The 57,671-nt window shown below is 75.7% G+C and carries 13 protein-coding genes (2 of these 13 cut by a window edge); 5 read left to right on the top strand and 8 right to left on the bottom strand.

Annotated elements, in window-relative coordinates:
- The 5 genes from AB0924_RS25440 to AB0924_RS25420 all read left to right on the top strand — a co-directional run.
- Positions 1-1,311, top strand: the 3' portion of a protein-coding gene (locus AB0924_RS25440) for a methylmalonyl-CoA mutase family protein (RefSeq protein WP_358934770.1). Its footprint begins 507 nt before the window's first position; 1,311 of the gene's 1,818 nt are visible here — the last part of the coding sequence; the start codon falls outside the window, past its left edge; the stop codon is at positions 1,309-1,311.
- The gene (scpA, locus tag AB0924_RS25435) at positions 1,311-3,485 is read left to right on the top strand and encodes a methylmalonyl-CoA mutase (RefSeq protein WP_366912613.1); all 2,175 of its coding nucleotides are present in this window, start codon (positions 1,311-1,313) and stop codon (positions 3,483-3,485) included. The genes AB0924_RS25440 and scpA overlap by 1 nt, the downstream gene beginning before the upstream one ends.
- Positions 3,486-3,491: 6 nt before the next feature.
- Positions 3,492-4,496: a methylmalonyl Co-A mutase-associated GTPase MeaB gene (meaB, locus tag AB0924_RS25430; protein WP_358934766.1), complete on the top strand. Its 1,005-nt coding sequence runs from the start codon at positions 3,492-3,494 to the stop codon at positions 4,494-4,496.
- A 217-nt stretch (positions 4,497-4,713) separates the two neighbouring features.
- The gene (locus tag AB0924_RS25425) at positions 4,714-5,067 is read left to right on the top strand and encodes a hypothetical protein (protein WP_358934764.1); all 354 of its coding nucleotides are present in this window, start codon (positions 4,714-4,716) and stop codon (positions 5,065-5,067) included.
- Between the two features lie 99 nt (positions 5,068-5,166).
- On the top strand, positions 5,167-5,640 hold the full coding sequence (locus tag AB0924_RS25420; protein ID WP_366912612.1) for a hypothetical protein: 474 nt from the start codon (positions 5,167-5,169) through the stop codon (positions 5,638-5,640).
- Here AB0924_RS25420 and AB0924_RS25415 read toward each other — a convergent pair.
- The 8 genes from AB0924_RS25415 to AB0924_RS25380 all read right to left on the bottom strand — a co-directional run.
- Positions 5,594-6,295, bottom strand: coding sequence for a GNAT family N-acetyltransferase (locus AB0924_RS25415; RefSeq protein ID WP_358934760.1), 702 nt, complete (start codon positions 6,293-6,295; stop codon positions 5,594-5,596). The two genes, AB0924_RS25420 and AB0924_RS25415, sit on opposite strands and share 47 nt — an antisense overlap.
- A gap of 143 nt (positions 6,296-6,438) precedes the next feature.
- Positions 6,439-9,675 (bottom strand): ACP S-malonyltransferase, encoded by a 3,237-nt coding sequence (gene fabD, locus AB0924_RS25410; protein WP_366912611.1) that lies wholly within the window; start codon positions 9,673-9,675, stop codon positions 6,439-6,441.
- A complete protein-coding gene (locus AB0924_RS25405; RefSeq protein WP_366912610.1) occupies positions 9,672-27,764 on the bottom strand; it encodes an amino acid adenylation domain-containing protein in 18,093 nt (6,030 codons plus the stop codon). Before AB0924_RS25405 ends, fabD begins: the two co-directional genes overlap by 4 nt.
- Positions 27,765-27,900: 136 nt before the next feature.
- On the bottom strand, positions 27,901-30,549 hold the full coding sequence (locus tag AB0924_RS25400) for a beta-ketoacyl synthase N-terminal-like domain-containing protein (protein ID WP_366912609.1): 2,649 nt from the start codon (positions 30,547-30,549) through the stop codon (positions 27,901-27,903).
- Between the two features lie 29 nt (positions 30,550-30,578).
- Positions 30,579-31,712, bottom strand: coding sequence for an OzmP (locus tag AB0924_RS25395; RefSeq protein ID WP_366912608.1), 1,134 nt, complete (start codon positions 31,710-31,712; stop codon positions 30,579-30,581).
- A gap of 71 nt (positions 31,713-31,783) precedes the next feature.
- Entirely contained in the window at positions 31,784-35,254 is a 3,471-nt protein-coding gene (locus AB0924_RS25390) for an amino acid adenylation domain-containing protein (RefSeq protein ID WP_366912607.1), read from the bottom strand.
- Positions 35,251-50,415 carry an SDR family NAD(P)-dependent oxidoreductase gene (locus AB0924_RS25385; protein WP_366912606.1) on the bottom strand — a complete coding sequence of 5,055 codons (15,165 nt, stop codon included), beginning with the start codon at positions 50,413-50,415 and terminating at the stop codon, positions 35,251-35,253. The genes AB0924_RS25390 and AB0924_RS25385 overlap by 4 nt, the downstream gene beginning before the upstream one ends.
- A 127-nt stretch (positions 50,416-50,542) precedes the next feature.
- On the bottom strand, positions 50,543-57,671 hold the 3' portion of the coding sequence (locus AB0924_RS25380; RefSeq protein WP_366912605.1) for an amino acid adenylation domain-containing protein. 1,088 nt of this gene lie beyond the right edge of the window; only the last 7,129 of its 8,217 coding nucleotides appear in the window; its start codon lies off the right edge, out of view; its stop codon occupies positions 50,543-50,545.

Here is a 57,671-nt window from a genome sequence, read left to right as displayed (position 1 = left end):
AAGGGCGTCGACCCCGCGGCGGTGCGCGGCGGTCTGGGCGGCGACCCGCTCGGCCACGAGGCCCGCACCGGCACCCCGCTGGACACGGCCCCCTTCGCCGCCCTCGCCGAACGCTGCGTAGGGACCCACCCCGGCCTGCGCGCGCTGACCGTGGACGCGCTGCCGTACCACGAGGCGGGCGGCTCGGCCGCGCAGGAGCTGGGCGCCTCCCTCGCCACCGGCGTGGCCTACCTGCGGGCGCTGACCGAGGCCGGACTGCCGGTCGAGGCGGCCTGCGGCCAGCTGGAGTTCCGCTACGCGGCCACCGCCGACCAGTTCCTGACCATCGCCAAGCTGCGCGCGGCGCGCCGGCTGTGGGCGCGGGTCGCCGAGGTGGCCGGGGCCCCGGAGGCGGGCGCGCAGGTCCAGCACGCGGTGACCTCGCCGGTGATGCTGACCCGCCGTGACCCGTGGGTGAACATGCTGCGCGCTACGGTGGCCACGCTGGCCGCCGGGGTCGGCGGCGCCGACTCGGTGACCGTGCTGCCGTTCGACCACGCACTGGGCCTGCCGGACGCGTTCGCCCGCCGTATCGCGCGCAACACCTCCACGATCCTGCTGGAGGAGTCCCACCTGGCCCGGGTCATCGACCCGGCGGGCGGCTCCTGGTACGTGGAGCGGCTGACCGAGGAACTCGCCCAGGCCGCCTGGGCGTACTTCCGGTCGATCGAGCGGGACGGCGGCCAGGCCGCCTGCCTGCGCTCGGGCCGGATCCGCACGGACCTGGCGACGACCTGGGCGGAGCGCTCCAAGAAGCTCGCCAAGCGGCGCGAGCCCATCACCGGTGTCAGCGAGTTCCCGCTGCTGGGCGAGAAGCCGGTGGAGCGCGAACCGGCGCCCGAACCGCCCTCCGGCGGACTGCCCCGGGTGCGCCGCGACGAGGCGTTCGAGGCCCTGCGGGCCCGCTCCGACGCCCACCTGGCGGCCACCGGTGCCCGGCCGAGGATCTTCCTGGCCGCCCTCGGCTCGCCCGCCGAGTACACCGCGCGCTCGACGTTCGCCGCGAACCTGTTCCAGGCGGGCGGCATCGAACCGGTCACCGAGGGCGCCTTCGAGGACAGCGGTGCCACCGAGGCGGTGCTGTGCTCCAGCGACGCCGTCTACGCCGAACGCGCCGCCGAGGCCGCCGAGTCGCTGCGCGCGGCCGGCGCCCGGCACGTGTTCCTGGCGGGCCGCCCGGCCGAGCACCCGGGCGTCGACTCGTACGTCTTCGCGGGCTGCGACGCCATCGACGTGCTGTCCGCGACCCTCGACCGCATGGGAGTGTCCTGATGGGAATCCCCGACTTCTCCGGCATCGAGCTGGGGACGCCGGCCGTCGACGGCGGCGCCGAGGAGTGGCGCACGGCCGTCAAGCGGGCGACCGGGAGCGAGGAGCCGCTGTGGGAGACCCCGGAGGGCATCGGGGTCAAGCCGCTGTACACCGGCCGTGACCTGGAGGGCCTGGACTTCCTCGGCACGTTCCCGGGCATCGCGCCGTACCTGCGCGGCCCCTACCCGACGATGTACGTCAACCAGCCCTGGACGATCCGCCAGTACGCGGGCTTCTCCACCGCGGAGGAGTCCAACGCCTTCTACCGGCGCAACCTGGCGGCCGGCCAGAAGGGCCTGTCGGTCGCCTTCGACCTGCCCACACACCGGGGTTACGACAGCGACCACCCCCGGGTGACCGGCGACGTCGGCATGGCGGGCGTGGCCATCGACTCGATTCTCGACATGCGGCAGCTGTTCGACGGGATTCCGCTCGACAAGATGACCGTGTCGATGACCATGAACGGCGCGGTGCTGCCGATCCTCGCGCTGTACATCGTGGCGGCGGAGGAGCAGGGCGTACCGCCCGAGAAGCTGGCCGGAACCATTCAGAACGACATTCTGAAGGAGTTCATGGTCCGCAACACCTACATCTATCCGCCGAAGCCGTCGATGCGGATCATCTCCGACATCTTCGCGTACACCTCGCAGCGGATGCCCCGCTACAACTCCATCTCCATCTCCGGGTACCACATCCAGGAGGCCGGTGCGACGGCCGACCTGGAGCTGGCGTACACCCTCGCGGACGGTGTGGAGTACATCCGCGCGGGCCGTGAGGCCGGTCTGGACGTGGACGCGTTCGCGCCCCGGCTGTCGTTCTTCTGGGCGATCGGCATGAACTTCTTCATGGAGGTCGCGAAGCTCAGGGCGGCCCGCCTGCTGTGGGCCAGGCTGGTCTCGCAGTTCGAGCCGAAGAACAGCAAGTCCCTGTCGCTGCGCACCCATTCGCAGACCTCGGGCTGGTCGCTGACCGCGCAGGACGTGTTCAACAACGTCACGCGCACGTGCGTCGAGGCGATGGCGGCGACCCAGGGCCACACCCAGTCGCTGCACACCAACGCCCTCGACGAGGCGCTGGCGCTGCCCACCGACTTCTCGGCGCGCATCGCCCGCAACACCCAGCTCCTCATCCAGCAGGAGTCGGGCACCACCCGGGTCATCGACCCGTGGGGCGGCAGCGCGTACGTGGAGCGGCTGACGTACGACCTCGCCCGCAAGGCCTGGGCGCACATCCAGGAGGTGGAGCAGGCGGGCGGCATGGCGCAGGCCATCGACGCCGGCATCCCCAAGCTGCGCGTGGAGGAGGCGGCGGCCCGCACCCAGGCCCGCATCGACTCCGGCCGCCAGCCGGTGATCGGCGTCAACAAGTACCGGGTGGACAGCGACGAGCAGATCGAAGTCCTGAAGGTCGACAACTCCTCGGTGCGCGCCCAGCAGATCGAGAAGCTGCGGCGGCTGCGCGCGGAGCGGGACGAGCAGGCCTGCCGGGACGCCCTGGACGCGCTCACCCGGGCCGCCGACGGCGGCGACAACCTGCTGGAGCTGGCCGTGCGCGCGGCCCGCGCCAAGGCGACCGTCGGTGAGATCTCCGACGCCCTGGAAAAGGTGTACGGCCGGCACGCGAGCCAGATCCGTACCATCTCCGGGGTGTACCGCAACGAAGCCGGCGAGTCCCCTTCCGTGGACCGCACCCGTGCCCTGGTGGACGCCTTCGACGAGGCCGAGGGGCGCCGGCCGCGCATCCTGGTCGCCAAGATGGGCCAGGACGGCCACGACCGCGGCCAGAAGGTGATCGCGACCGCGTTCGCCGACCTCGGCTTCGATGTCGACGTCGGCCCGCTGTTCCAGACGCCGGAGGAGGTCGCCCGGCAGGCGGTCGAGGCGGACGTGCACGTGGTCGGGGTGTCCTCGCTGGCCGCCGGTCACCTCACGCTGGTACCGGCGCTGAAGGAGAAGCTCGCCGAGGAGGGCCGCGAGGACATCATGATCGTGGTCGGCGGGGTGATCCCGCCGCAGGACGTGCCGACCCTGCTGGAGATGGGCGCCACGGCCGTGTTCCCGCCCGGGACGGTGATCCCGGACGCGGCGTACGACCTGGTGAAGCGGCTGTCGGCCAGCCTCGGCCACGAACTGTAGCCGCGTATGGCAGCGATCGATCTCGACACGTATGTGAAGGGTGTGCTCGACGGCAGGCGGGCCCTGGTGGCCCGCGCCATCACGCTGGTCGAGTCCACCCGGCCGCAGCACCGGGCGCTGGCGCAGGAGTTGCTCACCGAGCTGCTTCCGCACAGCGGCCGGGCGCGGCGGATCGGCATCAGCGGTGTGCCGGGCGTCGGCAAGTCGACGTTCATCGACGCGTTCGGCACGCTGCTGACCTCGCTGGGGCACCGGGTGGCCGTCCTCGCCGTGGACCCCTCCTCCACCCGCACCGGCGGTTCGATCCTGGGTGACAAGACGCGGATGGAGCGCCTCGCGGTCGACCCGGACGCCTTCGTGCGGCCCTCCCCCAGCGCGGGCACGCTGGGCGGGGTCGCGAAGGCCACCCGGGAGTCGATGGTGGTGATGGAGGCCGCCGGGTACGACGTCATCCTGGTGGAGACCGTCGGCGTCGGCCAGTCGGAGACGGCGGTCGCCGACATGGTCGACTCCTTCCTGCTGCTCACCCTGGCCCGCACCGGCGACCAGCTCCAGGGCATCAAGAAGGGCGTGCTGGAACTGGCCGACGTGATCGCCGTCAACAAGGCCGACGGCCCGCACGAGCGGGACGCGCGGGCGGCGGCCCGCGAACTGGCCGGTGCGCTGCGGCTGATGCACGGCAAGGACGCCTTCTGGACGCCGCCGGTGCTCAGTTGCAGCGCCCGCGAGTCGGCCGGCCTGGACGTGGTCTGGGAGCGGCTGGAGCAGCACCGTACGCTGCTGGACTCCACCGGCCGGCTCGCCGCCAAGCGGCGGGACCAGCAGGTCGACTGGACCTGGTCGATGGTCCGGGACGAGCTGCTGGGCCGGCTGCACGCGGATCCGGCCGTGCGCGAGGCCGCCCCCGCCCTCGAACAGCAGGTGAGGGACGGCACGTTGACGGCGACCCTGGCGGCGGAGGGCATCCTGCGGGCGTTCGGGGGACGGCGGGACCCGGCGCCGGGGCAGTGAGCCCCGGCGGCGGATCTGTGGGCTGCCCGTCGTCTCGCGGTCTCGCGCGTGGAGCGGGCGGCGAGGACGCTTCCCGCGGCGGCGCCGTCGTCGCCGCGGGAAGCGTCGCATCGTCCCCGCGGGAGGGGGTAGTCCGAATAGGAACCATTTGACCGCACAGGCCGCACAGGCCGCACAGGCCGCACAGGCCGCACAGGGGAGATGAACAGCCGTGGGGATGTCCCACTCACTCGTCCGGGGCGTGCTCGTCATCACGCTGCACGACGATCCCGGCGTCGGCGGCCGGGCCGCGCTGCTCGACCAGATCAGCGCTCTGGTCGAGGGACACAGGCCGGTCGCCCTCGTCGTCGTCCTCGACGGGGACGCCGGGGCCGAAACGGCGGTCGCCGTGGTGCTGCGCAGCCACCGTCTGTGCAGCCGGCTCGGCCTGGTGATGTCCGTCGCCACCCACAGCGCCCCCCTACGGCGGCTGCTCGAGGCCGGCGCCGACACGGCCGGTACACGCCTGGTCATCCACGCCCGCGCCGACACCGCGATCGCCACGGCCACCGCGCTGACGGCGGCGGCGTGAGGACCCGGTCACGAGGGCTGCCGCCGCGTGGCTGAGCCGGGGCGACACGGGTACCCGGTGCCTGGACACGCAGGTGGCCGACGTGTGGAGGTGTCGACAGTGCGCACCGGACTACTGCGGATCATCGGGGCGGCGACCCTCGCCTACGGAGCGGCGACGGCGTACCGGCCGGACCTGCTCGCCAGGCCCTGCGGGCTGGTCGATCCGGACGGTGACGTGGGCCCGCACACCGCCGCGGTGCTGCGCCCCCTGGCGGTGCGGGACGCCGTGAGCGGGCTGGCGATGGCCGTCGCTCCCCGGGGCCCGGCGCTGGTCACGGCCTCCGCCGTGCGCATCGCCTCGGACGTCGGGGACGCGGTCCTCTTCGGCACCGCGCTACCCGGCCGGTTCCGGCGGGCGGGCGCCGTCGTCACCGCCCTGGGCTGGGCCGCCCTGACGACCGCCGCCCTGATCACCCCGGCGGGGCCCGGGCGCCGCGCGCTGCGGCTGGCAGCGGGGAGTGTCGTACCCGGTGCGCCCGGGAGCGTCACGGAGTGCGGAAGCCGCGGAAGGTCACGCGCTCGCGGGACGTGAACCCCAGTCGCTCGTAGAGGGCGATCGCGCCCGTGTTCGCCTCCGCCACGTGCAGGAAGGGACGTTCGCCGCGTTCCACGACACGGGCGACGAGCGCCTCGATCAGCCGGGCGGCGTGGCCCCGGCCGCGTGCCTCGGGGGCGGTGCAGACGGCGCTGATCTCGGTCCAGCCCGGGGGCCGCAGCCGTTCCCCGGCCATCGCCACCAGTCTGCCGTTGTCCCGGATGCCCAGGTAGGTGCCCAGTTCGGGGGTGCGCGGCCGGAACGGCCCCGGGCGGGTCCGCTCGACGAGGGAGAGCATCTCGGGCACGCTGTCCGGACCCAGTTCGAGCACCTCCGCGCCGGCCTCCGGGCGAGGGGGCGCGGACCGGCCGCCGGGCCAGGTCATCTGGCGGCCCTCCAGGGTGAAGACCGGCTCCCAGTCCGGCGGCGGAGCGGCCGGGCAGCTGAACATGTCGGCGAGTTCACCGGGACCGAGCAGCCGGGCCAGGTCGGCCCATTCGGCCGGGTCCGGGTCGGCGGACACGGCGCAGAAGGTCGCCACGTCCGGCAGGTAGCCGGCGGCCCGGCCGAACCGGCGGGCGAGATGGGCGTGGTGGCCGCGGAGCGACTCGCCCACCGGGTCGTCGAGTACCACGGCCTCGCGGTTCACCATCGTGCTGTCCCTCTCGTCCGGCGCGCGCGGCTCGGTCGCCCCGGGCAGCGATCATAGGCACGCGCGGTCCCGATGGGCGAAGCCGCCGGGCGCTCCGGGCGGGCCGGGCGGGGCGCACGGCCCGCCCGGCCCGCCGTTCGCCGTCAGCCGGCCCGGTGGAAGGCGCTCAGCCGGGCGGTGAGGTGGGCGGCCGCGCCCTCCATCAGGGTGTCGGCGATCGCCTCCACCGTGCGGGCGGACCACGACTGGAGAGCGGTGCCCTCGACCACCTGGTTGAAGGCGCCCATCGCCGGGCCGCAGTGCACCAGGTAGTCCACCCGGTGCCGGTCGTCGCCGGTCACCGCGAGCCGGAAGCCGCGGGTGAAATAGACCCGGAAGAACTCCGCCAGCTCCTGCTTCGGGTCCGCGCCGGGCGCCGCGGCCGCCGGGTGCGCGCCGCCCAGGTAGCGGTCGAGGATCTGCGTCATGGTCTCGTCGTCCAGCTCGGCGGCGGAGGCGTGCCGGCGCCACAGCTCGTGCAGCCGGGACGCCCGCGCCGGGAAGAACAGGCCCCGCTTGAGATAGCGGGCCCGCGTACCGAACTCGAACAGCTCGCCCCACGGCGCCGTGTCCACGTCGTACTCCCGCGCCGCCTGCAGGACGTCCTTCACCTCGGCGCTGGTGGCGGCCTCGGCGGAGCACTGGTTGACGGAGCCCGTCAGCACGAACTCCGCGCCGAGCAGGAACGCCGCCGCCACCGCCTCCGGGGTGCCGAGGCCGCCCGCGCAGCCCACGTGGATCCGGTGCCCGGACGCGGTGGTGGCCGCGTCGCGCAGCCGCAGCACGGCGGGGAGCAGGGTCAGCAGGTCGGCGGTGCTGGTCAGCCAGCCGCCGTCGGCCTCCACGCACAGGTCGTCCGCCATGGGCCGGCCGGCCGCCGCGCGCGCCTCCTCGGCGGTGACCTCGCCGGTCTCCACCAGCCGGGCGACCAGCCGCTCGGGCGGCGGGGCCAGGAACTCCGCTGCCACGTCGGTACGGCTGACCTTGGCGATGATCCGGCCGCCCTTCAGCCGGAACCGCACCAGGGCCGGGGTGATCAGCGGGAAGCCGGAGGCCTCCACCAGGTCGATGCCGTGCCGCAGCAGCAGGTCCACCAGCGCCGACTCCTCCTGCGGGGCGCCGTGCCGGTAGAGCAGGTTGACGCCGAAGGCGCCGCCGAGGCCCAGGTCGCCGGCGAGTTCCCGGAGCCTGCCGTCGACCTCCTCCAGGCTCAGACCGCCGGTGCCGAGGAAGCCGAGCAGGCCCGCCTTCGAGGCGGCGCCCAGCATCCGGCGGCCCGAGATCCCGCCGTACAGCGAGCCCAGCAGGTAGGCGCGGCGCAGGCCGTATCGTTCCCGGAACGTGGCGGCGCCCAGGGTGTCGGCGGTCATCGCGGCGGCGACCGGAGCGGTGAGCGGTGACTCGGTGGCGGTGGCCGCCGGGGACGCGGCCGGAGTGCGCCGCTCGGGCCCGGACGGGACCGGGCGCGGGGTGGGGGCGGGCAGCGGCTCCGCGGTGTTCCTGATCTTCGCGACCAGGTTGGTCAGCACCCGGCCGGGCCCGATCTCCACGAAGTCGAAGTCGCCGTGGCCCATCAGCCGGCGCACCGTGTCGGTCCAGCGGACCGGCGAGACGATCTGCGCGGTCAGTGTCTCCTTGATCGCGTCGGGGTCGTACGGCTGCCCGTCCACGTTGGCCAGCACCGGAACGTCCGGCGCCCGCAGGGTGAACCCGTCGAGGAAGCGGGCGAACTCCTCGGCCGTGCCGCGCATGTAGCGGGAGTGGAAGGGGGCGCTGACGTTGAGCCGCACCGCACGGGCGCCCGCGGCCTCCACGGCGGCGCAGGCCGTCTCGACGGACTCCCGCGGACCGGAGAGCACGAGCTGCTCGGGGGCGTTGTGGTTGGCGATGTCGACGTCCTCGATGCCCGCCTCGGCCAGGACGCGCGGCAGACCCGTCTCGTCCAGACCGACCACGGCCGCCATGCCGCCGCCACCGGCCTCGGCCATCAGCGCGCCGCGCCGCTGCACCAGGCGCAGCCCGGTCTCGAAGTCGAAGACACCGGCGGCGAACAGGGCCACGTACTCGCCGAGGCTGTGGCCGACCAGGTAGTCGGCCGGCGCGGGGTCCTCGGCCTGCCGCTCCAGGTGGCCCAGGGCGCTGACGGCGTAGAGCGCGGGCTGCGTGAACTGCGTCTGTCCCAGGCGCCGCCCGGGGTCGTCCAGGCACAGCTCGGCGAGGGAGTAGCCGAGCACCCGGTCGGCGGTCGCGGTGTGCTCGGGGTACTTCTCGAACAGGTGCCGGCCCATGCCCCGCGCCTGGGACCCCTGGCCGGGGAAACCGTAGACCTTCATGCGATGTGCCTTCCTTGGTGTCTTCGGTCGGTTCCGTGTCGCCGGGGCGGCCAGTTCGCGGGCCTTGTCCAGCAGGCCCGGGTCGTGGCCGAACGGGCTGAGAAGGGCGAGCGACTTCGATCGCGTGCCCGCCGGGAGGTTGCCTCGGACGAAGTTGTGCAGGGTGCCCGAGGGGCCGAGATCCAGGTAGAGGAAGTCGCCGCGGGCGCGCATCCGGTCCATGGTCCGCTGGAACTCGATGGGCCGGCGGGCCACCTGCCAGAAGTGCCCGGCGCTCGGCCGCCCGACCGGCTCCCCGTCCACGCAGGACACCCAGGGCAGGGACGGCGGGGCGAACTCGACCTCGTCCAGCGAGGGCCGGCACACGTCGAGCACCTCGTCCATCAGGCGGGAGTGGTAGGCGTACTCGACGGGGACGCGCTGGTGCAGCACGTCGGCTCGGCGCAGTGCGGCCTCGGCCCGGTCGAGGTCGTCGTCCGTGCCGGCGACCACGAAGTGGCCCGGGTAGTTGCGGGCGGCGATCTCGCAGGCCCGCAGCGCGGGCACCCGGTCCAGCACCCCGGGCCCCGCGAGCACGGCGAGCATGCCGCCGCGCGGGCCGGCTCCGAGCCCCTCGGCCTGGCGGACCAGCAGCCGCAGGCAGGTGTCGGGCGCGATGCTGCCGGACACGGCGGCCGCCGCGTACTCGCCCAGGCTGGACCCCAGCAGGTGGTCGGGCTCCACCCCGGCCGAGCGCAGGGTCTCGGCGAGGGCGAGCTCGATCATGACGATCGCCGGGTGGGTGAGCCGGGTGTCGGTGAAAGGATCGTTGCGGCGCCGGTCCGGGTCGAACAGCCGGGCGAGCACGGACTCGCCCAGCTCCTCGGCCACGACGGCGTCGTGGCGGCGCAGGGCCGTGCGGAACACCTCGTTCTCGGCGAAGAGTTCCCGGCCCATCCCGTAGTACTGCGAGCCCTGCCCGGAGAACATGAAGACCACGGGCAGCGCTTCCGGGGCGGTGCCGCTCACCGGTACGTGTCCCAGAACAGGCCCGCCGTCGCGGGCTCGGCCGCCGGTGCGGGCCCCGCGGGTGCCGCGGGCCCGGCGGGGGCCTCGGAGCGGCCGCCGGCGCCCCGTACGACGACCGTGCGGTCGAGCGGGGGCCCGGGCAGCGGGGCGCGGGTGGCGCGGTGGTCCGCCGGGGCGGGCGCGAGCAGCAGGTGCGCGTTGGTGCCGCCGTCCGCGAAGCAGTTGAGCGCGGCGGCCTCGGCGGCGGCCGGCCAGGGGGCCGCCGCGCGCGGGAAGTACAGCGCGGAGGCGTCCAGGTCGAAGTGCGGCAGCGGTTCCTGTCCGGAGCGGAACGGCACCTGGGTGCGGTGGTGGAGCATCAGCACCACCTTGATGAACGCGGCGATGCCCTCGGCGGCCAGCGGATGCCCGATGTTCGGCTTGACGGAGCCGAGGGCGACCGGTGCCGAGCGGCCCGCGGTGGTGCCGTAGACGCCGTCGATCGCCTTCAGTTCGAGCAGGTCGGTGACGGCGGCCCCGGTGGCGTTGGTCTCCACCCAGCCGATGTCCCCCGGGGCGTGGCCGCTGCGGGCGAGGGCCTCGGTCATCACGGCCTTCTGCGCCTGGAGGTTGGGAGTGGCGGGCCCCGCCGTACGGCCGTCGTTGTTGACGGCGATGCCGCGCAGCACCGCGAGCACCCGGTCGCCGGCGGCGCGGGCGGCCGCGAGCGGCTTGAGCACCACGACGCCGACGCCCTCGCCGAGGACGAGTCCGGCGGCCCTGCGGTCGAAGACGTGGAACTCCGGGCCCGGGTTGAGCAGTCCGCGCCGGCCGAAGACCTGGTGCGCCCGGTCGTCGGCGAGCAGGCTCACCCCGGCGACGACCGCGGCCTCCACCGAGCCGGTCCGCAGCGCCTGGACGGCGGTGTCCATCGCGACCAGCGCGGAGGAGCAGGCGGTGTCCACGACCAGGCTCGGGCCCTGGAAGTCGAAGAACTGCGAGACGTTCGCCGCCAGGTAGTTCTGCCCGGTCACCACCACCGGGTTCCTGGACCGCTCCAGCGCGGCCGGGTCGGGGGTGTGGGTGGCGCGGCCGCCGACGTACACGCCGATCCTGCGGCCCTTGAGGTCGGCGGGCCGGTAACCGGCGTGGTGCACGGCGCTGTTGACCTCTTCAAGCAGCAGCAGCGCCTGCGGGTCCATGGCCGCCACGTCCGCCTCGGACAGCAGGAACGCCTCCGGGTCGAACCGCAGGACGTCCGGCAGCAGACCGGCGTGGTGGCCGAGCGGGCGGCCGAAGCGCTCCTCGGGGACCGGCCGCAGCGCCGAACGGCCCTCGCGCAGCAGCTCCCAGTAGGCGTCGGCGGAACCGGCGTCGGGGAAGCGGCAGGACAGGCCCACGACCGCGATGTCCGCCGACGCGGTAGGCGCGGCGGACGCCTGGGCGGGCGCCGGGGCGGTGTCCCGGCCGCGCGGGGCGCCGTCCGCGGGGGCGCCGGCCGGGAGCCCGGCCGGGGCGAAGCCCGGTGCGGGGACGGACGCCGGTGCGGCCGCGGGCGTGGTCTCCCGCGCCGGAGTGCCGAAGACGGCGAGGAGTTCCGCGCGGTGCGCCTCGGCCAGGTGTCCCGCGAAGGCGTCGACAGTCGGGTGTTCGAGCAGCGCCGACGGGTCGACGGAGACGTCCAGGCGCTTGGCGACGGACTGGACGAGCTGGGACACCATGATCGAGTCCATGCCGTAGTCCTGGACCGGTACGTCACCGGAGAGCCTGGCGCGGTCGAAGCGCAGCTCCTCGGCGAGCCGGTCGAGCAGCCAGGAGGCGGCCGCGCCGACCGCCGCACGCACCTGGGCGTCCCCGTCCGCTCCTTCGGCGGGCGCGGCGGGCGCCGTGGGCGCGGGCGCGTCGAGGGCCGTGGGGGCGGCCGATGCGGGGTCCAGGCGGCGGGCGGTCAGGCGTCCCGGGTCGAAGCCGGCGTCCGGGCGCGGCACGACGGGCATGACCACCCTGGCGCCGCTGCCCAGCGCCCGCTCCAGCAGGGCGAGTCCCTGTTCGTCGGAGAGCGCCGCCAGCCCGGAGGCCTGGTAGGCGGCGCTGCGGGCCTCGCCCATGCCGGTGTCCTTCCAGCTCGGCCACTGCACGCTGACCAGCGGCAGCCCGTAGGGACGGTGCAGGGCGACCGCGTCCAGGTAGGCGTTGGCCATGGCGTAGTCGCTCTGGCCGACCGCGAGGGCCGGCACGGCCGCGGCGATGGAGGAGTACACGACGAACAGACCCAGCGGCTCGTCCCGGAACACCTCCAGCATCGCGTCGAGGCCGAACACCTTCGGGCCGAGGACACGGGCGACACCGGAGTGCGGCTTGCGCACGAACGCCGGGTTCTCGAAGTCGGTGACGCCCGCGCTGTGCACCACGCCGCCGACCGGGCCGAGCCGCCCGCGGACGTCGGCGAGGGCCTTGGCGAGCGCCTCGCGCTCCTCCAGCGGCACCGCGAGTACCTCCAGTTCCACGCCCCGGTCAGCCAGTTCGGCCAGCGGACGGAGCTTGCGGCCCAGCGGGCCGTCCTGGGCGATGTGCGTGGCCCACTCGGCACGCGGCGGCAGTTCCTCGCGTCCGGTCAGGACCAGCTTGCGCACGCCGTGCTCGGCGACGAAGTGACGCGCGGTCAGCAGTCCGATGCCGCGCGTCCCGCCGGTGACCCAGAGCACGTGGCCGGCCGGGAAGCGCGGCGCGGCGCCCGCCCCGCCGGGCTCCTCGGCGAGCCGGGCCAGGTGCCGGACGCCGTCGCGGTAGGCGACCTCGGCGGGCTCGTCGTCGTGGCACAGCTCGTCGGCCACCCAGCGGCAGAGCCGGTCGTCGCCGGCCGTGCCGTCGATCTCCAGGTGGCGGGAGCGGACGTGGCGGTACTCGCTCTGCAGCATCCGGTACAGGCCGATGCGGGCCGCGCCGCCGAGGCCGGGCGCGCCCTCGGGGGTGACACGGGTGACCAGCAGCGCGCGCAGGTCGCGGCGGCCGCGGTCGACGAGGTGCTGGAGCCAGCGCAGCCAGGTGGGCAGCGTGGTGTGGTCGGGGGCCGGAGCGGTGCCGGCGCAGCCCGCCAGGTCGACGACGGCGTCGAAGCGGTCCCAGCGGGTGCCGTCGGCGCCGAGTTCGGCGTCCAGCCGGTCGGTGGTGAGCACTTCGGCGGCGGGCAGGAGGGCGGCGAGCCGGGCGGCCAGTGCCTCGGTGCCGGGTGCGGCCAGGACGGCGGTCAGGCCGGGCCGCGCCGTGCGGGCGACGGGCGGGGCGGGCGCCCACCGCCGGGTGAGGAGCAGGCCCCCGTCCGCCGGCGCGCCGGTGAGGGCGGCCAGTTCGGCGTCGGCCGCGGCCAGCCAGACCCGGTCCCCGTCGAAGGGGTAGCCGGGCAGGGCCACCCGGCCCGGGCCGCCGCCGCGGTGCAGGACCGTCCAGTCGACGCTCTGGCCCCGGGTCCAGGCGTCGGCCAGGGCGGCGGGGTCGGCGGCCTGCGGTGTGCCGGGGGCGGGCCGGCGCGGATCGGCCACGCCGGTCCAGCTTCCGGCGGGACTGCCGCCGGCCGCGAACTCATCGAGACAGGCGATGAGTTCGGGCAGTTCCTCGAAGAGGACGGCGAGCCGGTGCGCCATGGCCTCGCGCCCGGTCTGCAGGGTCCAGGCGACCTGCTGGGCCGTCGCCGAGCCGGTCTCCGCGCGCAGGTGGGCGGCCAGGCGCCGGGCCTGCGCGAGCAGCCGGCCGGCGTCCCGGGCGGAGAGGACCGCCAGCTGGGGACCGGCCGGCGCCGTGGGGACGGGCGCGTCCGGGCCGAGGTACTCCTGAAGGATGATGTGGGCGTTGGTGCCGCCCGCGCCGAAGGAGCTGACGCCCGCGGTCCGCGGCCGGACGGCGCCGTCCGCCGTCACCCGGCGCGGCCAGGGCGCCCGCTCGCGCTGGACCTCGAACGGGGTCGACGCGAAGTCGATGTTCGGGTTGAGGCGGTCGGCGTGCAGGGACGGGACCAGCTCGCCGTGCCGCATCTGCAGCAGCACCTTGGTGATCGCGGCGATGCCGGCGGCCGACTCGGCGTGCCCGATGTTGGACTTGACCGAGCCGATGGGCAGCCGCTCGGGCAGGTCGCCCTCGAAGGCCCGCAGCATGCCGTTGACCTCGACCGGGTCACCGAGCGCGGTCCCGGTGCCGTGCGCCTCCAGGTAGTCGAGGTCGGCGGGGCGCAGTCCGGCGCGGTCCAGCGCGGCCCGCACCAGGTCGCCCTGCGCCCGGGGGTTGGGGACGCTGTAACCGGCGCCCGCGCCACCGTGGTTGACGGCGGACGCCTTGACCACGGCGAGTACGCGGTCACCGTCGGCGACGGCCGCGTCGAGGCGCTTGAGCAGCACGGCGCCGGAGCCCTCGGCCGGGACGTAGCCGGTGCCGCCCTCGCCGAAGCTGCGGCAGCGGCCGTCCTCCGCGAGGAAGCCGCGCTGGGCGAGCTGGAGGAACTTCACCGGGTGGCTGGAGATGTTGACCCCGCCCGCCACCGCGACGTCGCAGTCGCCGTTGCGGATGGCCAGGCAGGCCTGGTGGATGGTGACCAGCGACGAGGAGCACATGGTGTCCAGGGCGACGCTGGGGCCGGTGAAGTCGAAGAAGTACGACACCCGGTTCGCGACGGAGGCGTACGACGAGGAGGTCGCGAAGCCCTCGCCGCGCAGCGCGTCGCGCACGCCGTAGAGCTGGTAGTGGCCGTACATCATGCCGACGAACACGCCGGTGCGCGCCCCGCGCAGTCGCTCGCGGGTGCAGCCGGCGTCCTCCAGCAGGTGCCAGACCGTCTCCAGGAACACCCTCTCCTGCGGGTCGGTGTGCTCGGCCTCGATCTGCGACATCCGGAAGAACAGCGGGTCGAAGCGGTCGGCGCCGGGCACGAAGCCGCCCCACTTGCCGTACGTCCTGCCGGTGGCCGACTTGTCCGGGTCGTAGAAGGCCCCGTGGTCCCAGCGGTCGCCCGGGATGTCCTCGACGCTGTCGCGGCCGTCGCGCAGGTTGCGCCAGAACTCGGTGACGTCGCCGGCCTGGGGGTAGCGCCCGGCGACGCCGATGATGGCGATGTCGTCAGCGCCGCCGGTGGGGGCGGCGGGGACCGTCCGCGCCGCCGGGGCGGGCCGCGCGGTACCGGCGGCCGGCGGCTCGGTGCCGGGGGCCGCCGGTGCGTTCCCGGGGGCCGCCGGTGCGTTCCCGGTGAACGCCGGTGCGGCCGCGGCGAAGGCGGCGGGGTGGGCGGCGGCGAGGTGGGCGGCCAGGTCGCGGACGGTCACGTGCTCGAAGAGCAGGGTCTTCGACAGCGGTCCGACGTGCTGTTCCAGGCCGCGGATGAGGCTCATCGTGATCAGGGAGTCCACTCCGTACCGGTCGAAGGGCTCGGTGACCGTGATGTCCGCCTCCGGCGTCTTCAGCTCCTGCGCCAGCAGCCGCAGGACCAGCCGCTCGGCCTCGTCCCGCGATCCGGCGGCGGAGCCTGACGCGGCGTCGGCACCGGGCCGGGGTGCGGCGGGCGGCGCGGCCGTGCCGGACAGGGCGGTGAGGACGCGGGCCGGGTCGCCGGGGGCCAGCAGCAGGGCCGGCGCGGTGCCGGCGAGGGCCCGCTCCAGCGCGTCCAGGGCGGGACGGGTGGCCAGCGGGCGCATGCCGAGCGCGCGGTCCATGTACTCCTCGGCCCTGGCGTCGATGCGCATACCGCCCTCGGACCACACCGGCCAGGCGGCGGAGAGGGTGCGGCCCCGGCGGATGCCCGCCCGGCGCCGCTCCTCCCGCTGCTCGGCGAAGCGGTCGAGGAAGCCGCCGGCGAAGGCGTAGTCGGTCTGGCCGGCGTTGCCGAACGCGGCAGCGGCGGAGGAGTAGACGACGAAGTAGTCCAGCGGCTCGCCGGCGGTGGCCTCGTCCAGCAGGGTGGTGCCGCGCACCTTGGCCGCCAGCACGGCGTCCGCGTCGGCGCGTTCCTTGCCGCGCAGCAGGCCGTCGCGCAGCACACCGGCGGCGTGCAGGACACCGCTGACGTGACCGTACGCGCCGCGCGCCTCGTCGATCAGCGCGCGCACGTCCCGCGGGTCGGCGACATCGGCGAGCACGACGCGGGCGCCGAGTGCGTCGACGCGGGCCCGCGTCGCGGCGTCGGGGGCGGTGCGGGCGGCGAGGACGATGCCGCCGCCGGTCACCCCGGCCGCGCGGCGGGCGGCGGCGATGTGCTCGGCGGCGAGCAGGCCGAGCGCGCCGGTGCCGCCGGTGACGATGTGCGCGCCCGCTCCGGTGAACGCGGAGCCGGAGACGGCCGGCAGCGCGGTCCGGTGCCAGGAACGGCGCTCGGGGCCGTCCGGCGTGAGCCGTGCCTCGGTCTCCGGGCAGCCCTCGGCGAGGAGTTCAGCGACGACGTCCCGGGCCGGGGTGCCGGCCGCGACCGCGAGGACGCCGAAGGCGATGGCCGGGTGCTCAAGGCGGACCGAGCGCGCGAAGGCGGCCAGGGCCGGGTCGGCGGGCGACGCGGCCGGCTCCTGGTGGACGTGGAGGTAGGTCAGCGCGTCGTGCCGGTCGCGCTGCCAGGCCCTCAGGAAGGCCAGCGCGGTGTGGAAGCCGGACTCCACGGCCGCCTCGCAGTCCGGTTCGCCCGCGGACAGGTGCAGGACGCGGACCGGGCCGGTCCCCGCGGCGCGTACGGCCGCCGCGGCGTCGAAGCCCGGGCCCGGCGTGAGGCGGCGCACGTCGGCGCCGGCTGTGCGCAGCGTGGCGGCGAGAGCGGCCGCGTCGGGCGTGGCCGCGGTGCCGTCGGCGGGGGCCAGCAGCAGGACCGTGCCGGCCGGGCCCGGCCGGCGCCGGGGCGCGGGCTGCCACCCGGGTTCGAAGGCGGCCACGGCGCCGGTCGTGGGCAGGGCCCGCAGGGTGAAGGACTCCAGGGTGACGACGGCCGTGCCGTACTCGTCGAGCAGGGTCACGTCGAAGGCGAGCGATCCCTCGGGGGCCGGGCGCGCGGCCGGTGTGGCGTGCGCGAACACCCGCCTGGGCAGCGGGGCGTGGAGCCGGGCCGCGCCGAGCGAGAACGGCAGGTACGGCGCCGGGCCCGCGGGGTCGCTCGCGCCCGGTACCAGCCGGCCGGCCGTCTGCAGGGCGGCGTCGAGCAGCGCCGGGTGGAAGGCGTACGCGCCGGCGTCGGCGTGCAGCGCCTCGGGCAGCACCAGGGTGGCCAGCACCTCGTCCGTGCCCTCGGCGATCTCCTCGATCACCTGGAAGGCGGGGCCGTAGGCGAAGCCGAGCCGGGTGAAGCCCGCGTAGCAGTCCGCCCCGGTGGTGACGCGGGGGCAGCGGGCGCGGATGCCGGCCGGGTCGGCCTGGGCGGGGCGGTGGGCCGGTGCGTCGAGGCGGAGGGTGCCGGCGGCGTGCACCGGTGCGCCCGCGCCGTCGCCGCACACCTCGAAGGAATGGTGCGCGCCGTCACCGGTGACCCGGACGGTCAGCCGGTGCTCGGCCCGGCCCGACGGGAGCCGCACCGGCGCGGCCCACACCAGGTCGTCCACTGCGCGTACGGGGGTGCCGGCGGCGGCGAGTTCGCCGGCCAGGCGGCCCATCTCCAGGTAGGCCACGCCGGGCAGGACGCGCTCGCCGCCGACGACGTGGTCGCGCAGGAAGAACTCGTCCCCGGTCAGTGTCTTGGCGTACAGGTGCTCACCGGGGGTGGAGACGTCGGTGTCCAGGAGGGTGGGGTGCAGACGGGCGGTGGTGCCCGGACCGGCAGCGGCTTCCGGAGCGGTGTGGACGGCCGGGGCGGTGGAGTCGGCGGGCGCGGCGGAGACGGCCGGGGCGACGGTGGCGGCCGGCGCGGCGGAGACGGCCGGCGCGGCGGTGGCGGGTGCCGCCCAGTGGCGGGGGCGGGCGAAGGGGTAGGCGGGCAGGTGGACCCGGCGGCGGGCGCCCCGGTGCAGGGCGGACCAGTCGACGTCGGCGCCGCGCAGCCAGTCGGCGGCGAGGCCCCGCGGGTCGCCGGGGCCGGCGGCCGGGGTGCCCGGGCGGCCGTCCGCCGCCCGGCCGGTGCGCACCGCCGAGGGCCGCCCGGCCAGGTGCGCCAGCAGTTCGGAGCGCAGTCCGGCGGCGCTGTCCGCGACGACGGCGAGCCGGTGCGCCATGGGCTCGCGGCCCGTCTGCAGGGTGTGGGCGAGGTCGGCGGCCGGGACGTCGTGCCGTCCGAGGTGGTCGGCGAGCCGCTGGGCGGAGCGGCGCAGCGCCTCGCCGTCGCGGGCGGACAGCACGAAGAGCTGCTCGGCCGGGCTGTCGTCGCGGGCATCCGGCATGGGTGGTTCCTCCAGGACGATGTGCGCGTTGGCCCCGCCGAAGCCGAAGGAGCTGACGCCGCCGCGGCGCGGCTGCTCCGCTCCGGCGGCGTCCCGCGGACGCGGCCAGGGCCGGGCGGTGGCGGCGACCTCGAACGGGCCGCCGTCGAGCTCCAGATAGGGGTTCCGCTCGCGGAAGTGCAGGCTGGCCGGGATCGTGCCGTGCCGCAGCGCGAGGACCACCTTGAACAGCCCCGCGATGCCGGCGGCGGCCTCCAGGTGGCCGATGTTGGTCTTCACCGAGCCGATGGCGCAGGGCCGCGCGGTCCGAGCGAGCCCCTGTTCGGCCCGGATCCGCCGGAACGCGGTGCTCAGGCCGGTGGTCTCGATCGGGTCGCCGAGCGCGGTGCCGGTGCCGTGCGCCTCGATGTAGCCGACGGTGTCCAGCGGCACCCCGGCGCCCCGGTAGGCGTCGACGAGCAGGTCGGCCTGGGCGTCGGGGTTGGGGGCGGTGAGCGAGGTGGTCCGGCCGCCGTGGTTGACGGCGGCGGCCCTGATCACGGCGTGCACGGCGTCGCCGTCCCGGCGGGCCCGTTCGTGCGGCTTGAGCAGGACCACGCCCGCGCCCTCGCCGCGCACATAGCCGTCGGCGCGGCTGTCGAACGCCTTGCAGCGGCCGTCGGGGCTGAGCATCTCGCCCTGGCTCAGCGCCTCGTACACACCGGGGGCCAGGATGAGGCTGACGCCGCCCGCGATGGCCAGGTCGCAGGTGCCGTCGCGCAGCGCGGCGCAGGCCTGGTGGACGGCCGTGAGCGAGCCGGAGCAGGCGGTGTCGACGGCGATGCTGGGGCCGCGCAGGTCCAGCAGGTACGACACCCGGTTGGGGATGACGGAGAGGGCGGCGCCGGTGAGGGTGTGGCCCTCGGTGCCGCGTCCCGCGGCCCGCTGCACCTCCAGGTAGTCGGAGTTGGTGACGGCGACGAACACGCCGACGCGCTTCCCGGCCAGCTCGGACGGCCGGTACCCGGCGTCCTCGACGGCCGACCACACCGTCTCCAGCATCAACCGCTGCTGCGGGTCCATGAGTTCGGCCTCGCGGGGCGAGATGCCGAAGAACGCGGCGTCGAACCGGTCGACGCCGGGCGCGAAGCCGCCCCAGCGGGAACGGGAGCGCGGGTGGTCGCGCCAGTCCCAGCGGTCGGCGGGGATCTCGCCGACCAGGTCGTCCCCGGCGGCCAGATGTGCCCAGAACTCCTCCAGGTCGGCGGAGCCGGGCAGCCGGCCCGCCATTCCGATGACGGCGACGTCGGCGCCGGCCGGGGTGTGCCGCCGCCCGTCGCCTGAGGTGCCCGGCGCCCCGGTGCGGGACTCGCTCGGGTCCGAGGTCACGGCCGCCTCGTGCGCGCCGGCGTCGTCCGGGCCCGGCGTCCCGCTGTCCGTGTTCGCCGTGGCGAAGCGGGCGGGCAGCTCGTGGGAGTGCTCCTGCCACAGGTGCTCGGCGAGGGCGTGCAGGGTGCCCCGGCGGTAGAAGAGGGTCGGGTAGACGGTGATGCCGTAGGCCTTGCGCAGCTCGGCGCTGAGGGCGGTGAAGCTCACCGAGTTCATGCCCGTCTCGCCGAGCGGGGTGTGCGTGCCGATGTCCTCGGGGCGCAGCCCGGTCAGGCCGGCGACCATGCGGGCCAGGTCGGCCTCGAGCACCGCCCGGCCGCCTTCGGGGGCGGGCGGCGCGGCGGGCGCCGGTTCCCGGCGCGCGGGTCCGGCGCCGAAGCGGGCGCGCAGTTCGGGCAGCGGCAGGGCGGCGAGGGTGCCCCGGTCCACCTTCTCGTTGAGGGTGCGCGGGAACCCGGTGACGCGCAGCAGGGTCTCCGGGACCATGTGTTCGGGCAGCCAGGCGCCGAGCCGGTCGCGGGTGGGTTCGGCCGCGCCGTCGTCGAGGACGTAGCAGGCGAGCAGGGTGTGCGAGCCCGCGGCGGCGCCCCGGGCCACGACGACCGCCTCGCGGACGCCGTCGACGCGGCGCAGGGTCGCCTCGATCTCCTCCAGCTCCACCCGGAAGCCGCGCACCTTGACCTGGGAGTCGATCCGGCCGAGGTACTCGATCCGGCCGTCCGCGAGGCGGCGCACCAGGTCGCCCGTGCGGTACACGCGGGCGTCGGGTCCGGCGCCGGACGGGTCGGGCAGGAAGCGCTCGGCGGTCAGTTCGGGCCGGCCGAGGTAGCCGTCCGCGACGCCGTGACCGCCGATGTACAGCTCGCCGGCCACTCCGGTGGGGACGGGCCTGCGGGCGCCGTCCAGGACGTGCAGGACGGTGTTGGCGATGGGCGTGCCGATGGTGACGCGCTCGCCGGGCGCGAGGCGGCGGGCCGCGGACCAGATGGTGGTCTCGGTGGGGCCGTAGAGGTTCCACACCTCGCTGTTCCCGGCGAGCAGGGCCTCGGCGGTCTCGGCGGGCAGCGCCTCGCCGCCGCACAGCACCTTCAGCCGGGCGTCGCCCCGCCAGCCGGCCGCGAGGAGCATGTTCCAGGTGGCCGGGGTGGCCTGGACGACGGTGGCCGCGCTCGCCTCCAGCGCCTCGCGCAGCCGCAGGCCGTCCCGGGCGTCCTCGGCCGGGAGGATCTCGACCGTCGCGCCGGTGATCAGCGGCAGGTACAGCTCGAGACCGGAGATGTCGAAGCAGACGGTGGTCAGGGCCAGCAGGGTGTCGCCCGGCCCGCAGCCGGGTTCGCGGGCCATCGACCAGAGGAAGTTGGTCAGGGCGCGGTGCGGGACGCACACGCCCTTGGGGCGGCCGGTGGATCCGGAGGTGTAGATGACGTACGCGGTGTCGGACGGGCCGGCCGGGCCCGGTGAGGGCAGGGCGGGCGGCTGTTCGGCGGTGTCGGTGACGAGCCGTGGCACACCGCCCGGGTCACCCGTCACGGACGAGTGGGTGAGCATCAGGTGCAGCTTGGCGTCCTCGGCCATGTAGGCGAGCCGGTCGCGCGGGTAGGCGGGGTCCAGCGGCACGTAGGTGCCGCCGGCGGCCTGGACGGCGAGCAGCGCGACGGGAAGGTCCGCGTCGCGCGGCAGCAGGACGCCCACGGTGCGGCCGCGGCCGACGCCGGCCGCGGTGAGCCGGGCGGCGAGCGCGTCGACGCGTGCGGTGAGTTCGCGGTAGGTCAGCTCGGTGCCGCGGTGGCGGACGGCGGTGGCGTCGGGACGTGCCTCGGCCTGGCGCTGCACGAGCTGCCAGACGAGGGTGTCCTCGGGGTAGTCGGCGGGCGCGGGCGCGGTGAGCAGGGCCCGTTCGGCGGCGGTGAGCAGGTCCAGTTCGCCGACGGCGGTGGCGGGCCGGTCCACGGCCGCGGCCAGCAGGGTGGTGAAGTGCTCGCCGAGCCGGGCCACGGTGGCCTCGTCGAACAGGCCGGGGTCGTACTTCAGGGTGTAGCGGCAGCCCTCGGCCTGCTCGACCACCTCCAGGGTGAGGTCGAACTCGCCTTCCTGGTGGACGCCTTCGACCGGGCCGAGGATGACGGCGTCCGCGCTGTCGCCGGTCCGGGCGGCGCGCGTCCAGTTCTGGAAGTAGAAGGCGACGTTGAACGGGGCGCCGGTCTCGGGGTCGGCCCGGCGCAGGTCCTCGGCGAGGGTGATCAGCGGGTAGGCGCTGTGCTCCAGGGCGTCCAGTACCGTCCGGTGGACCCGGCCGAGGAGACGGCGGAACTCCTCGCCGCTGTCGACGCGTTCGGCCAGCACCACCATGTTCATGAAGTAGCCGAGCACGTCGTCGTAGCCGCTCGGCGGCCGGCCCGCGGTGGGGGTGCCCACGGCGATGTCGTCCTGGTCGGCGTAGCGGTGCAGCAGCGCGAACCAGGCCGCGAGGACCACGCCGAACAGGGAGGTCTGCTCCGCGGACGCGAGCGCGCGGGCCCGGTCCGTGACGTCCGCCGGGATGTGCCCGTCCAGGCTCGCCCCGCGGTGGCCGGGGACGGCGGGGCGGGGCCGGTCCAGCGGCAGCGGCACGGCGGTGCGGCGGCCGCCCAGCCGTTCGGTCCAGTAGGCGCGCAGCCGTGCGCCCTCGTCGCCGGCGAGCAGGTCGCGCTGCCAGGCGGCGAAGTCGGCGTAGCCGCGGGCGGGGCGCTGCGGGTCCGGTGCCAGGCCGGCGCGGACCGCGCGGTAGCCGCGCTCCAGTTCGCGCAGCAGCAGGGCGATGGAGACGCCGTCGAAGACCGCGTGGTGGAAGGTGAGCAGCAGCGCGTTGCGGCCGTCGCCGAGGGTGTAGAGCGTGGCCCGTACCAGTGGTCCGGTGGGCAGTTCGAAGGGACGGCGCAGGTCGGCGCGCATCCGCTCGCCCAGGTCGTCGTCGGTGACGGAGGTCAGGAAGACCTGCTGGAAGGGCAGTTCGGGTTCGGCCGCGACCCGGACGTACGGCGTGCCGTCGTCGCCGGTGCGGACGGTGGCGCGCAGTGCGTCGTGCCGGTCGACGAGGTCCTGGAGGACGGTGCGCAGCGCGAGGACGTCGAGGTCCCGGTCGAGCCAGAGGGCGAGGGGCAGGTTGTACGCGTAGGTGCCGGGGGCGATCTGCTCGATCACCCACAGCGCGCGCTGGCCCTCGCTCAGCGGGTGGACGCACTGCTCCGCGTCGGTCCTGGGGCGCAGGACGAGTTCGGCGGCCGCGGCGGCGCCCGCACCGGGGTCCTCGCGCCGCTCTTCGACCGGGGCCGGGGCGGCGTCGGCCCGGGCGGGCTGCGGAGCGGCCGCGCCGGCCAGCCAGCCGGCGGTGAGGTGGGCGGTCAGCTCGCGCAGGGTGGGGCGTTCGAAGAAGTCGCCGAGCGGCACGGCGACGCCGAACGTCTCGTCCACGGCGGCGACGATCTTCATGCCGCTGAGCGAGTCGAAGCCGTAGTCGGCGAGCGGCCGGTCGGCGTCGATCCGCTCGTCCAGCTTCAGTACGCCCTCGACGAGTTCGCGCAGCCGCTCCCCCACGCCACCGTCGCCGCCGGGGGCCGGGCCGGCCGGCTCGGTGACCGGAGCCCGGGCGGCCCGCTGCTCGGCGGGGCGGGACGGGGCCGGGGCGGTGGTACGGGCGGCCGGGTCCGGGGTGAGCACGATGCCGTCGCTCTCGGCGACCAGCACGGTCTGTCCCAGCGCCGGGTCGTCGGCGCCGAGGGCGGTGACGGGGGCGTAGCCCTCCTCGTGCAGCAGCCGCGTCCAGCCCTCGGGGGAGGCCAGCGGCGAGTCCGGCAGCCGCAGTTCGCCGTCCCCGAACGCCCACCAGCCCTCCAGGACACCGCCGCCGATGGTGAGCAGGGGCCGTACGGAGGTCAGTTCGTTGAGCACCAGCCAGCCGCCGGGGCGCAGCAGGGCCTTGGCCTTGCGCAGGGTGACCCTAAGGTCGCTGGTGGCGTGCACGACGTTGGTGGCGAGCACCAGGTCGGCGGTCGCCGGGGTGAAGCCCTGTTCGGCCAGGCCGCGTTCGAGGTTGAGCACCTGGAAGCGGGCGAACGGGTACCGCTCGGCGAAGCGTTCGCGGCCGTGTTCCAGGAAGCGGGGGGAGATGTCGGTGAAGGTGTAGCCGACGCGGCCTTCGTGCCGTGCCAGGGCGGGCAGGACGCGTTCGCTGGTGGCGCCGGTGCCGGCGCCCAGCTCGACCACCTCGACGCCGCGGCCGGCTGGGAGCTGTGGCAGCCGGGCGTCGAGGAAGTGCCGGACGGTGTCGCGGACGAGGACGTTGAAGGAGTCGGTGAGCGGGTTGCCCTTGTAGAAGTTCTGCACCAGCTTCATCGAGGAGCCGGGGAACATGATCTCGGTGGCGCCCACCTCGCCGCGCAGAATGCGCGGGTAGGCGTCGAGGAAGAGCCGGTTGAGGGTGACGGTGGGCTCGATGTCGGGGTGCGCGGCGGCGATCCGGTCGAACTCCGCCTCCCAGCGACCGGCGGCCTCGGCCTGGTCCACGGTGTCGACAGCCGCGGTGGTGGTGATCCGGTCGCCGTCGCGGGTGAGGTAGCCGGCGTCCGTGAGGATGTTGAGCAGTGCCTCGTGCAGGCGGGCGAACCGGTCGAGGATGCCGAGGCGGGTGCACAGTTCCCCGGCGCCGTGCCGCTCGCCGGAGCGCCGCAGGACGCCCATGCGCTGGTAGACGCCGAGCAGCATGGGCGCGGAGACGGCCTCCAGTTCCTCGTATCCGGTGAGGACGCGGCGGGCGGCGGGGTCCGGGCCCGGTCCGGCCGCCAGGTCCTCGGCGGCCCCGGCGAGGGTGGCGGGGTGGCCGCCGGCCGCGAGTTCGCCGTCCAGGGCCGGGTCGTGGCCCATGGCCTCCAGGGCGCGCCGTCCGGCGCGGATCGGCATCGCCTGGGGCAGTGCGCTGCCGAGGACGCGGCGTACGGCGGCGATGCCCTCGGCGGGGCCGAAGTCGCGGATGCCGAGTCCGGCGAAGATCTCGGCGAGGCCCGGTCGCGCGCCGGAGCCGACCTGGCCCCAGTACCCCTGGTTGACGACGGTGACGGGGTGGGGCAGCCGGTCGCGCAGGAACAGGGCGTAGGCGTCCTCGGTGGCGGAGGCGCAGATGTAGGCGCCGTTGCCGGCGAAGCTGCCGAAGGAGCCGGCCGAGGAGAAGTAGGCCAGGAAGTCCAGCGGCCGGCCCGCCACGGCGGCGGCGAGCGCGGCGGCGCCGACGGTCTTGACCTGGACGGCGGCGGTGAAGGCGGCCTCGTCCAGTTCGGCCAGCGGGTGGTTGTCGAAGGCCATGGCGGCGTGCACGACGCCGTGCAGGGCACCGTACCGGCGGTGCGCCTCTTCGACGGCGGCGGTCAGGTCCGCGACCGAGCAGGCGTCGCCGGGTATGTGGGTGACGTCGCCGCCGAGGCCGCGGATCTCGTCGGCGACGGCGCGCTGTGCGGGGCCGGGCTCGTTGCGGCTGAACCAGACCAGGCGGGCCCGGTGGTGCCGGGCGAGGTGGCGGCTGAGTTCCTGGGCTATGCCCCCGGTGCCGCCGACGAGCAGGTAGACGCCGCGGTCCCGGAAGACGGGGCCGGGTTCGGGCAGGGTTACCCGGCCGAGGCGGCGGACGTAGCGGACCCCGCCGCGCAGGGCGACGGTGCGTCCCGCGGGGTCGGCGGGGGCGGCCAGCACGGCGTCCACGAGGGCTTCGGTGGCCCGGTCGCCGTCGAGGTCGGCGCCGGCGTAGTCCAGGGCGCTGACGCTGAGGTCGGGCCGTTCCTTGGCGACGACCTGGAGCAGTCCGTGCAGCCCGGCGGCGAACGGGTTGGCGGCGGTGCCGCCCGCGACCGCGTGCACGTCGCTGGTGACCACGACGAGGCGGGTGGGGGCGAGGGCGCGCGCCAGGTGGAACAGGGACAGCGGGCCGTGCCGCAGGTGCTCGCGAGCCTGGCCGAGACCGACGGCGTCGGTGACGGCGGCGCCCGCACCTCCGAGGTGGATCACCAGGTCGGCGCTCTCGGTGGCCTTCAGCCAGGCTTCCAGGGGCTGTTCGTCGAGCGCGACGAGGTCGACGCGGGCGAGCGGGTCGCGGGCCGCGATCGCCTCGCCGAGCCGCCGTGAGGCGGCGGTCACCAGGACCACGGTCCGGCGGGCACGCGGGGCGGCGGGATCGGCGGGGGCGGCCTCGCGCACCCACACCGGGCGGTAGAAGTCGGGGAGTTCCACGGCGGGTTCGACGGCGGGCGTCGCGGGGGCGGCGGGCGGCTGGGGTATCCAGTACCGCTTGCGTTCGAACGGGTAGGAGGGCAGCTCGGTCCGTCTGGCCGTCGCGGGGGTGACGCGGGACCAGTCGACGTCGGCGCCGGCGACCCACCGCTCGGCGACCGCCGTCAAGTCCGCTACGCGCAGGGCCTCTTGCAGCGCCTCGGCCTCGGCGCCGGTGAGGACGACCCGGGCGCGGGTGGCGCGGCCGGTGGTGATCCGGGCGTCGGTCCCGCCGGCGGCGTACGTCTCCAGCGCGGCGGCGGCCTCGGAGAACCGGCGGGCGGGCAGCGCGAGGCGGAACTCGTGGGCGGTGCGGCCCGACTGGAGAGTGTGGGCGACGTCGCCGAGTCGCGGCGCGCCGGGCGGGGGCGCGGTGGCGGGCGCCGGTCGCCGTACGGCCGCCACCGCGCCGGCGACGGCGCCGATGGTGGCCGCCGTGCCGAGGGCGGCGGGCGGTTCGCCGTCCAGTTCGGCGGCGATCAGTTCGTGGTAGCGGGCGCGTTCGGTGACGGAGAACCCGCACTCGGCCAGGTCGGTGCCCAGATCGAGGTGTCCGGCGGGTACGCCGATGATGCGCGCGGCGAGGTCCAGGCACAGGCGCTGCGCCTCGGCGAGCGCCTGGCCGGCGTCCGCGTCCGGGGCCGGTTCGCCGGCCCGGCGAAGGTGGGCGGCCAGGTCGGCGGCGCAGGCGCGCAGCCGGTCCTCGCTCTTCGCGGAGAGCACCAGCAGCTGCTCGCCGTCCGGGGCGGCGGGCCCCTGATCGGCGGTGTCCGGGCGGTACTCCTCCACCAGGACGCAGGCGTTGGCGCCGCCTCCGCCGAAGGAACTGACCAGCGCGCGCAGCGGGGTGCCCGGCTCGACGGGTGTCCAGGGGGCGAGGGCCTGCTGGATCTCGAAGGGCGTGCCGGTGAAGTCGATGTCGGGGTTGCGGCGGGCGGAGTTCAGCGACGGGGCCAGCGCGCGGTGCCGCAGCTGGAGCAGCACCTTGGTCAGTCCGGCGATGCCGGCCGCGGACTCCAGGTGGCCGATGTTGGACTTGACGGAGCCGACGGCGACGGCCGGCCGCTCGGCGCCGGACCGGCCGCCGAACGCCTCGGCGAGGCCGGCGATCTCGATGGGGTCGCCGAGCGGGGTGCCGGTGCCGTGGGCCTCCACGTAGCCGACGCCGGCCGGCTCCACCCGGGCGCGCCGCAGCGCGCCGCGGATCACCTCGGCCTGCGCGGCGGCGCTGGGCACGGTGTAACCGCCGGTCTTGCCGCCGGCGTTGATGGCGGAGCCGCGGATGACACCGAGCACGCGGTCGCCGTCGGCGACGGCGTCGGCGAGGGGCCGCAGCAGCACGGCGCCCACGCCCTCGCCGTCCACGAAGCCGTCGGCGCCGGCGCCGAAGCTCTTCAGCCGGTCGTCGCGGGAGATCATCCCGCGGTCGGCCAGCATGCGCAGGTGCATGGGGTGCAGGATCAGGTTGACCCCGCCCGCGACGGCGGCCCGGCACTCCCCCGCCCGGATGCTCTCGCAGGCCAGGTGGACGGCGGTGAGCGAGGCGGAGCAGGCGGTGTCGACGGCGAGGCTGGGGCCGGTGAAGTCGAAGGTATAGGACACCCGGTTGGCGATCGACCAGTGGTTGGAGTGGGCGTCGGTGCGCACGCCGCGCGCGTTGGCCTCGCCGCCCATCCATTCGTAGTTGTTGTTCATGACGCCGACGAAGACGCCGACCGGTCCGCGTGCGGCGAGCCGGGCGGCCGGATGGCCGGCGTCGTCCAGGACGGCGGCGGCGGTCTGCAGGAAGAGGCGTTCCTGCGGGTCCATGGCCTCGGCGTCGGCGGGCGAGATCTGGAAGAAGAGCGGGTCGAACTTGTCGACGTCGTCGATGAACCCGGCCCACTTGCTGTAGCTGCCGTGGGTCCCGGCGGGGTCGTGGTGCGCGTCGGCGTCCCAGCGGTCGGCGGGCACCTCCCGGATGCAGTGCCGGCCCGTCCGCAGGTTCTCCCACAGCTCGCCGGTGGTGCCGGCCAGCGGGTAGCGGCCGGAGACGCCGACGATCGCCACGCCGTCGCCGGCCGCCGGGGTCTGGCCCGGGTCGCGGGCGGCCAGCAGGCTCAGCAGCAGCTTGCGCTTGTCGTCCACAGTTGCTCTCTCTCAGGTCTTCGATCGGCCGCCGCGGGCCGGGAGTTCGCCGCCGGGAGGCGGGCCGGCCGGGGCCGTGGCCGGCCCCGGTCGGTTGAGGTGGCGGCCGGTGCGGGACGTCCGGGGCCGCCGGGGGTCAGGCCGGGTCCGCGGCGCGCGCCGCGGCCCGCTGGGCGCGCCGGGAGACGCGGGCCGGTTCGGCCGGCCCGGCCGGCGCGCCGCCGGGGGCCGGGGCCAGGCCCATCAGCTCGGCGAGGTTGCCGACGAAGGAGCGGATGGTGGGGAACTCGACGAAGGCCGTGGCCGGGACCTCGAAGTCGAGTTGCTCGCCGAGCTTGGCGACGACCTCGATCAGGACCAGCGAGTCGAGGCCCAGGTCGAAGAGGTTGGTGTCGAGGGCGGCGCGGTCACGGCCGCCGAGCACCTTGCCGATCTCCCCGGTGAGGTAGTCGGTGACGAGGCGCACGTTGTGCTCGGGGTCGGCCGGGTCGAACCGGTGCAGCAGCCGGTCGTCGTCCTGGCCGGCCCGTGCGGCGGGGCCGTGGCTGCCGGGGTCCACCCAGTGGCGGCGCCGTTCGAAGGGCTGGGTGGGCAGCGGTACGCGGTGGACGTCCCGGTCGCCGTGGACGGCCGCGGGATCGAGGGCGGCGCCCCGCGTCCACGCCTGGGCGGCGACGGTGAGCAGGTGGGCGTGCCCGGCCGGGGCGTCGTCCCGCGGGGTGAGCGGGAGGGCGAAGTCACCGGTGTCCGCGAGCAGCGCGTCCAGTGCGTCGAGGGAGGCCCGGCCGGTCCAGATCGCCGGGTCGCGCGCCTCGTCCTCGGTCGTCCAGCGGCCGGTGCGCGGGCTGAGCACGGGCAGCCGGGGCACCCCGGCGTGCTCCGGCGCGGTGCCGGCGGCGAGGGCCAGGGCGGCGGCGAGCGGGAGCGCCCCGGACAGGGCCGCGGCGACGGCCGTTCCGGTGCCGGTCGCGGCGAGGCCGGCCGGGGTGAGGCCCCAGGCGGTGAGGGCGGTGGCGAGGGCGTACTCGTGGGCGAAGGCCGCGTGCGGGTCGTCGCCGGCGAGCAGGTCCCCGGTGCGGCCCGCCCGGCCGAGGGCGGCGGCGCAGGCGTCGGCGGCGTCCCGGTAGGCGGGCACCGCGCCGTACAGCTCGGCGGTGTCCGCCGCGTCCGCGCCGGTGCCGGTGAGGACCAGCACGGCGCCGGTCCCGTCGGGTCCGGCGACGCCCTGCCGGGTGCGTGCCTCGTCGCCGAGGGCGAGGGCCATGGCGGCCTCACGGGTGCCGCGGGCGACCACGGCGAGCCGGTACGGGTGGGCGCGGCGGCCGAGCCCGAGGGTCTGGGCGACGGCGGTGAGGTCGAGGCCGGGCCGGGCCCTGAGGTGGCGGGCGAGCGCTCCGGCGGACTGCTTCAGGGAGTTCTCGGAGCGGGCGGAGAGCACCAGCAGCTCCGGGGCGCGGCCCGGCTCCGCCTCGGTACGCGCCGGCGGCTCCTCCAGGACGACGTGGGCGTTGGTGCCGCCGATGCCGAAGGAGCTGACGCCCGCCCGCAGCGGGTGGTCGCCCTCGGCCTTCCAGTCGGTGGTGCCGGTGTTGACGTAGAAGGGGCTCGTGGCGAAGTCGATCTCGGGGTTGGGCCGGGTGTAGTGCAGGCTCGGCACCAGCGTGCGGTGTTCCAGCATCAGCGCGGCCTTGATCAGGCCCGCCATCCCGGCCGCGGTGTCGAGGTGCCCGATGTTGGTCTTCACCGAGCCGAGCGCGCAAGTCCCGGTGCCCTGCGCGCCGCCCTCCCGGAACGCCTCGGTGAGCGCGGCGACCTCGATCGGGTCGCCGAGCGGGGTGCCGGTGCCGTGCGCCTCGACGTAGCCGATGCTTCCGGGGTCGACGTCGGCGACGTCCTGGGCGTCGGCGATGACCTCGGCCTGCCCGGCGATGCTGGGCGCGGCGTAACCCGTCTTGCCGGAGCCGTCGTTGTTGACGGCGGAGCCCTTCACGACGGCGTGGATCCAGTCGCCGTCGGCGAGCGCCTCGGAGAGCCGCTTGAGGACGACGACGCCCGCGCCGCTGCCGATGACGGTGCCCCGGGCCTCGGCGTCGAAGGCGCGGCAGTGGCCGTCGGGGGAGAAGATCATGCCGTCCTGGTACTGGTAGCCCTGGTTCGGCGGGGCGAGGTGCACGGCGCCGACGAGGGCCATGTCGCACTCGCCGCCGAGCAGGGCGAGGCACGCGGTGTGCACGGCCACCAGGGAGGTGGAGCAGGCGGTGTTGACGCTCATGCTGGGGCCGCGCAGGTCGAGCTTGTAGGACACCCGGGTGGCCAGGAAGTCCTTGTCGTTGGCGAGCATCAGCCGGTAGTGGTCGACGGTGGACGCGGCCCGGTAGCGCTCGCCGAGGTTGTGCAGCAGGTAGGTGTTGAGGCCGGCGCCCGCGTAGACGCCGATGTGCCCGTCGGTGCGCCCCGGGTCGTAGCCGGCCCGCTGGAGGGCCTCCAGGGCGCACTCCAGGAAGACGCGGTGCTGCGGGTCGAGGATCTCGGCCTCGTCGTGGGTGAACTGGAACAGCTCGGAGTCGAACAGGTCCGTTCCGTCGATGGTCTGGGCGGCCCGGACGTAGCGGGGGTCGGCCAGCCGTTCGGCGGGGACGCCGGCGGCGAGCAGTTCCTCGTCGGTGTAGCGGGTCAGGGTCTCGCGGCCCTCACTGAGCACGTCCCAGAACCGCTCGACGGAGTCCGCGCCCGGGAACCGGCAGGCCATGCCGACGATGGCGACGTCGGAGTCGGAAGGGGTCATGGTGGTTGTCTCCTGTTGCTGCCGGCTTCTCAGCCGAGCCGTATGCCGAGGTCCGCGGCGACGGACCGCATGTCGAGGAAGCTCCGGGCGACGAAGCGGGCGGCGTCCTCGCCGGCGTCCATGCGCTGGAACAGGTCGATCAGGGTGCGTTCGTGCTCGTCGCGGTCGCCCTCGCCGGCGGCGATCTCCCGGACCACCGTGCCGAGCCGCTCCTCGACGTCCGCGAGGTCGAGCGAGCGGGGGAACTTGATGCTGAACGTGTTCCGGTCGTAGGAGGCGTTGCGCTTGACGGACCGGACGTGGCTGGCCGCGTTGAGCTTGTAGAACATGCAGTCGAAGTTCTTGAACGAGTAGTAGTTCAGCAGCGGGAAGAGCGTGCAGTGCGTCTCCATCGGCGACGACTCGTACAGGCCCTTGGCGCGCAGTTCCTCCACGATGCGGTCGGGGTCGTAGTCGTGGCGCATCGCGATGAACGGGAAGACGATCTTCGGCAGGTTCTCGTCGTCGTCGAAGAGCAGTTCCTCGAGCTGTCCGCCGAAGAGGGTGTCGGTGAGCCGCTCGCCGAACGTCTTGTAGAAACCGCGGACGATCTCGCGGACGTTGGACTCCATGGTGAGGATCTGCTGCGGGTCGGCGCACAGCGCGATGTAGGGGATCTTCTGCCGGTAGGCCATGAGGATGGCGCGGAGCACGAAGAAGGTGCGGCAGGAGACGCAGGGCAGCTTCTCGTCGAGGTAGTTGCCCGGCTTCTTGGACGCGGGACGGTTGAACACCTCGCGCATCATCAGCTTGATGTTGTCGTCGTCGGCGTCGAGGACGAACGTCGCCGGAATCTTCTCCCGGGCGAGCGCGATGTTCTGCGCGGCGTGCACGCTCTCGAAGGGCACGTCGAAGGTGAAGGCCAGCACCCGCTTGCCGTACTCGTTGGCGAACTTGTCCAGCATGTACGTGCTGTCCTTGCCGCCGCTGTACATGAACAGGCAGTCGTACTCGCCCGGTCCGGCCTTCGCCTGCTGGAACTCGGTGAACACCTCGCTGGTGTAGCGGTAGTTGACGAGGAGGTCGGAGGCGAAGTCCAGGTTGCACAGGTTGCACACCCCCTGGTCGTCGAGCACCACCCCCGGGTGGTCGGCCTTGAGCGAGCAGACGGTGCAACTGGACACGGAACCCCCTGTGGAACCCGTCGGATACGGCTGTGCGGTGTGCGTGGTCGGTGCGGTGCGGTGGCGGGCCGTCACGGGCGCTGCCTCCGGCCGCGGCGCCGGGCCAGCGCGCCGGCGTCGCGGGAGCGCCGGGGCCGGCGCGCGGCGGGCCCGGTGTCCTCGCCGGCGTGCGCGGCCATGGCCCGTACGGTCGGATGGCCGAACATGTCGAGGCGGGTGACCCGCAGGCCGAGCCGCTCCCGCAGGGCGGCGACCACGGAGGTCAGACGCAGCGAGTCACCGCCGGCGTCGAAGAAGTTGTCCTCCGCGCCGACCTCCTCCAGACCCAGCACCTCGCACCAGACAGCGGCGATGCGGCGCTCCAGGTCGGTGCGGGCGGCGGCCCCGCCGCCGGCGACCCGGGTGCCGCCCGGCCGGGGCAGCGCGCCCCGGTCCACCTTGCCGTTCGGGGTGAGGGGCAGCTCCGGCAGGGCGACGACGGCGGCCGGGACCATGTAGGCGGGCAGGACCTCGCGCAGCCCGGCGCGCAGCGCGTCCGGGGCCGGGGCGCCGGGACCGGTGACGTAGGCGACCAGGCGGCGCTCGCCCGGCCGGTCCTCTCGTACGACGGCGACGGCGGCGGTGACGCCCTCGGCGCGCCGCAGCGCGGACTCCACCTCGCCGAGTTCGACGCGGTAGCCGTTGAGCTTGACCTGGCCGTCGATGCGCTCCAGGTACTCCAGGCGGCCGTCGGGCAGGTGCCGCACCAGGTCGCCGGTGCGGTAGGCCCGGCCGGTGCCGCCCCGGGGCGCGGTCACGAAGCGTTCGGCGGTCAGCTCGGGGCGGCCGAGGTAGCCGTCGGCGACGCCGTCGCCGGACAGGTACAGCTCGCCGGGGACACCGGGCGGGACCGGGACGCCGCGCTCGTCGAGGACGTGGCAGCGGGTGTTGCCGATGGGGCGGCCGATGGTGACGGGCTCGCCGGGGCGCACCCGGTCGACGGTGGACCAGATGGTCGTCTCGGTCGGCCCGTACATGTTGTACAGGGCGCCGACGAGCGGGGCGAGCCGGTCGGCGAGTTCACCCGGGAGCGGCTCGCCGCCGCACAGGGCGCGCAGCGCCGGGTCGCCCGGCCAGCCGGCGGTCAGCAGCATCTGCCAGGTGGTCGGGGTGGCCTGCAGCACGGTGGGCGCCGACCGCTCGACGCGCTCGCGCAGGGCGAAGCCGTCGGCGGCGACGGCGGCGGACAGCACCTCCACGGTGCCGCCGCGCACCAGGGGCAGGTACAGCTCCAGGCCGGCGATGTCGAAGCAGACGGTGGTGAGGGCGAGCAGCGAGTCCGTGGAACGGAAGCCGGGGGTGCGGGCCATGGTCCACAGGAAGTTGACCAGCGCCCGGTGCCCGACCTGGACTCCCTTGGGTGTCCCGGTGGAACCGGAGGTGTAGATGACGTAGGCGGGCGCGCCCGGCTCGGACCGGTCGAACGGCCCGCTGCCGTCCGCCACGGGGTCGGTGCCGGCCAGCACCTCCGGCACCACGACGGGGGTGGCCGGGAAGCCGGCGAGGGTACCGCGCAGGGCCTCGTCGGTGAGGACGAGCCCGGCCCCGGAGTCGGTCAGCATGTGGCCGATGCGGGCGGCCGGGTAGATGGGGTCGATCGGCACGTAGGCGGCGCCGCTGCGCATCACCGCGAGGAGGCCGATCAGCAGCTCCGCCGAGCGCTCCAGGAGGACGCCGACCACGGTGCCGGGTCCGGCGCCCAGCCCGGCCAGGTGCCGGGCCAGCCGGTCGGCCGCAGCGTCCAGTTCCGCGTAGGTCAGCTCGCGGTCCTCGAAGCGTACGGCGGTGACGTCCGGGGCGGCACAGGCGAGGTCGCCGATGAGCCGGCTGACGGTGCGCTCGCGCGGGTAGTCGGCGGTGGTGTCGTTCCACCGCCGCAGCACCAGCTCCCGCTCCTCGGGGCCGAGCAGGTCGACGGAGCCCAGCGGGGCCCCGGGTGACGTCGCGGCACCGTCGAGGAACAGCGCGAAGTGCTCCGCCAGCCAACATTTCTGACGTTCCGTCACCTCCGTGCCGCCGAAGCGCGCCGAGCCGTCGGCGTCGATCCGGACGGTCAGCGGGCGGCGGACGGGACCTGCCGGCCCGTCGGGCAGGATCACGGCGACGGGCAGCCCGGCGCGGGCGGCACCGGCCAGCTCGGGGTGGCGCAGCGCCACGTCGCGGCGGTACGGCGCGCGGGCCCGGATCCGGTCCAGTTCGGCGCCGGCCCGGCCGGTGAGGGCGTCGAGGGTGTCCTCCAGCAGGCCGTGCGGGGCGCGCAACGGCACCTCGCCGGCCAGCAGCCCGGCCGCCGCGCCGCCGGCGGGCGGGACGGACACGGCGACGTCCTGTTCGCCGCCGCGGGAGAGCCGGGCGAGGAAGGCCAGGACGGCGGCGAACGCGACCCGCTCGGGCGCGGCGCCGTCGCGGATGAGCGCCTCGGGCAGCGCGACCGCACCGGCCGGGCGGTACCGGTCGGCCAGGCCGCCGAACCGGGGCGGCAGCATGGGCTCCAGCGACCGGAGCGGCCGCAGCCAGTACCGCTCCCGCCGGTGCGCGGCGCGGGCGGCCTCGGCCAGCTCGGCGGCCTCGGCGTCACTGAGGTGCGGGAAGCGGCCGTCGTGGCCGTCGGCCAGGGTCGCGGCGAGAGCGACGGGGTCGAGCCGTTCGCCGGTCAGACCGGCTAGATCGGTGAGGCGCACGTCCCGGTCGCCGGTGGCCACGGTGAGCGCGTCGGGACCGGAGCCGACGACCGTGCCGGGCACGGCGGTGGAGGCCCGGCCGGTGACCTCCACGCCGCGTACGGCGACCAGGTCGCCGCCGAGGGCGAGCAGCGCGGTGCCGAAGTCGTTGCGGCGGCGCCCGAACGAGGTGGCCCGCGCCAGCGCGTCCAGTTCGGCGGCGGGCTGGTGCCAGTCGAAGACACCGGCGCGGGGCAGTCCGTCGTAGCGGCCGTGGTAGGTCCGCAGGGCGAGGTCCTGCGGGGTGCGGGTGACCGTGCCGGCGGCGAGTTCGTCGACCAGTTCGGCGAAGGACTCGATGCCCGCCTCGAAGCAGGCGACGTCCAGGTCGTGCGCGGTGGCGTCCTGGTCGACGGGCAGCGCGCGCCGCTTGAGCACGTCGCCGGTGTCCGCCTCGCGGTCCATCACGTGCCAGGTCACGCCGTGCTGCTTGTCGCCCTCGAGGATCGCCCAGCTCGTGGCGAACAGACCGGCGTGCCGGGGCAGCGGGCCGTCGTGGAAGTTCACCGGCAGCCCGGCCGGCAGCGCCAGCACCTCCTCGGGCAGCATCCGCAGGTTGGCGATGCTGAACAGGTGGTCGAAGCGCAGCGGAGCCAGCCGCTCGGCGAGGTCCGGGCCGAACCGCACGGCGGGCAGGCCCTCGCCCTCGGCCCAGGCGAGCAGCTCGGGCGACGGGGACACCACGGCGGCCACCGTGTGCCCGCGGGCCAGGAGCAGTCTCGTGCACTCGACGAGGAGGGTCTCCTCGCCGATCACGACGCAAGCGAACGGCTCGGCAGTCATCGTCCGTCTCCTTCGAACTTCCCGCGCTCCGCGAGCAGTACGGCCAGCAGCTCGTCCACGGCCGCGTCGGACAGGCCCTCGACCAGACGCCCGGCGTCGGCGGCCGGGCCGGCGGCCGGGCCGGAACCCGCCGGGGCGGTGGCGGGACCGGGGGCCGTGACGGGACCGGTTGTGGTGGCGGGCCCGGTGGATGCCGGGACCGGCCGGGGCTCGGGGGCGGCCGGCTCCCCGGGCCGGACCGCGCCCCCGGCGGCCGGTTCGGCGGCCCCCTCCGGGGCCGGTCCACCGTTGCCGTCCGGGGCCGGTCCAGCGGTCCGTTCCGGGGCCGGTCCCGTGGTCGTCGTCGCCAGGGCGTGGAAATGCTCGGCCAGGCGCCGGACGGTGATGCGCTCGAAGAGCAGCGTCGCCGGCTGGGGGCCGTACACGCCCTCCAGGGCCCGGGTCAGTTCCAGCACCACCAGCGAGTCCACCCCGTAGTTCTCGAAGGTGAGGTCCGGGTCGAGCTGGTCCGGGGCGAGCTCCAGCACCCGGGCGAACACCTCGGTCACCTTGCGGAGTTCGTCGTCGACGGCCGTGCGGTCGCCGGCGGGAGCGGCCGGGGCCCCGCCGGCGACGGAAGCGGCCGGGGCATCGGTACCGGCGGCCCGGGGTTCGTCCTGGACGGCCGGGCGCCGGGACGCGGGGACCAGGCCGTCGCTGACGGCGGCGATGACGCTCTGGAAGGCCGGGCCCGCCTCCGTGGCCGGTGCCGCCGCGCCGATGTGGGTGAACCCGCATACGGCGAGCGCGTCGCGCCACTGGCGTTCGCTCGCCAGCGGGGAGCGGGGCAGCCGCTGCTCGGGGTCGGCGAACAGCCACCAGCCGGGGGTGAGTCCGAAGACGAGCGCGAGCTGGTCGCGGGGCCGGGTGCCCTCGACCAGCAGCAGGGCCCCGCCCCGCCGCAGCAGCGCCTTGGCCCGCGGCAGCGTGCCGGTCAGGCTGCGCGTGGCGTGGAAGACGTTGGTGCCGAGCACCACGTCGTACGCGCCGGACTCGACGCCCTGGTCCGCTGCGTCCGCCTCGATGTCGAGCACTTCGAAGCGGGCGAAGGGATGACCGGCGCCGAACCGGGTCCGGGCCTTGCGGACGAAGGCCGGGGAGACGTCGGTGAAGACGTACTCGACGGAGTCCGCGTACGGCGCCAGCGCGGCCAGCACCGTCGCGGTGGTCCCGCCCGTGCCCGCGCCGACCTCCAGGATCCGTACCGGGCGGCCGGGCTCGGCGGCCAGGCGGGCCCGTACCCGCTCGGTGACCAGCCGCGCCACCTCGGCGTTGCAGCGGTCGGTGACCGGGTCGCCCCGGTACACGGCGGCCACGCGCTCGGCGGAGCCGTCGGGGAAGAGGACGTCCATCGCGGAACGGCGGCCGGTGAGCACGTCGGGCAGGGCCGCCAGGCAGTCCCGCAGCAGCGTGCCGATGGGGGCGAGGGCCGGGTGCCGGTCCGTCAGCTCGTCGAGAGCGGCCACCAGGGCGGCCTCGTCCTCCACGGCGCGGCCCGTCGGACGCAGACCGCCGTCGTCGTCGGTACGCAGCAGGCCGGCGGTCACCAGGATGGCGAGCTGGGCCTCGAACAGCGCCCGGTGTTCGGGTACGACACCCAGCCGGGCGGCGAGTTCCTCGTGGCCGGGCCCGTGGGCGCCGGGCGTGAACTGCTCGAACAGGCCGGCCCGGCGCAGTGCCGGGGCCAGCAGCCGGTGCGCGAGATCCTCCAGCAGGTCGACCGCGCGCTGGTGCGCGGCCAGTTCACCGTCGTCGGTGCCGGTCCGGCCGGTGAAGCGGATCTCGGGCAGCGGGGCGGGGGTGCCGCCGGGCGGGCCGGGCAGCACGGTCAGGGTGCGGTCCGGGTCGATGCCCAGGTTGTCCAGGATGTGCCGCTCGGCGTCCAGCGCGAACACCTGCGGCAGGCCCGCCGTCAGCGCGCGCTCCACCACGGTCATGCCGCGCTCGGCGGTCAGCGGCCGGATGCCCGCGGCCTCGAACCGGCGCAGCACGCGCTCGCGTTCGGCGTCACCCCCCGCGTGCCAGTAGCCGAGGTTCAGCACCCGCACCGGGAAGGGCAGCGTCCGCCCGGCGTGCGCGGCGTAGGCGTCGGCGAAGGTGCAGCCGGCCGCGTAGCCGGCCTGGCCGTGGTTGCCCTCGAAGGCCACCCCGGAGGAGTAGAGGAGCACGAAGTCCAGCGGCTCCTCGCGCACCGCGTCCAGCACCGCGAAGGCGGTGTCCGTCTTGGACTCCACGGCGCGGCGCAGCTCCGGTTCGGACAGCTCGCGCAGCTCCCGGTTGACCAGCGTCATCGCCGCGTTGAACACCCCGTGCAGGGCGCCGAACTCCTGCCGGGCCAGCCGGACGGCATCGGCGAGCGCTGCCGGGTCACCGGCGTCCAGGGCGAGGTGGCGCACCTCGGCCCCGTCCTTCTCCAGCTCGGCGATCACGCGCCGGCGCGTCTCGTCCAGCGGGGAACGGCCGACCACGACCAGCTTCGCGCCGTAGGCGCGGGCGAGGTGCCGGCAGGTGTCCCGGCCGACGGCACCGAGACCGCCGACGACGAGGTAGACGCCGCCCTGCCGGAACGGGGGTGCGGCGGCGGGCAGTTCGACACGCTCCAGGGTGCGGACCCGGCGCACACCGGCCCGGATCGACACCGGGGCCGGACGGGCCGGGAACGGCTCGGCCACGATCGCCCGCGCGGTCTGCGCGGCCTCCGCGGAGCGCACGTCGACCAGTGCGGCCCGCAGGTTCGGGTACTCCTTGGCCGCCACGGACGCCAGGCCCGCGAGACCGGCGGCCCACGGGGCGGAGGCGTCGCCCGCCTCCAGCGGGTGCACGTCGGTGGTGACCACCTTCAGCCGCACCGCCCGGTCGAGGACGCCGTGCCGGTCCAGCGCCCGCACCAGGCGGTGCAGCGCGAGGACCGAACGGTCCGTCAGGGCCCGCAGTTCGCTCCGGCCGGCGGGCTCGTGGCCTGTGCCGGCAGCCGTTTCGACACCGGCTCCGGCGTCGGATCCGGTGCCGGTCCCCGTGCCGAGGAAGTAGACCAGGTCCGGCGCGGCCTCGGTCAGCGCGCGGTCCAAGTCGGCGTCGGTCAGCCCGCCGGCGCCGATCCGCAGCCGCCGTACGTCCGCCCCGGTGTGAGCGGCGGCGAGGTCCGCGGCGAGGCCGGTGTCCGGCCGCTCGGCGGCCAGCAGCACGGTCCGGGCGGGTTCGGCCCGCCCGTCGGCGGGCCGGGCGGTCCACACGGGCCGGTGGACGACCACCGCCGGGTCCTTGGCCTGCCGGTAGGTGAGGCCGGTGAACCGGACGCGGGCGGCGCCTGCGTCGTCGCAGAGCAGGACGTCGTAGCGGTCGGTGCCGGTCCGGCGGACGTACGACCAGCCGGTGGCCGGAACGTGGCCGAGGACGTCGACGCGGTCGGCCGCGAACGGCAGCATCGGCGTGGACCGTCCGGGGTGGTGACGTGCCATCAGGGCGGCGACGGTGTGCAGGGCGGCGTCCAGGACGCCCGGGTGCAGGGCGTGGTCCGCGTCGCCGTCCACGGCGCCGATCCGGCCCAGTACCTCCTCGTCGATGGTCCACACCTCGCGGACCCGGCGGAAGAACGGGCCGTACGGCAGGCCCTGGTCCGCCAGCAGACGGTAGAAGGCGTCCCCGTCCGGGCCCGCGTCGAGGCGGGCGCGCAGTTCCGCCACGTCGAGAGCGGCCGGGGCGTCCTGGACGTCGCCGACCCGGCCGCGGGACCGGAGGGTGCCGTCGGGGCCGCGCACCTCGTAGCCGTCGGCGTCCAGGGCCACGGACACGTCGTCGGCGGGACCGGACAGGGCCAGCGGCGCCACCCAGCGCACGTCGGTCAGGGCCCGGCCGGTCAGGGCGCCGTGCGCCTCAGCGACGAGGTCGAGGTGGCCGGTGCCCGGCAGGATCGGCCGGCCGCCGACGACGTGGTCGCGCAGCACGGGCTCGTCCGCGGCGAGCCGACGCCGCCACTCGCGGGACGCGGCGGGGGCGGGTGCCCGCTCGGGGACGCGCTGGGCGGGCACCTGAACCCGGAGAGGTGCCGCCGGGCCGGGCCGGGGCGGTGCGGCCGGTGTGCCGGGGCCGGTGTCCAGCCAGTGCCGTACGCGCTCGAACGGGTAGGTCGGCAGCGGTACCCGGCGGGGGGTGCCGGGGCGCATCCGGTCGACGAGGTCCCAGTCGACGGTGACGCCGGACACCCACAGCCGGGCGAGCAGGTCGTCTCCCCCGGCGCGGATCTGGGCGGCGAGGAAATCGCCGCCGCCGACGGTCTCGGTCAGCAGGCCGGCCAGCGCCGGATGCTGCTCGACCCGGCCGCGGTGCAGCCGCTGGTCGTCCTCGCCGCGCCCGAAGGCGGTGAGCGCGGCCGCCGCGTCAGCGAGGTCGTCGGCGACGAACGCCAGCCGCTCGGGCAGGGGTTCACGGCCGGTGCGCAGGGTGTGCGAGACGTCGGCGAGCCGCGGCCCGGCGGCGCCGGCCCGCGCGGCGGCGCCGAGGGCGCGGCCCATCCCGGCCGCGTACGCGCGCAGCCGGGTCTCGTCGCGGGCGGAGAGCACGATCAGCCCGGGCGTCTCGGGCCCGGCGTCGGCGGGCTCGGGGGCGAGGTACTCCTCGACGACGACGTGGGCGTTGGTGCCGCCCGCGCCGAAGGAGCTGACGGCGGCGCGGCGCGGCAGCGGGCGGCCGTCGGCGTCGTGCGGCCGGGGCCAGGGCCGTGTCTCGCGCTGCACGGTGAACGGCGAGCGGGTGAAGTCGATGACGGGGTTGGGCTCGTCGGCGTGCAGCGTGGGCAGCAGGGTGCCGTTGCGGAGCTGGAGGACGGCCTTGGTGAGCCCGGCGATGCCCGCGGCCCCCTCCAGGTGGCCGATGGCGGACTTCACCGAGCCGAGCGCGCAGAAGCCGGTGTCGCCGGTGTCCCGGGCGAAGGCCTGGGCGAGCGCGGTGTGCTCGATCGGGTCGCCGAGGGCGGTGCCGGTGCCGTGGGCCTCGACGCAGCCGATGGTCCGCGCGTCGACGCCGGCGGCGGCCAGGGCCTGTTCGACCAGGGCCTGCTGGGCCTGCGGGTTGGGCACGGTGAAGCCGCTGGTGCGGCCGCCGTGGTTGACGGCGGTGGCGCGGATCACGGCGTGCACCGTGTCGCCGTCCCGCACGGCGTCCGACAGCCGCTTGAGCAGCACCGCGCCGACTCCCTCGCCGGGCACGTAGCCGCTGCCGCCGGCCCCGAAGGCGCGGCACTTGCCGTCGGTGGAGAGCATCGTCCGGTGGCTGAGGTGGACGTACTTGTCGGGGTGCGCGGAGACGTTCACCCCGCCCGCGAGGGCGTACGAGCACTCGCCACGGCGGATGCTCTCGCAGGCCTGGTGGACGGCGACCAGGGACGCCGAGCAGGCGGTGTCCACGACCACGCTGGGTCCGCGGAAGTCGCCGAAGTAGGAGACCTGGTTGGCGATGGAGGCGCGGTTGGCGAGGACCACCTGGTGGTTGCCGCGCGCCGACTCGGTGGCGGCGAGGACGGCGTAGTCGTCCCACATCACGCCGACGAACACGCCGACGTCGTGTCCCTGGCCGCCGAAGCGGGGCGCGGGGATGCGGGCGGGCGGGTAGCCGGCGTTCTCCAGCGCGGACCAGGCCGTCTCCAGGAAGAGCCGTTCCTGCGGGTCCATGGTGCGGGCCTGCTTGGGCGAGATCTTGAAGAACAGCGAGTCGAAGCTGTCCACGTCGTCCAGGAAGCCGCCCCAGCGGCCGTAGCTGCGGCCGGGCGCGGCGGGGTCGGGGTCGAACAGGGCGTCGGCGTCCCAGCGGTCGGCCGGCACCTCGGTGACGCAGTCCCGTCCCTCGGCGAGGTTGCGCCAGAACTCGTCCAGGTCGCGGGCCTTGGGATAACGGCCGCTGATACCGATGACGGCGATCGGGTCGTCCTCGGCCGGTGCCGGACGGGACGGCTCCGGCCGGGCCGCCGGTGCCGGGGCGGGCGCGGCGACGGGCGGCGCGGTCGCGGTACCTACGGTGTCGGGGGCGCCGGGGGTGCCAGGGCTGTCGGCCGGGAAGAGGCGGGTCACGGCGTCGGCGTGTTCGGCGAGGACGTGGTCGGCCAGTTCGTCGACGGTGCGGCACTCGAAGAACACGGTGCCGCGCAGACCGGGGAAGTCCTTGGCGAGCAGGGAGTTGGACTCCATGACGAGCACCGAGTCCAGCCCGTAGTCGTCGAGCGGGATCCGGCTGTCGAGCCGTCCCACGGGCAGCTTGAGCACTCCGGCCAGGGCGGTGCGCAGATGCTCCACCAGCCGGGCCCGCATACGGTCGTCCGCCGCCGGTCCGGCAGGCGCGGCAGGCGTGCCGGCCGCGCGTGCGGCGGGCGGGTTCGCGGCGGGCACGGCACGGGTGGTGCCGGCCGGGGGTGCCGTGGTGGTGCCGGTGAGGGCCGCGTCGACGGCGGCCGCCTCGCCCCAGGCGGGGACCAGCCACGCGGTGCGGGCGCCGAGCGCGCTGTCGAGCAGGGCGACGCCCTGGACGGCGTCCAGCGGCCGCATCCCGGTGCGGCGGGTGTAGGCGGCCAGCTCCTCTTCCCGGACCAGCCCGTCGACCCCGCCGACGGCCCACAGCGGCCAGGCCAGGGACAGGCTGCGGCCGTGCCGCAGGCCCTGCCGCGTCCAGTCGTCGCGCCGGGCCGTGTACAGGTCGGCGAACCGGTTGGCCGTGGCGTAGCTGGCCGCGCCGAAGTCACCGATGACGGAGGAGACGGAGGAGAACACCACGAAGCAGTCGAGGTCGTCGTCGCGGGTGAGCCGGTCGAGGTGGACCAGGCCGTGGGTCTTGGCCGCGAGCACCCGGGTGAACCGCTCCCGGTCGCCGGGGTCGGCGCGGCCCTCGTCGGCGACGCCGGCCAGGTGGAACACACCGTCCAGGGCCCCGAAGCGGTCGCGGGCGGCCGCCAGGGCGGCGGCCAGCTCGTCGGCGCGGGCCACGTCGGCGCGCAGGGCGAGCACCTCGGCGCCGAGCCCGGTGAGCGTGCGGTGCCACTCGCGAGCGGTGGCGTCCGGCTCGGAGCGGCCGATCAGCACCAGCCTGGCCGCGCGGGTGCGGGCCAGGTGCTCGGCGAGGACACGGCCGATGGCTCCGCCGCCGCCGGTGACGACGTGGACGCCGCCGTGCCGCAGGGGTGACGCGGTGGCGCCGGCCGGCCGCACCGGCCGCAGGGCGCGGACCTGCCGGGCGCCGTTCGCCGTGCGGCGCGCCTCCAGCCCGGCCGCGCGGGGCACGGCGCGCAGTTCGGCGGCCACGGCCTCGGCGGCCGCGTCGGCGGCGAGGGCCGGGTCGACGCCCAGGGTGAGCAGTTCCAGGCGGGGCGCGGCGGGGGCCGTGGACCGGGCGAACCCGGCAAGGGCGGCCCACTCCGGCCGGTCGTGGCCGCCCTCCTGGGAGTGGAGGACGAGCAGGCGCACCCGGCCGGGCAGGGCGTCGGACCGGGCGGCCCCGAGCACCTGGAGCGCCGTCCCGCAGACCCGGTCGAGCAGGCCGGCGGGGTCTCCCGCGTCCGCCGCCGGGGCGGGGGCGGTCAGGCCTCCCACGACGGCGAGGTCGAGGCCGTCGGGGTGCGCGAGCCCGGCGAGGGCGTCGGCGAGGGCGCCGGGGTCCTCGGGGACGTTCACCACACGGCGCCACACTCCGGTCGCGGCGAGGGCCGCCTCCAGTTCGGGGTGGCGGCCGAGGACGGCGAGGGTGTCGGCCGCGTTCCCCTGCGCGGGTTCGCCGGCGGCCTGCCAGCAGGGCTCGTAGAGGCGCGCCTCACCGCTCGCGGGGGCGGTGGCACCCGGGGTGGGCACGGCGTCCGGCGTCGCGGGCGCCGTGGCCCCGGCCGCGGTGGCGGGCGCGGGGGCGCGGCCCGCGAAGTCACGGAGTTCGGCGAGGACGTGGCCCTGCTCGTCGTAGACGGTCAGGTCGAAGCGGCGGACACCGGCCGTCTCCCCCGTCCGCCGGGCGTGGGCGAGGCAGACGGGCGGCAGCGGGGCGTGCACGTCGAGCGCGCCGAGGCTGAAGGGCACCGCGAGTTCGCCCGCGCCGGGCGCGGTGGTGCGGCCGGCCCAGTGGCAGGCCCGCAGCGCTCCGTCGAGCAGCGCGGGGGGCACCTCGGTGACCGGTTTGCCGTCGCCGGCGTCGAGGCGGACCAGGGCCTCGCCGGACCCGGCGCGGATCTCGTCGATGACCTGGAACGAGGGGCCGTAGCCGAACCCGGCGGCCGTGTAGTCGGCGTAGGCGCCGGCCCGGTCGCGCAGGACGGGGAGCCGGGCGCGCAGCGCGTCGAGGTCCTCCGGTGCTGCGGTCTCGGCGGCCGGAGCCGGGACGGCGCGGCCCCGGGCGTGGGTGGTGCGTTCGCCGCCGGTCTCGCCGTACACCTCGAAGAGCAGGGCGTCGCCGTCGGGGCGGAAGGAGACGTACACGGTCCGCTCGCCGTCGGCGACCTCCACCGCGCGGCCCCAGACCACCTCGCGCAGGGCGTGCCGGACGCCGGGCCGGGCGAGGTGGGCGGCGGCGCGGACGAACTCCAGCGTCGCGGCGCCGGCGAGCAGGCGCCGGCCCTCGATGACGTGGTCGCGCAGCAGCGGGTCGCCGGAGCGCCACCTCTTGGCGAAGCGGACCTCGTCGACGGTCGACTCGTTGGCGTCGACCAGCGGGTGCGGCGCGGACGTGCCGAGGTCCGGGTCGAGCGGGATCCAGTAGCGCTCGGGGGCGAACGGGTAGAGCGGTGCGCGGGTCCGGCGCGGTGCGGGGCCCGGCCGGCCGGCGTGCCAGGCCCGCCAGTCCACGTCGGCGCCGGTCAGCCAGCGGCGGGTCAGCTCACCGAGCGGGCCGTCGTCGTTGATCCCTGGCTGGGGCTCCCCGGCGGCGCAGCGGCGCAGCGCGGCGGCGACGGCGGCACCGTCGGTGGCGACGACGGCGAAGCGGGCGTCCATGGCCTCGCGGCCGGTCTGGCTGGTGAAGCACAGGTCGGCGAGCGGCACCCGCTCGGTCTCCAGGAAGCGGGCGGCGCGTTCGGCGTGGGCGCGCAGCCGCTCGCCGTCGCGGGCGGACAGGACGAAGGCCACCGGCTCGCCGGTGTGCTGCCGCGCGGCGGGGACGTCGGTCGCCGGCTCGGGGTGCGGCGGCTCCTCCAGGACCAGGTGGGCGTTGGACCCGCCGGCGCCGAAGGAGCTGAGGCCGGCGCGGCGCGGGGTGTCCCCGGCGGGCCAGTCGGCCAGGTCGCGCTGGACGCGGAACGGGGAGCGGTCGAAGTCGATGTTCGGGTTCAGCTCCCCGGCGTGCAGCGACGGCACCAGCGTGCGGTGGGCGAACTGGAGCAGCACCTTGGTGAGTCCGGCCATGCCGGCGGCGGACTCCAGGTGGCCCACGTTGGACTTGACCGAGCCGATCGGCCAGGTGCCCGGCCCGGCCTCGGCGGTGCGGTACGCCCGGCCGAGTCCGGTCAGTTCGACCGGGTCGCCGAGCGCGGTGCCGGTGCCGTGGGCCTCGACGTAGCCGATGCCGTCCGGGGTGACCCCGGCCCGCGCCATGGCCTCGGTGACGGCGCGCTGCTGGGCGTGCGGGCTGGGCACGGTGTAGCCGTTGGTCCTGGCGCCGTGGTTGACGGCGCTGCCGAGGATCAGGCCGTGGACGCGGTCGCCGTCCGCCAGGGCGCGCCGGTACGGCTTGAGCAGGACGGCGCCGACACCCTCGCCGGGCACGTAGCCGTCGCCGCCGGCGCCGAAGGCACGGCAGCGGCCGTCGGAGGACAGGAAGCGGCCCTGGCTGAGGAAGGCGTACTTGTAGGGGTGGACGGAGACGTTGACGCCACCGGCCAGGGCCAGTTCGCTCTCGCCCCGGCGCAGGCTCTCGCAGGCCAGGTGGATCGCGGTCAGCGACGAGGAGCACATGGTGTCCAGCGCCATGCTCGGGCCGGAGAGGTTCAGGGCGTGGCTGACCCGGTTGGCGATGGTCGCGAACGACGAACCGGTCAGCGGGCGGCCGCCGCGCAGCGCGTCGAGGGCGCCGTGGAACTGGTACTCGCCGTACATCACGCCGACGTACACGCCGACCGGGCGGCCCGCGAGGTCGGCGCGGCGGTAACCGGCGTCCTCCACGACGTGCCAGGCGTTCTGCAGGAAGAGCCGTTCCTGGGGGTCCATCAGCTCCGCCTGGCGCGGGGAGATGCCGAAGAACAGCGGGTCGAAGCGGTCGACGTCGCGCAGGAACCCGCCCCAGCGGGTGTGGGCGCGGCCGGGCGCGGCCGGGTCCGGGTCGTACCAGCGGGTGTGGTCCCAGCGGTCGGCGGGGATCTCCGTCACGCAGTCGCGGGCCTCTGTCAGGTTGGCCCAGAACTCCTCGATGTCGTCCGCCATGGGGTAGCGGCCGGCGATACCGATGACCGCGATGGCGTCGTCCTCGTCGGCCGGCGACGGCGTGGCGGACCGGTCGCCGGGTGCGGTGCGGGCCGTACGAGCCGTACGTCCCGCGCGGGCCGTACGGGAGGGGCGCGGCGTCGCGGTGACCGGGGATGCGGCCGGCGACGGCGCGGCGGCGGTGCCGCCGGTCTCCTCGGCCGCGGTGGTGCCGCGCAGTTCGGCGGCGTGGTGCTCGGCGAAGTAGCCGGCGAGTTCGCCGAGGGTGGCGTACTCGAAGAAGAGGGTCTTGGACAGCCGGTCGAACCGCTTGCCCAGTTCGCGGTTGAGCTTGGTGATCGTCAGTGAGTCGATGCCGTGCCGCTCGAACGGATCGTCCTCGCCCAGTTCGGCCGGGTCCAGGCCCGTCTCGGCGGCGATCAGGGTCCGCAGCAGCGTCACGGCGAGGGCGTGCGGCTCCTCGCCGCCCGGTGCGCCGGCCGCTTCGGCGGCGGCCGGGGCGCGGCCGGCGGGGGCGCGGCCCGACAGCGTGCCGTCGATCTTCACCAGGTCGCCGTGAGCCGCGACGAACGCGCCGGGCACGCCGAGGACCCGCTCGAACAGGGCGAGGCCCGTGCCGGTGGGCAGGACGCCGAAGCCGGTGCGGGCGGCGATGTCCGCGGCGGCCTCGGCGGTCTGCCGCATGCCGCCGTCGGCCCACATGGGCCAGGCGACCGAGGTGATCCGCGGGTGGCGCTCGGCGTAGGCGTCCAGGTAGGCGTTGGCGTACGCGTAGTCGGTCTGGCCGGCGCTGCCGATGTGGGCGGCGATCGAGGAGAAGGCGACGAAGAAGTCCAGCGGGTCGTCGGCGGTGGCGGCGTCGAGCGCGCGCACTCCGTCGACCTTGGGCGCGAGTACGGCGGCGAAGTCGTCGGCGGACTTGGTAAGGGCGAAGCCGTCGCGCAGCACGCCGGCCGCGTGGACGACACCGTTGATGGGGCCCATCTCGGCGCGGATCGAGGTCAGTTGGCGTGCCACCGCCGCCGGGTCCGAGACGTCCGCGGTGCGGTAGGACAGGCGATCGGCGAGTGCGGCGGGCGGCTGCTCGCCGCGGCCGAGCAGCACCACGCGGGCGTCGGCGCGGCCGAGGATCCAGTCCGCGACGGCACGGCCGAGTCCGCCCGTGCCGCCGGAGACGACGTACACGCCGCCGTCGCGGACGGCGACGGGCCCGGCGGCCGGTGCGGGCGCGGGCCGGGGCACCTGGCGGCCGCCCGTGGTGTGGACGGCCTCGGGGTCGCGGCCGTCGCCGGCCAGTTCGGCGGCGAGCGCCGCCGCCTCGTCCACGCCCTCGGCGAGTCCGACGGCCTGGACGGCGAGCAGCGGGTTCTCGGCCCGTACGGTCCGGGCGAAGGCGCCCAGCGCGGCACGCTCGGGCCGTGCCCCGCCGGCCTCGTGACGGTGCAGCAGCAGGACGCGCGCGGGTGTGGTGGGCCGGGCCCGCAGCAGCCGCTGGACCAGCCCCAGCGCCTCCTCGGCCGAAGGCTCGTCCACCAGCAGCACATCCGGTACGGGCCCGTCCGCCAGGCCGGTCGCGGTGGCCGCTCCGGTTCCGGTCTCCGGTGCGGTCACCTCGCCGACGCCGCAGCCGGTCAGGGCGGCGGTGAGCCGGTCGCGGCGGGCGGCGGTCGCGGCGAGGACGACGCCGGTGGCGCCGGCCGGGGTGCCGGCGGGCTCGGCGGGCGCGTCGGTCCAGCGGCGCACCAGCAGGGCGGACTCGCCCGGTTCGCCGGGTCCGCTCGCGGCCGCTTCGCCCGTTCCGCCGAGCACCCGTACGGCCAGGTCGGTCAGCCGGGCGAGGACGGTGCCGTGGTCGTCGGTCAGGGTGAGGTCGGCGCGGGCCGAGCGCTCGCCCAGCCGGCGGGTGGTGACCAGCGCCCGGCAGGCCCCGGCGACCGGGGAGTGCACGGTGAGTCCGGCGAGGGCCAGCGGCAGGAACCCCTCGGCGGTTTCGCCGTAGGTGCGGGTGAGGAGCAGCACCAGGGCGTGCAGGGCGCCGTCCAGGAGCGCGGGGTTGAGGAGCGCGCCGTCGAGCGCGGCGCCGTCGGGCAGTTCGAGGGTGGCCAGGGCCTCCCCCTCGCCCAGCCGGACCTCGGTGAGGGCGCGCATCCGGGGCCCGTAGTCGAGGCCGAGGCGGCGCAGCGTGTCGTAGCACTCGAGGTGCCGGAGCGTCTCGGCGCAGCGGGCGGCCGCCGCCGCGAGGTCGGCCGGGGCGGGCCGTTCGGCCGGGCCCGGCTCGATGCCGCCGGCCGCGTACCCGGTGTCGTCGCCGTCACCGGTGATCTCGAATCCGGCGCCGTCGTCCTCGCGCCAGAGCGAGATCAGCGAGGTGCGCGGCCCGGTGGCGTGGCTCAGCAGGCGCTCGAAGGAGACGTCGCGCAGGGAGACGGCCGTGCCGAGGGACAACTCGGCCGCCGCGCGCGCGAGTTCGAGCTGCGCGGCGGCGGGCATGACGGGTTCGCCGTGGACCCGGTGGTCGGCGAGGTAGAACTCCTCGCCGGTCCGGGTGGTGCGGTAGGCGAGGGTGTCGAGGGTGGAGACGTTCTCGTCGAGCAGGGGGTGCGGGCCCGGTGCGGCGAGCCGCGGGGCGGTGGCCTCGTCCGGTCCGGTCAGCCAGCAGCGGCGGCCCTCGAACGGGTAGGTGGGCAGCGGCACCCGGCCGCGCTCCTCGCCCGCGAACCAGGCGGCCCAGTCCACCTCGGCCCCGGCCTGCCAGGCGCGGGCCACCCCGCCCCACGGTCCGTCGGCGACACCGAGGGCGGCCCCGCGCACCTCGTCCGCCGCGCCGCGCAGCGCGATCCGGCCGCGGCCCGGGGCTGTACGGGGCGCCTCGGCGCCGGGGCGGCCGAGAGCGGCCACGGCCTCGGCGGGGGTCAGCGCACCGATGACGCACGCGGCGACATGTGCGGCGGGTCCGTCGCCGTGGACGGCGACCGGCCGCAGACCGAGGTCCAGCCACAGCCTGCCGAGCGCGTACTGCACGGCGAAGGCCGCGCCGCGTGCGCCGTGGCCGAGCGCGCCGGCGGCCACGGCCGCCGCGTGGTGCCCGGCGAAGGCGGGTTCCGCGGCGCACCACCGCTCGGCCAGCCCGGCCGCGTCGGGCACCTCCTCGGCGAAGACGAAGGACACCTCGCCCGTGACGGGCCGTTCGGGCGCCTCGGCGGCGCGCAGCGCGGCGGCGAGGGCGGCGCGGTCGTCGCCGGTGACGGCGAGCCGGTACTCGTGGGCGCGGCGCCCGACCGCCAGGGTGTAGGCGACGTCGGCGAGCGCGGCGCGGTCGTCGCTCTCGAGGTGGCCGGCGATGTCGCCGGCCGCGGTGCGCAGCGCGCTCGGGGTACGGGCGGAGACCACCAGGACCTGCCGCCGGCGGGAGTCGCCGGCGGCGGGCGCGGGCGGCGCTTCCTGGAGTACGGCGTGCGCGTTGGTGCCGCCGATGCCGAACGAGCTGACGCCCGCGCGCAGCGGCCCGTCCCCGGTCCAGGGGGTGGTGGCGGTGCTGACCTCGAAGGGGCTCGCGGCGAAGTCGACGGCCGGGTTGGGCGTCCGGTGATTGACGGTCGGCACCAGGGTGCGGTGCTTCATCATCAGCGCCGTCTTGATGACGCCGGCGACACCGGCCGCGGCGTCGAGGTGGCCGACGTTGGACTTCACCGACCCGATCGCGCAGAAGCCGGTGTCGGCGGTGGCCTCGCGGAAGGCCTTGGTGAGCGCGGAGACCTCGACGGGGTCGCCGAGCCGGGTCGCGGTGCCGTGGGCCTCGACGTAGCCGATGGAGCGCGGGTCGACGCCGGAGACGGTGTGCGCCTCGCGGATGACGGCGGTCTGCCCGGCGGCGCCGGGGGCGGCGAAACTGACCTTGCCGCTGCCGTCGTTGTTGGTGGCCGTCCCCTTGATGACGGCGTGGATGGTGTCCCGGTCGGCGAGGGCGTCGCGCAGCGGCTTCAGGACGACGACGCCCACGCCGTTGCCCAAGACGGTGCCGCCGGCGTCCGCGTCGAAGGCGCGCACGTGCCCGTCCGGGGACAGGATGGCGCCTTCCTCGTACAAGTAGCCCTTGACCTGCGGCAGTTTGACGGTGACACCGCCGGCCAGGGCCATGTCGCACTCGCCGTTGATCAGGCCCTGGCAGGCCAGGTGCAGGGCGACCAGCGAGGTGGAGCAGGCGGTCTGCACGGTGTAGCTCGGGCCCTTGAGGTCGAGCTTGTACGACAGCCGGGTGGCCAGGTAGTCCTTGTCGTTGCCGACCATCACCGCGAAGTGGCTGGAGGTGGTGGTCTGGTCGACGTGCGGCAGCACGTGCTGCTGGAGGTAGGTGTTGATGGCGGCGCCGGCGTAGACGCTGATCAGCCCGTCGAAGCGGGCCGGGTCGTAGCCGGCGTGCTCGAGGGCCGCGTGCCCGGTCTGCAGCATGATGCGGTGCTGCGGGTCGGTCATGGCGGCCTCGGCCGGGGTGAACTCGAAGTACCCGGTGTCGAAGAGGTCGACGTCGGGGATGACGCCGTGTGCCGGGACGTAGGCGGGGTCCGTCAGCAGCCGGGAGGGCACGCCCGCCGCCGCCAGTTCCTCGGGGCTGAACCGGGTGATGCCCTCGCGGCCCTCGCGCAGGAGGTGCCAGAAGGAGTCCAGGTCGTCGGCGCCGGGGAAACGCCCGGCCATGCCGATGATCGCCACATCCGTCTCGGCCGCCTGGACCTCGGGACTGCTCACTGGGCCAACTCTTCCTTCGCGTGGGGCTGTCCGGGTGCGGACGGCCGGTTGCCGGTGGTGCTGGGGTGGGGGCGGGTGCCCGTCGCAGGGGCCGGGCGCCGCGGCGGCCGCGGCCGGCGGGCGCGGTTCACCGTCCGCTCCGGCGCCGGGCGGGGCGCCGGCCACCCTTGGACTGGGTCCCGGCGGCTCCGGTGGGCGGGGCGGGCGGCCGGCTCCCGCCGGTGGCCGGTGCCGGGGCGCGCAGTCGGGCGAGCGAGCCGCCGGGGTCCTGGGCGATCCGGGCGAGGAGGTGTTCGTAGGCACGGGCGAGGCGCCTGGCCGTCGCCGGGGTGAACAGGTCGGTGCTGTACTCCAGGTAGCCGGCCAGTCCCCCGCCGGTCTCCTGCACCACCAGGCTGAGGTCGTACCGGGACGTGCCGGCGTCGGTGCGGAGCTGCGTCACGGCCAGGGCCCCGGCGTCGTCGGCCGACGGCACGTCCCAGGTGGGCAGCAGGTTGAACGTGGCCTGGAACAGCGGGGACCGGGCCGGGTCGCGGCGCGGCACCAGGGCACCGACGAGGTCCGCGCAGGGCACGTCCTTGTGGCCGTGGGCCTCGCCGGTGGCGTCCTTCGCCTGGGCCAGCAGCTCGGTGAAGGCGCGCCGCGGGTCCGCGTCGAGGCGCATCGGCAGCATGTTCACGAAGTAGCCGACCACGCCTTCCAGTTCGGCGTCGGGCCGGTTGGCGACCGGCGTGCCGATGACCAGGTCGGGGTCCTGAGTCTCGCCGCCGAGCAGGGCGGCGAACGCCGACAGCAGCGTCATGTAGAGGGTGGCGCCGTGCTCCTGGCCGAGCCGCCTCAGCCCGGCGGCCACGTCGCCGGGGGCGCTCAGCTCGGCCTGGGCGCCCTGGTACGTCTTCACCGGGCACCGCTCGTAGTCGGTGCGCACCGACAGTTGATCGGGCGCTCCGTCGAGCCGTCGCCGCCAGTGGTCGCGCTGGCGGTCGAGCTCCACGGCGGTGACGGCCGTGGCCTGCCGGCGGGCGAAGTCGGTGTACGTCGTCGGCAGCGGCGTGAGCTCCGGCTCTCCGCCCCGCGCGAACGCCCGGTACAGGGCCTGCTGTTCGGTCAGGACGATGTTCACCGACCAGCCGTCGAACACGCCCCACGGGCGGGTCAGTACGGCGATGTGCCGGTCGTCCGCGAGCGTGAGCAGGTGGGAGCGCAGCGCGTACGGTCCCTGCGGGTCGAAGGGCCGGGCCCGTTCGGCGCGCAGCCAGGCGGCGAGGCCCGCCTCGTCGCCCGGGGCGGGCGCGACGGTCACCGCGAAGCCGGCCGCGTCGTGCACGCGCTGGGTGAGGTCGCCACCGGGGTCGCGGTCGTAGCCGGTGCGCAGCACGGGGTGCCGCTCCACGAGGGCGCGCACACTGCGGACGAAGGCGTCGCGGTCGAGCGGCCCGTCGAGCCGAAAGGCGAGCTGCACGTTGTCGTGCGCGGCGGCCAGATGCCCGGGCCGGTCGCGGAACCACAGGTCCCGCTGCTGCAGGGACAGGGGCGCGGTGTCCTCGACGGGCACGCCGGCCGGCGCCGCGCTCCCCCGGCCGCCCGGCACCGAGCCGACGCCGTCGGCGGCGGCAGAGCCGGCCGCCTGCGCCGCGCCCTCCCGCGCGACCGGGGCGTTGCCGTCACCCGGTACGAGGGGCGCACCGGCGGGCTCCGGGCCCTGCTGTCCACCGGGCGCGTCGTCCACCGCCGCGGCCGGGCCCTCCGGCGCCGGGGTGCCTCCGGCGGACTGCGCGGCCGGACCGGTTCGCGGCGCGCCCGGCTGTCCGCCGCTGAGCAGCCTGTCCACCACGGCGGCCATCTCGGCCATGCCGGAGGCGGTGAAGACGGCCTGGAGCGGGAGGTCCGCGCCCATCTCCTTCTTCACCCGCAGCGAGAGCCGGGTGGCCAGCAGCGAGTGCCCGCCGAGGTCGAAGAAGGTGTCGTCGAGGCCGACGCGGGCGACGCCCAGCACCTCCGACACGATGCGGCACAGCTCGCGCTGGGTGGGCGTGTGCGGGGCGACGTACTCCTCGCGGGCCAGGTCGGCCTCGGTCGGCTCGGGCAGGGCGCCGCGGTCGACCTTGCCGTTGCGGTTGACGGGCAGTTCGGCGAGGACGACGAATGCGGTGGGCACCATGTAGTCGGGCAGCCGCGCGGCCAGGTGCTCCTTGAGCCGCCGGGCGAGCGGTACGTCCGGTCCGGCCTCCTCGCGCGGGTCCCGCACCGGGCTGACGTAGGCGACGAGGGAACGGTTGGCGCCGGTGCCGCGCGGCAGGACGACGGCCCGGTGCACGTCGGGGTGCCCGTGCAGGGCGTTCTCGATCTCGCCGGGCTCGACCCGGAAGCCGCGGATCTTGACCTGGTCGTCGACCCGGCCGAGGTGCTCGATCAGCCCGTCGGAACGCCACCGCACCAGGTCACCGGTGCGGTACATGCGGGTGCCCGGGGTGAACGGGTTGGCCACGAACCGCTCGGCGGTCAGCCCCGGCCGGCCGAGGAAGCCGCGGGCGAGCTGGTCGCCGGCGATGTACAGCTCGCCGGGGACACCGGCGGGCAGCGGCCGCAGCGCGTTGTCGAGGACGTACGCCTGCGTGTTGTAGACGGGCGCGCCGATGGGCACGCGGGTGGCGCCGGGCTCGGGGGTGTACGGGCCGTACAGGCCGAGGGCGCCGCCCACCTCGGTGGGGCCGCACAGGTTGAACAGCAGGGTGCCGGGCAGGGCCCGCGCCACCCGCTCGGCCAGTTCCACGGACAGCGGTTCGCCGGTGGCCTCGAGCCGGACCAGGCCGGTGCACTCGGCGGCGGCCGGCTCGGAGAGGAACTCGGCGAGCATGGAGGGCACGAAGTCGATGTCGGTGACGCCGTGTTCCCGGACGGCCCGGGCCAGGTACTCGGGGTCCTTCTGGCCGCCGGGGCGGGCGATGACGATCGTCGCGCCGACCTGCAGCGGCCAGAACAGCTCCTTGACGGAGACGTCGAAGCCGATGGAGGTCTTGAACAGGATCCGGTCGCCCTCGCCGCCCCGGTAGACGCCCTGGTCCCAGGCCAGCCAGTTCATGCTCGCGCGGTGGGTGACGACGACGCCCTTGGGCCGGCCGGTGGTGCCGGAGGTGTACAGCACGTAGGCGGGGTGGTCCGGGCGGATCCCGACGCCGGGGTCGGTGTCCGCCGTGCCGGTGGTGTCGGGCAGTTCGTCGAGGACGAGCAGCGGGCGGGCGTCGGCGACCATCGTCTCGCGGCGCTCGTCGGGCAGGTCGGGGTCGAGCGGCAGGTAGGCGGCGCCGGACTTGAGGATGCCGTAGATCACGACGAGCAGGTCGAAGGAGCGGGCCATGCTGACGCCGACGATCCGCTCGGGGCCGGCGCCCCGCTCGGTCAGCCAGTGCGCGAGCCGGTTGGCGCGGGCGTCGAACTCCGCGTAGGTCAGGGCCTGGTCCTCGTACACCAGCGCCGTCGCGTGGGGCGTGCGGGCGGCCTGGGCGGCGAAGGCGGCGGTGAGGGTGGGCGCCGGCATCGGGGTGCCGGTGTCGTTCCACTCTGTCAGCAGCAGCCGCCGTTCGGCGCCGGGCAGCACATCGAGGTCCAGGGCGCGGGTGCCGGTGCCGTCGTCGGCGGCGAGGGCCTCGGTCAGGCCGGTGAGCGCGGTGAGGAGGTAGCCGGCGACGGCGTCGGCGGACAGCGAGTCGTCGACCTGGAGGTCGAGGGAGAGTTCACTGCCGAAGTCGTCGACGGACACCGACACCGGGTAGTTGATGCCGTCGGCGGCGGCGACGAACCGCACTCCGGCGTCGTCGATGCGCGGGGCCCCGGCCTCGTCGTGCCCGGGTTCGAAGTGGCGGAAGTTGGCGACGGCGCTGAACAGCGGGGCGTCGCCGTCCATGCCGCTGCACCGCTGGGCCAGGCCCAGCGGGGTGTGCTCGCGGACGACCAGGCCGCGCAGCGCGAGGTCGACGTCGTCGATCAGCTCGCGGACGGTGCGGCCGGCCAGCCGGACCCGCAGCGGGAGGGTGTTGATGAAGTTGCCGAGCATCCGCTCCACGCCGGGCACGCCCTGGAGCCGTCCGGACATCACCGAGCCGAAGACGACGTCGTCGCGGTTGCTGCACGCGGCGACGACCCGTGCCCAGGCCGCGTGGAACAGGCAGGCGGGGCTGAGCCGCAGCCGCCTGGCCTGGGCGCGCAGTTCGCCGGTGAGTTCCGCCGGCAGGGTGCGGCGCAGTCGCGTGACCCGGCGGGCGTCGCCGTGCACATCGGCCAGGCCGAACGGGAACGTCGGCTCGGTGACGTCGCCGAGGGCGGCGCGGAAGTACTCCTCCGCCTCGTCGCCGGCCTGCCGGCCCAGGGTGTGGGCGACGAAGTCGCGGTACGGCGGCGGGGGCGGCAGCAGGTCGGCGCGGCCGGCCCTGTGCAGGGCCAGTTCCCCGAGGGTGAGCCGCAGCGAGGTGGCGTCCTCGATGAGGTGGTGGGCGGTCAGCAGGAGGTAGCGGCGTTCGGAGTCCGGGTCCTCGGCGACCGTCAGCCGCAGCAGCGGCGCGCTGTCGAGGCTCATCCGTTCGGGGCGGTCCAGCAGGGCGCGGGCCTGCCGCTCGGCGTCCCCGCCGGGTTCGAGGCGGACGCGGCGCAGCGGCAGCCGGGCGGTGCGGTGCACGACCTGCACGGGTTCGGGAAGTCCGGTGGTGAGGACGGCGGTGCGCATGACGTCGTGCCGGTCGACGACCGCCTGGAGGGCGGCGGTGAACCGGGCGCACGCCGCTTCGTCGTCGGCCGCGTAGAGGGTGGAGACGAGGTAGGGGTCGTGGTCCGGGTCCATCAGGTGGTGGAAGAGGATGCCCTCCTGCGTCGACAGCAGCGGGTAGACGTCCCGCACGTTGGGCGCGCCGCCGGGCACGGCCGCGGTGATCGTGTCGAGCTGGTCCTGGGTGAGGTCGATCAGGGGCAGCAGCTCCGGGGTGAGCCGGGTGCAGCCGTCCGGGATCAGGTTGGGCGGGGCGCTGTACTCGTCCGTCCCGGCGGTGTCGTCGATCCGGGCGGCGAGGGCGGCGAGGCCGGGCTCGGCGAACACGTCCCGTACGGCCGCGTTCAGGCCGTGCTCCTTGAGCCGCGCCACCAGTACGGTGATCATCAGGGAGTGGCCGCCGAGGGCGAAGAAGTTGTCCTCGGCGCTGATCCGTCCGGCGTCGAACCCGGTCAGTTCGGCCCATACCCGGGCCAGCAGCCGTTCGGTGCGGGTGGCGGGGGCGACGTAGGCGCGCCGGGCGAAGGCGTCGGTGCCGGGGGCGGGCAGGGCCGCCCGGTCGAGCTTGCCGTGGGCCGTGACGGGCAGTGCGTCCAGGAGGACGAAGGCGCTGGGCACCATGTAGTCGGGCAGGGTGGCCGCCAGGTGCCGGGTCAGCTCGGCACGGTGGTCGTCGCCCGGGTGGCCGGGGTCCAGGACGGCGTACGCGATGAGGCGGGGGCTGCCCGGCTGGTCCTCGCGGACGAGGACAGCGCAGGCCCGCACGGCCGGGTGCTCGGCGAGGCGGTGCTCGATCTCGCCCGGCTCGATGCGGAAGCCGCGCAGCTTGACCTGGCCGTCGGCGCGGCCGAGGAACTCCAGGGTGCCGTCGGGCAGCCACCGGGCCAGGTCGCCGGTGCGGTACATGCGCGATCCGGGTGTGCCGAACGGGTCGAGCACGAACCGTTCGCGGGTCAGCTCGGGCTGGTGGAGGTAGCCGCGGGCGAGGCCGGCGCCGGCGATGTACAGCTCGCCGGCGCAGCCGATGCCCTGGGGCTCGCGGGCCTCGTTCAGGACGTACAGCCGGATGTTCTGGATGGGCCGGCCGATGGGAACCCTGCGCGGGGCGGGGCCGGCGGGGCAGGTCCAGTGGCTGACGTCGACGGCGGCCTCGGTGGGGCCGTAGAGGTTGTGCAGGGGTGCCGGGTGGCGCTCGTGGTGGCGGGCGCACAGGTCCGGGGGCAGGGCCTCGCCGCTGCAGAAGACCTGGCGGACGGTGGCGCACTCGCTCCAGCCCGGCTCCTCGACGATGGTGCGCAGCATGGAGGGCACGAAGTGCAGGGTGGTCACGCCGAACCGGCGGACGGCGGAGACCAGGTAGGCGGGGTCGCGGTGGCCGCCGGGCTCGGCGACGGCGAGCCGGGCGCCGGAGAGCAGGGGCCAGAAGAACTCCCACACGGACACGTCGAAGCTGTACGGGGTCTTCTGCAGGACGACGTCGTCGGCGCCGAGGCGGTACTCGTTCTGCATCCACTCGATGCGGTTGACCGCCGCCCGGTGCTCGATCATGACGCCCTTGGGGCGGCCGGTGGAGCCGGAGGTGTGGATGACGTACGCCAGATGCTCGCTGGTCAGGCCGAGTTCACCGGCGGGCAGGTCGTCCTCGCGGCCGCCGGTGACGTCCTGCCCGGCGCGGTCGCGCAGGGTGCCGTCGCGGTGCAGGCCGAGCAGGTGGGCGGCGCCGAGCAGGGGCTCGGTGTCCAGGTCCGGCTGGGTGAGGACCACCTGGACGCCGGTGGACTCGACGAGGGCGGCGCGCCGGGCGCCGGGGTGGGTGGGCTCGACGGGCAGGTAGGCGCCGCCGGCCTTCAGGGTGCCCAGGATGCCGGCGACCATCTCGGCGGAGCGGTGCGCGTGCAGGCCGACGAGGGTGTCGGGGCCGACACCGTGCCCGCGCAGACCGTGGGCGACACGGTTGGCCCAGGCGTTGAGTTCGCCGTAGGTCCAGGAGCGGTCGGCGTCGACGAGCGCGATCCGTTCCGGGTGGCGGCCCACCGCCTCCTCGAACAGCTCGTGCAGGCAGCGGTCGGCGGAGTACGGCCGCTCGGTGTCGTTCCACACCTCGACCACCTGGCGGCGCTCCGCGGCGTCGACCATGCTCAGCGCGGACAGGGGGCGGGACGGGTCGGCCGCGACGGCCTCCAGCAGCCGCGTGTAGTGGCCGATGAAGCGGCGGACGGTCTCCCGGTCGTACAGGTCGGTGTTGTACTCGACGGTGCCGGCCAGTCCGTCCGGGGTCTCCCGCAGGTCGACGGTGAGGTCGAACTTGGTGAAGCTCAGCTCGACGTCGACCGGGTTGACGTCGAGGTCGCCGAGGGACGCCGAGCGCCCGGTCTGCGCCTCCTGGAGGACGAACAGGGTCTGGAAGACCGGCGCGTGGGCGAGGCCGCGCTCGGTGTCGAGCGCGTCCACCACGGCCTCGAACGGCACGTCCTGGTGGTCGTAGGCCTCCAGCGCG

The sequence above is a fragment of the Streptomyces sp. NPDC047869 genome (genome assembly GCF_040704065.1).
In the GTDB taxonomy this organism is placed as follows: Bacteria; Actinomycetota; Actinomycetes; order Streptomycetales; family Streptomycetaceae; genus Streptomyces.
The sequence above is the reverse complement of the archived record's forward strand: the minus strand, read 5'-3'. Positions and strand labels throughout refer to the sequence as shown.

Excerpts from the sequence above, each read along its gene's own strand:
- scpA (WP_366912613.1), top strand. The coding sequence starts at position 1,311 with ATGGGAATCCCCGACTTCTCCGGCATCGAGCTGGGGACGCCGGCCGTC.
- AB0924_RS25400 (WP_366912609.1), bottom strand. The coding sequence starts at position 30,549 with ATGACCCCTTCCGACTCCGACGTCGCCATCGTCGGCATGGCCTGCCGG.
- AB0924_RS25425 (WP_358934764.1), top strand. The coding sequence starts at position 4,714 with ATGTCCCACTCACTCGTCCGGGGCGTGCTCGTCATCACGCTGCACGAC.
- meaB (WP_358934766.1), top strand. The coding sequence starts at position 3,492 with ATGGCAGCGATCGATCTCGACACGTATGTGAAGGGTGTGCTCGACGGC.
- AB0924_RS25415 (WP_358934760.1), bottom strand. The coding sequence starts at position 6,295 with ATGGTGAACCGCGAGGCCGTGGTACTCGACGACCCGGTGGGCGAGTCG.
- AB0924_RS25390 (WP_366912607.1), bottom strand. The coding sequence starts at position 35,254 with ATGACTGCCGAGCCGTTCGCTTGCGTCGTGATCGGCGAGGAGACCCTC.